Genomic DNA, 55,769 nt, shown 5'->3' with positions numbered 1-55,769 from the left:
CGTGTCGAATTCCGACCGCATGGTGGTCGACGCCAATCTCCGGGCCGTCGGCCTGCACGAACCGGCGATGCGCACCATCAGCCGCAACGACGTGCGTTGCGGCAAGCCCGATCCGGAGCCCTATCTGCGCGCCGCCTGGCTGACCGGCATCGATCCGGCCGACACGGTGGTGATGGAGGACAGCTTCACCGGGGCGAGCGCCGGCGTCGCCGCCGGCATGCGCACCATCTTCTGGCCGCAGGACCCGGTCGACGGCCCCGACGGCGCACTGGTTGCGCGCAGTGCGGGCGACGTGCGCGCCTTCCTCGGATTGAACTGACCCTGGGCTTTCCGTCCGTGCAGAACCCCTGCGCCCCGGTTTCGTAGGTCACGTCGAGGCCCTGCACGCTGAGCAGCGGCGGCGGTGCTGGCGAGGCGGCTGGCACGGGGTTGAGCATCGGCAAATTCCTGTCAGGGGAAGGTGGGCGACACCCGGCTGCTTCATCGCTGCCGTCGGCTCCAGCCTGCCCAATACGCGCGAGCTCGACGATCGCGCGGTCGCCCGTGCCTCGCTCGTCGCCGTCGAATGGCGCGAGCAGGGCCTGCGCGAAGCCGGCGACCTCGTGCTCGCCGACCCCGCGGCCCTGCCTCGATCCAAGATCGTCGAACTCGGCGAGATCCTCGCCGGCAAGGCGCGTGGCCGCACCGGCGAGGACGAGATCACCATCTACAAGTCCGTCGGGGTAGGCCTCCAGGACATCGCCCTGGCGGGATTGGCCTACAGGCGGATCGTGGGCGGGTAGGGCATTTTGCAGCCGGACGGAATCGTCTGGCGTCGCACGAATGCGGCCGGGAAAATCAGCTCGGGCGGCGGAGCTGCATTCGTCGGAATGCCCGCCGCTCTAGCCGTTGCGGACCGATCGCCGGGCATCAGGCATGGACCGCACTGATGGCGGCCGCGACCGAGAAGGAGCCGACGATCAGCGCCGCCGCCCTGTAGGAATACCGGCGAAGGGAAACCGGCAGTGCCGCGCCCAGCGCCGTCCAGCCGATACCGGCCAGCGTCGAGAGCAGGACGAATCCGGCCACCCCTCCGGCCGGGCTTTCCGCCATCAGGCTCGGGATGACGATGGTGCCGACCAGCATCGCCTTCGGGTTCAGCATCGTCGTCGCAAGCACGCGCCAGAATGCGCCCTGACGGGCGTCGATGCCCGGCACCACCGGCTGCGACCACAGCCTGACGGCCGAAACGAGCAGCCAGGCCGCAGCGACGGCCTTCATCACGGCGAGCGCTGCCGGCACGTCCCGAACCTGGTCCTGCAGCGCCAGGAAGAGGCTCACCGCGACGGCATAGCCGAGCGCCTCGGCGAGCGGCAGGTGAAGCGCGTTGCGCAAACCCATCGCCGCGCCCGAGGCAGCCAGCATGGTGTTCGTCGGTCCCGGGGTCAGCAGGACGGCAAGCGACGCGGCGACGAAGGGCAGGACGGACATCGGGGCAGTGGTTCCGTGAATCTCGCCTGCCATCTATGCCGATGGGCGGCGGCCGGCCTTGATGCAGGTCAAGCAGGACTTCGCCATGTCTGGACATTGCATGCAAGACCAAGAATGTTGGCAGCCGGTTTCGAATGTTCAATGGTAGTGTCGACAATTGAGCAACAGCGTCGAGATAGTCTTCTCAACATATGGCTGCGGCATTCGCAGCATCGGGACATTCGATGTCAGCTACTCTTCGGTACCAGCGGAGGAAGAATAGCAGAGTGATCGCCAGCCTGCGATTCAACCTGCGGAAGCAACTCCTAATGGAGGATGATACGGCCGGGCAAGGATTGACTACAATATCCAATCCGGTGCGGACGCTTCGTCCCCTCCCGATCGCTCATGCCGCGATGCCGCGGCCGTCCTCGTGCAGTCGTGCAACAGTTGCACACCCTGGCCGGTCGCCATCAGGTCGAAGAGCTCGACCTCCTCGTCGGTGAAACCATACTTGTCGCGCGGCGTCGGCGTCTGCTTGCGGTAGATCGACGGCACCTGGGATTCGAGGCCGACGACGAGGCCGGCCACGGCGACGATCGGGTCTTCGCGCATGGCTACCGCGTAGCACCAGCTCTGCAGCGCGCGCGTCGTCGGCGACATGTTGTCGGGGTCGCGCATCCTGTCGGCCGTCGTGCTGCTGGCCTCGCCGAAGCGGATCAGAAGGTCGGTGTGGCGGTCGCCGCCGATCTCTTCCTCATACATGTTGGCGAGAAGGAAGTCCTTGGCCTCGGTGAAGCCCTCCGGCATGCGCGCATAGATGTAGCCGAGATAGTCCGCGAACGGTCCGACATAGTGGTAGTGGTTCTCGGCCCAGCGGGCGAGGTGCTCGCGGCTCGGCTTGCCGCTCGTCCGGATTCATGGCGACCGCCATGCGGATGCTCCTGAGGCTCGTTTTGGTATACTGTATTCCAAATTGACCGAGGCGCGAGTTCTCCTCCCGTCGCCGCGTCCATGCGCGCCTGGGTTGCCCGATCCACTGGCAACGCGGCGTCAGTTCGGTTAGCTTGGTCAAGTCCGAAACAAACCGGTGAACCTTTTTGCGGCGACCCGCGACTATGCAGACAGGAGCCCGGCGGTTGCTCCGGCCATGAACATCGCATCCGATCCATTGTCAGATCGCGAGCTCGTCGGCCGGGTCGCAAACGGCGACCGCGCCGCTTTGCGGCTCCTGTTCACGCGTCACCACGCGCGGGTCTACCGTTTCGTGGCGCGCCAGACGGGGTCCGAATCCGTGGCGGATGATGTTGCAAACGAGGTGTTCCTGGAGCTGTGGCGCCAGGCGCCGCAATTCGAGGGCCGGTCGGAGGTGTCGACCTGGCTGCTCGGCATAGCGCGCTTCAAGGCGCTGTCCTCGCTGCGCAAGCGCAAGGAGGACTGGCTCGACGACGACGATGCGGCCGCCGTGCCCGACGATGCGGACACGCCCGAGGTCGCCGCCATGAAAAAGGACAAGGGGGCGGCGCTGCGCCGCTGCGTCGATGCGCTCGCCGAGGAGCATCGCACCGTCGTCGACCTCGCCTATTACCATGGGAAATCGGTGACCGAGATCGGCGACATCCTCGACATCCCCGTCGCCACCGTGAAGACGCGGATGTTCTACGCCCGCAAGAAGCTGGGCGAGGCCTTGAAGGCCGCCGGATACGACAGGGGGTGGCCATGAGCGCTGCCGAAAAGATGACCCGCCGCGACGAGATCGAGACGCTGCTGCCCTTCTACCTGAACGGCACGCTGGAAGGCGCCGAGCTCGCCACCGTCGAGGACTGGCTCGCCACCGATCCGGCCGCGCCCGCGGCACTCGAGGCCGCCGAGGCCGAGTTTTCCGGGGCGCTCGCCGCCAACGAGGCGATCCGCCCGCCGGCCGATGCGCTGAGCCGCTTCGCGAAGCTGCTCGAAGCCGAGGCCGGGCCGGTGCGCGAACCGCGCGCGCAGTCGCTGCTGTCGCGTGCCTGGCAGGGCTTCATGGGCCTGCCGGTCGGCGTCGCCTGGGCCGCCGCCGCGGCCCTGCTCGCCTTCGTGGTGGTGCAGGGCGCTATCGAGAGGCCGGGCACCGGCAATGACGTCGAGGTTGCCGGCACCGGCGAGGAGACCGCGAAGCAGCCCTTCGTGCTGGTCACCTTCAAGCCGGATGCCAAGATGTCCGACATCGCCGCCTTTCTCGGCGACAACGGCGCTTCGATCATCGGCGGGCCGACGGCGAGCGGCGTCTTCCGCGTCGCCATCGCCGCCGACAAGGCCGCCGACTTCGACCGCGTCGTGGCGGCGATCTCCGCCGCCCCCTTTGCTGATACGGTGACGGTCGGGAGGAAGCCGGCCGAATGAGCCCGGGCGCGCACATGCTGCGGTTGCTGCTGGTGGCGAGCCTGCTCGCCGCCGCCCCCGCGCGTGCCCAGACCAACGACCCGAACCTGACGCCCGAGCAGCTCGACTGCCTCAGCCGCGCCACCGCCGCCACCGGCGGCGACTGCCTGAAGCCCGGCGCCCGGCCGGCCCCGGGCGGCCCTTCGGCGGAGGGCGGCCGCTTGCCCGGCGCCGTCAGCCTGCCCGAGCTCCTGGTCGACCTGTTCCCGAATCCCGGCGATTTCCCCGGCGTGCCCTCGGGCGGCCAGTCCGCCGTGCCTTTGCCCACGCCCAATCCGCAGCGCGACCCCGCCGCGCCGGCCGATCCCTCGGCCGGCGGCGCCCCGGCCGTCGCCTCCGCCACCCCGCAGGCACCGCCCGGCGGCACCCCGCCCGGCAGTCTGGCGACCAGCGTGCTGGCCGCGCCGCCGCGCGCCGTCTCCGGCGCATTCGTGCCTGACGAGGTTTTGGCGACGGTCGACGGCGGCCCGGCGGTCGCGCAGGCGGTCGCCGCCGATTTCGGCCTCGAGATCCGGTCGCAGCGCCAGTCGGCCCTGCTCGGCACCAGCCTCGTGCGCTTCGGCATTCCCGACGGCCGCCCCGTCGGCGTCGTGCTCGCCCAGCTCGCCGGCGACGGCCGCACGACTTCGCGCGAGCCCAACCACATCTACGACCTGCAGCAGGCGGCGGCGTCCCCGGGCTTTGCCTTCCAGCGCATCTCGCTCGACGAGGCCGAGGCCAATGGCGAAAACGTCGGTGTCGCCGTCATTGACACGGCGATCGACGACACCCATCCAGCGCTCAAGGGGGTGATCGCTGCAAGCTTCGACGCCATGCCCGGCGTCAAGGTCACCGCCCGCGACCATGCGACCTCCGTCGCCGGGCTGATTGCCGGCACGGGCACGTTCAAGGGCATGGCGCCGGGCTCGAAGGTTTTTCATGCGCGTGCCTTCGAAGGCGGCAAGTCCAACATGGAGACCATCCTCAACGCGCTGGACTGGGCCGCCGAGCAGGACGTCCGCATCGTCAACATGAGCTTCGTCGGGCCCAAGAACGCGCTGCTCGAGCAGGCCTGCCTCGCCGCGCGCGCCCGCGGCCTGATCCTGGTCGCCGCCGCCGGCAACAATGGCCCCGGCGCGCCCTACGGCTACCCGGCCGCCTACGAGGGCGTCATCGCCGTCACCGCCACCGACGCCAGGGACGGGCTGATGAAGCAGGCCAACCGCGGTCCTTACGTCTATGTCTCCGCCCCCGGCGTCGACGTGCTTGCGCCCGTCGGCGGCGGCACCGACCTCGTCACCGGCACGTCCTTCGCCGCAGCCGTCGTCAGCGGCGCCATCGCCAACCTCCTGCATCGCGAGCCCGAGCGCTCGGCCGCCTGGGTCGAGAAGGCGCTCGCCGACACCGCCACCGACCTCGGCGACAAGGGCCGCGACACCGATTTCGGCTTCGGGCTCATCAACACCAAGGCGGCGCAGGCGGCGAAGGAGTGACGGCTTCCTTCTCCCCGTTCACGGGGAGAAGGTCCCGGCAGGGGGATGAGGGGCAGCGCGAGGCTCCTGAAAGTACTCGTCGCACCACTCGATGACCTACCCCCACCCCTAACCCCTCCCCACAAGGGGGAGGGGGATTCCGGCGTCGGTCGCCACGCTCTACGAAGCAACGTGACACCGGCCCAACCTGTCAGCCGGATCGCGCTCGGGCGCTTGCCGTCCCCCTCCCCCTTGTGGGGAGGGGTTAGGGGTGGGGGTACTTCCCTTTCGAACTCAAATGACCCGCCGCGCCCCCGCGATCGATCCGCGCACCACCAGGTCCACCGGCCAGACCTCGCCGCGCGCCCCGTCCTCGAGCCCCGAGATCCGCGCCGCCAGCCGCTCGGCGACACGCGCGCCGGCCGCGCGGATGGACGAGCGCGTGGTCGACAGCGGCATCGGAAAATTCTCCGGCTTCAGCCATGGAAAGACGTCGTCGTGGCTGATCAGCGACACGTCGCCGGGGATCGAAAGATTGAGGTCGCGCACTGCCCGCACCACGCCCAGCGACATGTGCAGGCTCGAGCAGATGATCGCGGTCGGCGCGTCGGCGGCCTCCAGCAGGCTGCGCGCGGCACGGTAGCCGTTCTCCTCGGTCATCACCGCCGAGCGGACGTGCCGCGGCTCGAGCGCGAGCCCGCTGCTGGCAAGCGCGCGGCTCATCCCGCGTTCGCGGAAGATGGCGAAGGTCTGGGTGTCGTCGCCGTTGATCAGGCCGACGCGCCTGTGGCCGAGCTGGACGAAGAGCCGGGTGGCGTCGTGGAAGGCGCCCTCGTTGTCGATGTCGATGAAGGGGTAGTCGAAGTCGAGCCCCTCGCTGCGGCCGTGCACGATGAAGGGGATGCCGAGCTGGTGGACGAGCGCGATGCGCCGGTCGGCGCGGCGCGGGGCGGAGATGTAGAGCGCGTCCACCTGCTTGTTCGCCACCACCCGCCGGTAGGTCGTCTCCTCCTCGGCGGCGTCGGCCGGGCTCAGCACCAGGTCGAGCTCGTGGCCGCGGGCATAGTCGCCCAGCCCCGACAGGAACTCGACGAAATGCGGGTCGATGTCGACGGCGGCGCCCGTCGGCAGCACGTAGCCGATCATGCCGGCCTTGCCTGTCGCCAGCCGCCGCGCACTCGGATTCGGCCGGTAGCCGTGGCGCTTGGCGGCGTCCATCACCCGCCGGCGCGTTTCCTCGCTGACCTCGGGATAGCCGTTCAGGGCACGGCTCACCGTCGTCTGCGAAAGTTCGAGCATTTTCGACAGCTGTTTGAGGTTCACCGTGGCCTCGAATTCCAAAGCGCTTTAAATCGTGCCGCTCGCCTTGTCGGGCGGATGCTGGCTGCATGCGGTCACGATAGGCGCGTCGAAAGCCGCTTTGAAGCAAAATTTGCTGCTGCAATGCCAAAAAACCGTGCTGCGGCGCACATGCCGGCCGAATTTAAATCGATTGATTGCGCGCAGCTCTTGACTCGCGGTCATTTCGATGGCGTGATGAAAGAAGCCAAAGCGCTTTGAGATGCCCTAACGTCAGCGAGTTGCAGGCGGCGCGATACTGGAGCATTGTTCGAGGCGGTGTCGGCGGGCGGAATGGAGGTTCCGTCCGGAGTTTTCTATTCACTGGGAGGAAGACCATGAAGAAGACCCTGATGCTGGGGGTGGCGCTGGCGGCCTTTGCCCTCACGGCGCCCGCGTCGGCGGAGCTGAAATTCAAGCCGGGCGAGGACGCCCGCTTCACCTGGGCCAATTTCGACGAACTCAAGAAGGTCGATCTCAAGGGCGAGACGCTGACCATCTTCGGGCCGTGGCGCGGCGAGGACGAGGCGCTGGCCCGCTCGGTGCTCGACTACTTCAGCGAGGCCACGGGCGCCGAGATCAAATACTCCTCGTCCGAAAACTACGAGCAGCAGATCGTCATCGACACGCAGGCCGGCAGCCCGCCCAACATCGCCATCCTGCCGCAGCCTGGCCTGATCCAGGATCTCGCCTCCAAGGGCCTGCTCACCCCGCTCGACGAGGGCACCGCCAATTTCGTCAAGGAGAACTACGGCGCCGGCCAGTCCTGGGTCGATCTCGGCACCTACAAGGACAAGGACGGCAAGCCCGGCTTCTACGGCTTCCCCTTCAAGGCCGACCTGAAGTCGCTGGTCTGGTACGTGCCGGAGAATTTCGAGGAAGCTGGCTATGAGGTTCCCAAGACCTGGGAGGACCTGCAGGCCCTGACCGACAAGATCGTCGCCGACGGCGGCGTGCCGTGGTGCATCGGCCTCGGCTCCGGCGGCGCCACCGGCTGGCCGGCCACCGACTGGGTCGAGGACATCATGCTGCGCACGCAGGCGCCCGACGTCTACGACAAGTGGACCCGCAACGAGATCCCGTTCAACGATCCGGCCGTGGTCAACGCCCTCGACATCTTCGCCAAGATCGCCACCAACGACAAATATGTCGACGGCGGCAAGGCGGCGGTCGCCGCGACCGACTTCCGCGACAGCCCCAAGGGCCTCTTCGCCGTTCCGCCCAAGTGCTACCTGCACCGCCAGGCGTCGTTCATCTCGTCCTTCTTCCCCGAAGGCACCAAGCTCGGCGAGGACGCCGACTTCTTCTACCTGCCGCCGATGGCCGCCAAGCCCGAGCTCGGCAATCCGGTGCTCGGCGGCGGCACGCTGTTCACCATCGCCAAGGACTCCAAGGCCGCGCGCGCCTTCATCGACTTCCTGAAGATGCCGCTCGCCCACGAGATCTGGATGGCGCAGTCGGGCTTCCTCACTCCGCTCAAGACGGCCAACAAGGAGGCCTATGCCAACGACGCGCTGAAGAAGCAGGGCGAGATCCTGGTCAACGCCTCGACCTTCCGCTTCGACGGCTCCGACCTGATGCCCGGCAAGATCGGCGCCGGCGCCTTCTGGACCGGCATGATCGACCTCGTCGGCGGCAAGGCTCCGGCCGACGTCGCCGCCGACATCCAGAAGAGCTGGGACGCGATCAAGTAAGGGCAGCGCTCCGGCGGGCTCGAAGCAGTACCTACTCACCCGCCCTCCGCTTCGCTGGGCACCCTCTCGCTGATTGGGAGAGGGTGCAGGTGAGGGGCCGCTTCCTCTTCTCCCCGTCGGGGAGAAGGTGGCCGCGCAGCGGCCGGATGAGGGGGCGGTCCTCTGAAGTATCCCACGCTCGAACCAGCCCGTTGAAAAGGGACTGATCCCATGACGGCACAGATACTTTCGGCCATTTTCACCGTGATCATCGGCGTCGGCGGCTGCGTCGCCTATTTCTGGGGCGCCAACAGGCTGCTCGACGTCGTCTTTCCCTCGCGCGGCGTCTCCGGCACGGCGGCCGTCGACAATCTGCGCCGCCAGGGCATCATCCGTCCGTGGCTCTTCGTCGGCCCGGCGCTGCTCATCGTCACCGTCTACCTCATCTATCCGGTGATCGACACGCTGCGCCTCTCCTTCATGGACCGCACCGGCCAGAACGTGGTCGGCCTCGCCAACTACAGCTGGGCCTTCGGCGACCGCGAATTCCGCAACTCGATCTTCAACAACCTGCTCTGGCTGATCGTCGTGCCGGCGGCCTGCACCTTCCTCGGCCTGATCATCGCCGTGCTCACCGACAAGATCTGGTGGGGCAACATCGCCAAGAGCCTGGTGTTCATGCCGCTCGCCATCTCCTTCGTCGGCGCCAGCGTCATCTGGAAGTTCGTCTACGAATACCGCGCCGAGGGGCAGACGCAGATCGGCATCCTCAACGCCGTGGTGCAATATTTCGGCGGCACGCCGCAGGTGTGGATCTCGACGCCCTTCTGGAACAACTTCTTCCTGATGGTCATCCTGATCTGGATCCAGACCGGCTTCGCCATGGTCATCCTGTCCTCGGCCCTGCGCGGCATCCCCGAGGAGACCATCGAGGCCGCGGTCATCGACGGCGCCAACCCGTTCCAGATCTTCTGGAAAATCATGGTGCCGCAGATCTGGGGCACGATCGCCGTTGTCTGGACCACCATCACCATCCTCGTCCTCAAGGTCTTCGACATCGTACTCACCATGACCAACGGCCAGTGGAACAGCCAGGTGCTCGCCAACCTGATGTTCGACTGGATGTTCCGCGGCGGCGGCGATTTCGGCCGGGGGGCGGCGATTGCCGTGGTCATCATGCTGGCCGTCGTGCCGATCATGGTCTGGAACATCCGCCAGGCCAATCGCGAAGGCGGCGGAGGGCACTGACATGTCCAGTCCAAGCGGAAAGTCCTTCCTCGGCCGCTTCGGCGTCCACATCGCGGTGTTCGTCTTCGTCGCGATCTGGACCATCCCGACTCTCGGCATCCTGGTGAGTTCCCTGCGCGACAAGGACCAGCTCGTCGTCTCCGGCTGGTGGACGGCGCTGTCCACCTCCTCCGAGACCCAGGCGGGGCGCACCGACGCCGCCGACAAGCAGGTCGAGAAGGACGGCAGGTTCCTGATCACGGGCAATCTGTTCGGCGCCGGCGACGCCCGCACCCTGACCGCCTTCGGCACGCGCGCCCAGCAGCCGACCCAGTACGCGGCCGGCGAGACGGCCGACCTCGGCGAGGGCGTGATCCTGCAGGTCGGCGAGGACGGCGCCTACGTCATGTCCTCGCCCAAGGCCTTCGAGGGCAGCCGCGGCCAGCGCGTCTACTATTCGGCGTCGATGCCGCCGCGCTTCACCACCGACAACTATCGCTCGGTGCTGTTCTCGGAAGGCATCGGCCGCTCCTTCATCAATTCGCTGACGGTGACGATCCCGTCGACCATCATCCCGATCCTGATCGCCGCCTTCGCCGCCTATGCGCTCGCCTGGATGCGCTTTCCCGGCCGCGCGCTCCTGATTGCCGTCATCATCGGCCTGCTCGTCGTGCCGCTGCAGATGTCGCTGATCCCGCTGCTCAAGCTCTACAACGGCGTCGGCCTGTTCTTCGGCGTGCCGGCCAAGACTTATCTCGGCATCTGGCTGGCGCATACCGGCTTCGGCCTGCCCTTCGCCATCTACCTGCTCAGGGCCTACATCGCTGGCCTGCCGCGCGAGATCATGGAATCGGCCCGCATCGACGGCGCCAGCGATTTCGAGATCTTCGTCAAGATCGTGCTGCCGCTGTCCTTCCCGGTGCTCGCCTCCTTCGCCATCTTCCAGTTCCTCTGGGTCTGGAACGACCTGCTGGTGGCGATGGTGTTCCTGCGCGCCGACGCCGACCAGATCGTGCTCACCGCCAAGCTCAACAACCTGCTCGGCTCGCGCGGCGGCGACTGGGAAATCCTCACCACCTCGGCCTTCGTCACCATCATCGTGCCGCTGGCCGTGTTCTTCTCGCTCCAACGCTATTTCGTCCGCGGCCTGCTCGCGGGCTCGGTCAAGGGAGGCTAGCTCCAATGCAGTCCGCTGTGCGCAAAATCGAAAATCCCGTTCACGCGGTGGATCGCGACTGGTGGCGGGGGGCGGTGATCTACCAGATCTACCCCCGCAGCTTCCAGGATTCGAACGGCGACGGCATCGGCGACCTCAAGGGCATCATCTCCCGCCTGCCGCACATCGCGGCACTCGGCGCCGACGCCATCTGGATCTCGCCCTTCTTCAAGTCGCCGATGAAGGATTTCGGTTACGACATCTCGGACTATCTCGACATCGACCCGATGTTCGGCACGCTCGCCGACTTCGACGCCATGATCGCCGAGGCGCACCGTCTCGGCCTCAAGGTGATGATCGACGGCGTCATCTCGCACACCTCCGACCTGCACCCCTGGTTCAAGGAAAGCCGCTCGAGCCGCGACAATGCCAAGGCCGACTGGTACGTCTGGGCGGATGCGAGGCCCGACGGCAGCCCGCCCAACAACTGGCTGTCGATCTTCGGCGGCTCGGCCTGGCAGTGGGACACCAGGCGCATGCAGTATTACCTGCACAACTTCCTCGCCGAGCAGCCCGACCTCAACTTCCACAATCGCGACGTCCAGGACGCCCTGCTCGACGTCACCCGCTTCTGGCTCGACCGCGGCGTCGACGGCTTCCGCCTCGACACCATCAATTTCTACTTCCATTCGGCCGGTCTCGAGGACAATCCGGCGCTGCCGCCGGAACAGCGCAACGACCAGACCGCGCCGGCGGTGAACCCCTACAATTTCCAGGACCACGTCTACGACAAGAGCCGGCCCGAGAACCTCGACTTCCTCGCCCGCTTCCGCGCCGTGCTCGACGAGTATCCGGCGGCGGCCGCCGTCGGCGAGGTCGGCGATTCCCAGCGCGGCCTCGAGGTCGTCGCCTCCTACACCGGCGGCGGCGACAAGGTGCAGATGTGCTACGCCTTCGACTTCCTGGCGCCCGAGAAGATCAGCGCCGCCAAGGTCCGCACGGTGCTCGAGGATTTCGGCCGCGTCGCCACCGACGGCTGGTCGTGCTGGGCCTTCTCCAACCACGACGTCGTCCGCCACGCCTCTCGCTGGGGCATGGGCGAGGCCGACCGCACCGCCTATCTCAAGGTCGTCTCGGCGCTCCTGATGTCGCTGCGCGGCTCGGTCTGCATCTACCAGGGCGAGGAGCTCGGGCTGACCGAGGCCAACCTCGCCTTCGAGGACCTGCAGGACCCCTACGGCATCCGCTTCTGGCCTGAATTCAAGGGTCGCGATGGCTGCCGCACGCCGATGGTGTGGGCCAAGGACGCCAGGAACGGCGGCTTCTCGACGGCCAAGCCATGGCTGCCGGTGCCGGCGGAGCACATCGCCAGGGCGGTGGACACGCAGGCCGGCGATCCCGCCTCGCTGCTCGAGCACTACCGCCGCTTCCTCGCCTTCCGCCGCGCCCACCCGTCGCTCGCCAAGGGCGACATCCGCTTCCTCGACGTCGAAGGCGACGCCATCGCCTTCAGCCGCCGCGAGGGTAACGAGGAGATCGTTTGCGTCTTCAATCTCGGCAGCGCTCCGGCTACCGTCGATCTGGGAGATCGCGGCCTGCAGCCCCTTCAGGGGCATGGGCTCGACGGCAGGACGGACGCCGGCACGGTCCGGCTCGGCGGCTACGGCGCCTGGTTCGGGCGCTTCGTTTAGCCGACAACGAAAAGTTTCTGGGAGGAAACCATGGCCGATCTAACGCTCAGGGACGTCAAGAAGTCCTACGGTAATCTCAACATTCTCCACGGCATCGACCTCGACATCAAATCGGGCGAGTTCATTGTCTTCGTTGGCCCCTCCGGCTGCGGGAAGTCGACGCTCCTGCGCTCCATCGCAGGCCTTGAGGAGATCACCTCGGGCGAACTCCACATTGCCGGCGAGCGGGTCAACGACGTGCCGCCGTCCAAGCGCGGCATCGCCATGGTGTTCCAGTCCTACGCGCTCTACCCGCACATGACGGTCTACGACAACATGGCCTTCGGCATGAAGATCGCCAAGGAAAGCAAGGCCGAGATCGACAAGCGGGTACGTGCCGCGGCCGAGATCCTGCAGCTGACCAAATATCTCGACCGCCTGCCCAAGGCGATGTCGGGCGGCCAGCGCCAGCGCGTCGCCATCGGCCGCGCCATCGTGCGCAATCCCAAGGTCTTCCTGTTCGACGAGCCGCTTTCCAACCTCGACGCGGCGCTTCGCGTCGCCACCCGCATCGAGATCGCCAAGCTGAAGGAATCGATGCCTCAGACGACGATGATCTACGTCACCCACGACCAGGTCGAGGCGATGACGCTGGCCGACCGCATCGTCGTGCTCAAGGATGGCCGCATTGAGCAGGTCGGCACGCCGATGGAGCTCTACAAGCACCCGGGCAACCTGTTCGTCGCCCAGTTCATCGGCTCGCCGGCCATGAACATCCTGCCGGCCACCGTCGACCGTGCCGGCGAGACCAGCCTGGTTTCCCACGTCGCCGGCCGCAAGACGCCGGTGCCGATCGCAACGCCGGCCGACGCCCAGGGCAAGGGCGTCAGCTTCGGCGTCCGCCCCGAGGACCTCTATGTCGCGACCGGCGACGACTTCCTGTTCGAGGGCATGATCGACTACGTCGAGCAGCTCGGCGAGGTGCAGCTCGTCTATGTCGACATCGGCCGCGGCGACCAGCCGCTGACCGCCAAGCTGCCGGGCAATGTCGAGATCAGGCGCGGCACCGTCATCCGGCTTGCCGCCAGCCCCGACGATCTGCACATCTTCGACGCCGACGGCCGCTCCTACGACCGCCGCCGCACCGCGGTCGCGGCATAGGTTTTTCAACGGCGGCGGCGATCCCCCGCAAGCGAGGAGATGTCCGGCCTTTCGACAGGCTCAGGACAGAAGGAATAAGGGATGAGGCGCTGCCTCTTGCGTTCGTCATCCCAGGGCAAAGCAGGCGCGTTTGCGCCGTCGCGGCGACCCTGGGATCCATGCCGTGACCCTTCGCACGTGGAGGCATTTTCCACGGGCAAGCGATTTTTCGCGCGGCCAGCCCTTCATCTGGTCGCGCTTGAGGACCGCCTCATTCCTTCCCACCCCCCTCTGGGCTGCCGCCCATCTCCCCCACAAGGGGGGAGATTGGCAGCTCCGGCGTCTCGCCCGTTTCTGCCGGCTGCTAAGAGTGGCTTTTGCAACGGTGGCGATTGGCAAAGGCCGTGGCGACAGCCAATCTCCCCCCTTGTGGGGGAGATGTCCGGTAGGACAGAGGGGGGTGGGAAGGAATAAGACGTAGAAGGTCTGCCTTCCGCGCACGCCTCGTTTTGGCAGTAACTCTGTCAGCAATGTGCGTGGAGAAATTCTCCCGTTTTTCCACCCCTCCAAAACCTCCCGTATCCTTGTGCCATCGCCCTTGTCGGGACCTGGTGCGCACCGGGTGTCAGGGAGGGCGGCGGTGACCTCCCGCCACGGCTGCGGTAGCCGTGGCTCCGAGGGCCCGTCGACAGGCCGGCGTCGTCCGGCGCGCGCCGCAGATGGCGGGTGCCGGAGGGTGCGGAGAAGCCGCGGGTTCAGGCCACGAAAAGACCGTGGGACGGACCTGTGACCGGCCGACCGAGGGACAGACACCGGGCGGGGCGCGGGGTTCGCGCCACGTATCAATCTATCGGACGGCTCGGCCGCGCGCCCCGCTTCCCGAACCACCTCCCGCAAAGGGAGTGTTCTTTGACAATGGCCAGGCGCGAAAGCGAGCGTGGCAATGGATAGGTATGTGGGACAGCACCCCCCCCTCTGTCCTGAGCCTATCGAAGGGCCGCAGGGGAGGGTCGATCCGCGCGCCGGATCGGGCCGGGGTCGCCCGAGGCAGCGCGCCGACAACCCTATCTCCAGGCACGGCCTTCGGCGGCGCCCCAGGTGATGTAGTGCTTGCGCGGGTTCATCCCCGAGGCGGCGACATCCGGGTTGAGCCGCAGATAGTCCTCGTCGCGGAACGCCCGCGGCAGCCGGTGGCCCTTGACCCGCGGCCATTTGAGCAGCTTGTTGCGATAGGGTGTGCCCGCCAGGTGGCCCGTCCGGAAACCGTGCCGGCGGGCAACGAAGGCGAAGGACAGCTGGTCGCGATAGGACCATTTCCTGATTTCGGCGTGCCAGTCCTCCATCACGGCGATCACCGCAGGGTCGTTGTGCCGCCGCAGCATCACCGTGCTGGCGACGAGGCCGGCTCCGGCCGGGTGCCCGAGCGACCGGTAGTGATCCATCTGGGCATTGATGATGTCGGGATCGTCGTACTGCAGGTCGATCACCGCGACGGCCTCGTCATAGATGCAGTTCCGTTCGGGATGGCGGAAGCACAGCATCGGCGCCGGGCTCGCGTCCAGGAGCGCGAAGAAGCGTTTGGCCGGGACCTTGGGCTTGACGGTGTTGTCCATGTACAGGCTCGACGCATACTCGCCCAGGAAGCGGTGGGGCAGATGCTTGATCATCTTGGAGGTCCGGACGGGACCGAGTTCGGTGGAGTCGACATACCTGAACTGCCATCGCTTCGACGTCAGCGAGCGGTCGTCCGTGAAGCAGATGAAGTCGGTTCTTCGGTCCCGTCGGAAATGGCGGTCGGCGAACTGCTCCGAATGGCCGAACATGCAGGTGTAGACGACCTGGCGAGGTCGCGCTTGCCGGATGCCCGGCAACCAACTCAAGAATCGCAGCAAACTTGTTCCCCCGTCCAACGTCGACGCGTGGCCTTCCCCGGCTGGAAGGATGGCGCGGGCGCCTCGGTTGCGCAAGTCGAAACGGCGGCGGCGAGCCTCGCGCCATCCTTCGCTGGGGATGGATACACGGATAATCTTTTGCAACTGGGTGTCATCTGGCACATAGTCGCGCCATGAAGAAGCATGCACCTGCCCCAATTCCGACGAAGCCCGACTACGAGAAAGCGCTGCGCAAGGCCGGCATCCGGATCACCCGTCCGCGCAAGGTGATCCTGACGATCCTGCGCGAGACCGAGGACCATCCCGACGCGCTCGAGATATTCCGCCGCGCCGAGCAGGTCGACAAGAGCATCTCTCTGTCGACCGTCTACCGCACCATGAAGCTGCTGGAGGAGATGGGCGCGATCTACCGCCACGCCTTCGAGGGCGGGCCGTCGCGATTCGAGCAGGCCGGTGGCGACCACCACGACCATCTCATCGACATCGACACCGGCGACGTCATCGAGTTCCGCTCCGACCGCATCGAGCAGCTGCAGCAGGAGATCGCCCGCCAGCTCGGCTACGACATCGTCCACCACCGGCTCGAACTCTACGGACGCCGGCGCCGCTAGGTGTGTGGTCCCGCAATGATATGGTGCGGGTTGAACTTGAAGTTTGAAGGGTCCTTTGTCCATGCATCGCAGATCACCTGATAGGGTGTTTTCCATCTCAGGGCCTTGAGGTGCTTGGCGAAGTAGTATGCGGTAACGAAGGTCAGGCTTTCCAGATCGTCGTAGTGGTAGATCTTGACCGTGGCGTCCTTGATGGTGCGGTTCATCCGCTCGGCCTGACCGTTGGTCCAGGGATGGTAGGGTTTGGTCAGCCGGGGCTCGATGCCATTGGTTATGCAGACCCGGTCGAAGATGTGCGGACCGAGGAAACGTCGGCTGGGCCCCTGACGGTTCTTGGGCAGGTCGGCGAAGGCCATGCCATTGTCGGTGAGCACGGTATGGATCTGGTAAGGAAAGACCTCGACCACACTCCTGAGGAAGGCCGCGCCTTCCATCTTGCCGGCACAGTCGTAGAACTCGACATAGGTGAACTTCGAGACACGGTCGATCGCCAGGAACATGACCAGCTCGCCGTCCGCATGGTGCAGTTCGCAGCTGTCGATATGGACATAGCCGATCTCGTAGGTCTTGAACCTCTTACGCTGATCCTTGACCGCCTCGACTGGCAGCCGGGAGATGCCATGGCGCTGTAGGCAGCGGTGCAGGGCGCTACGGCTGAGGTTGGGGATGGTATCCCTCAGGCAACCGAGCACGTCGTCCAACGGCAGTAGCGTCTTCTGGCGAAAGGCCACGACAATGGCCTCCTCGGCGGGCGTCAGCACCGTGCTCTTCGGCGTCTTCGGCCCCATCGGCGTATCGGCCGTCGTGGCTCGCTTGCGCCATTTGGCTACTGTCTTCGGGTTCAGCCCATAACGGGAGGCAAGGGACCGGGTGCTCTCTTGCGACGCTTGGAGCTCGGCTCGAAGACGCGGCGTCGTGCGGGCGCTGCCGTGAAGAACGCTTGCCATAAGGCATCCTCATCCTGACGACTCAGGCTCAATGATGCACCACTACACTGAGGGACTACACACCTAGCCGGCGTCAGTTGCCGAGCAGGATGTTGAGGATGGAAGTCTCGCGCCGCTGCGGCTGGCCGCCGACGTCGGCGGGGGGAACCGGGCGGCGGATCGATGCGGTCGAGGGCTGTTCCTGCTGCGCGCCGCCGACCTGCCGCGCGGGCTGCCGCTCACCGGGCTGCTCGGGCGCCGCCGGGAAGGAATTCTCGTCGAGGGCCGGCTGGTCGTCGGCGGCGACCTCGGGGGCGGCCTGCTGCGGCGTCCACGAACCCGGCAGCGGTGCCACCGGCACGCCTTCGTGGGCGGCCACCATGAACTCGTGCCAGGCAAGTGCCGGCAGCGCGCCGCCGGTCACCCGCTTCATCGGCTTGCCGTCGTCGTTGCCGAACCATACACCGGTGGTGAGGTTCGCCGTGTAGCCGACGAACCAGGCGTCGCGCGAATTCTGGCTGGTGCCGGTCTTGCCGGCCGCCGGCCAGGCGAAGGCGGCCTTCTTGGCCGTGCCCTCCTCCACAGCACCCGTCATCATCGCATTCATCATGCCGACGACCTCGGCGCTGATCACCCGCGGGCCACCACCCGCGGTGTTCTCGTAGAGGACGCTGCCGTCGGCCGCGGTGATGCGCTTGATGATGTGGACCTCCGGCCGATAGCCGCCATTGGCGAAGGGCACGTAGGCGGCGGTCAGCTCCAGCGGCGTCACCTCGGACGTGCCCAGCGAGATGCTGACATTGGGCTGCAGCTCGGACTCGATGCCCATGCGCTGGGCAGCCTCGACCACGGCCGCCGGCCCAACCTCCATGGCGAGCTGGGCTGCCACCGAGTTCAGCGACTTCGCCAGCGCGGTCCTCAGCGTGACGCGCCCGTAATACTTGCCGTTGTAGTTCTCCGGCGTCCACTTGCCGATCTGGATGGGCGCGTCGTTGCGGACGCTTTCGGGCGAGCGGCCCTGCTCCACGGCGGCCAGGTAGACGAAGGGCTTGAACGCCGAGCCGGGCTGGCGGCGCGCCTCGGAGGCGCGGTCGAACTGGCTGGTGGAATAGTCGTAGCCGCCGACCATGGCGCGCACCGCACCCGAATTGTCGATCGACACCAGCGCACCCTGGCTGACGTTCAGCTTCTCGCCGTTCTCGTCGATCAGGCGGCGGATCGATTTTTCGGCCAATTCCTGCAGCGTCATGTCGACGGTGGTGTCGACGATGATGTCGGAGCGCACCTCGCCGATCAGGCCGGGCAGCTCTTCCATGACGCGATCGGCGACATAGTTTTCCGAGCCGGTCCAGAACGAGGCGACGCGGCTCGCCGGCGCGCTCATGGCGGTCGCCAGTTCCTTCTCCTCGATCATGCCCTGTTCGCGCATCGCCGCCAGCACCAGCTGTGCGCGGGCGTCGGCGGCCTTGGGGTCGCGGGCCGGCGAAAGCCGCGACGGCGCCTTGAGCAGGCCGGCGAGAAGTGCTGCCTCGGCAAGGCTGACGTCGCGCGCGGACTTGCCGAAATAGCGGCGCGAAGCCGCCTCGACGCCATAGGACCCGGAGCCGAAATAGACCCGGTTCAGATACATCTCGAGGATCTGGTCCTTGGTGTATTTCTGCTCCAGCCAGAGCGCCAAGAGCACCTCCTGGACCTTGCGCTCCAGGGTCCGGTCCGGCGTCAGGAACAGGTTCTTGGCGAGCTGCTGGGTCAGGGTCGAGCCGCCCTGGGTGAAGCGGCCGTGGATGACGCGCTGCGACACCGCCCGGGCAAGGCCGATCGGATCGACGCCGAAATGCGAATAGAAGCGCCGGTCCTCGATGGCCATGACGGCCTGCGGGATGTAGGGCGACATTTCGAACAGGCCGACGGCCTCGCCGCCGGTCATGCCGCGATTGGCGATCAGGCGGCCGTCGACGCCGACGATCTTGATGTTGGGGGACCGGTCGGGGATCGCCCAGGTCGTGGCGCTCGGCATCTTGGCGCCGTAGTAAATGACGATGCCGGCGGCGGCGATGCCGCCCCAGATGGCGAGCACGAAGCACCAGTAGACCAGCCGGCCGAAGATGCCGAACATGCCGCGGCGCTTCTTCTGGCTGCGGCCGCGGCCCGGGGAGCGCGCTTTCGAGGCGCTGCGTTTGGCAGGGGCTTTGCGGCGGCTGGGCACGACCCGGTCCTCTTCACCAACCGAAAAGACGTCGTCCTCCGCGTCGTCCCGCGGATCATCGAAACTGGGTTCGATGCGCCTGTCCTTCCGGTTCGCCATGTCTGTCTGTCCGGCCCCCATGCCTATGGCGTTCCGGTTGCAGACTAAATGCGGCGATTTAAGGGGGCGTTAAGCAGGTGCTTTCCGAAGCCTCGAACAATCAACGGGTTACAGCCAACCCGTTGCCGCCGCGCCCACCACCTTTTACCCGGGCTGGGCGCGCAAGAGCGTTCCCGCCTAGCTGCAGCACCGCGAGCCCGATCCGGATGACGGCGGACAACACGGCATTTCCTGCCCCTCCAGCCAGCGGTCGCGCGGCTTGCAGCTTGCCGGTCGCGGCGTGAGGTCCACGAAGATGGAGTCGTCCACGAGGGCCGGCAGCCCGGCACGATAAAGCTGGATGGGCTGAAAGCCGTCGCTGACTTCGAAGGTCAGCTTCGCCTGCATGTCCAGACGGACGTTCTGCATGACCTTGCGCAGGATCGCCACGAACTTGCCAGCGGCCATCTGTTCGGGCGCGTCGTCGACGTCCCACAACTGGACGAATATCTCCGTCCATGCCTCGGGGTTGGCGCCGCAGTCGAGTGCGGAGAAGTTCGCGGATTTGACCTCGGTCACATGATATCCGCGGCGCACGACGTTGCCCTGGTAGCGGAACGACAGCCGGCTCGAAGAATGTGCCGAAAGAAATTCGATCAGGCCGCCGACGGTAGCCTCTTCCGGCGGAGCCGAAGGCGATCCTCCGGTTTTGCCGTTGCCAAATGCTTCCATCTCGGCTACTCCTCATTTTGATATTTCTAGGATTATTGAAATATGGACGAGCGTCAAGCTCTCATCGCGTTCGGTGCCCTGTCGCAGGAGACGCGGCTGCGCATTCTCAGGATGCTTGTCGTGGCCGGTCCGGACGGCATGGCGGCCGGCACCGTCGCCGACCGGGCCGAGGTATCCCCGTCGAATGTCAGCTTTCACCTGAAGGAGCTGGAACGGGCGGGCCTTGCCTGTGCAAGGCGCGATTCCCGCTCGATCATCTACACTGCGGAGTACGATGCGCTGAGCGGCCTCATTCGCTTCCTGATGGAAGACTGCTGCTCCGCACGGCCGGAAATCTGCATGCCGGTCGCCAGGGCAGCGGCGTGCTGCGCTCCAGATCAACCGCCCGCCTGACCCATGTCCAATGTCGAACGTCCGGCGTGCTCGTCTCCGTTTCCGGCCATGCCGCCGGTGGCCCGGGTGTTGAACCCCTCATGGGGCTGGCAAGAGGCGGCACGAAGGCCATCCATCGAAACCGGGAGCGCAAGATGACCACGACGATCTACCACAACCCCGCCTGCGGCACCTCGCGCAATACACTGGCCATGATCCGCGCCAGCGGCGAGGAGCCTGTCGTCATCGAGTATCTCAAGACGCCGCCGTCGCGCGACCGGCTCATCCAGCTCCTCGGGGCGATGCGGATGTCGCCGCGCGATTTGCTGCGCGAAAAGGGCACGCCCTACGCGGACCTCGGCCTCGACGATCCCAAGTGGACGGACGACCAGCTGATCGACTTCATGCTGACCCATCCGGTCCTGATCAACCGGCCGATCGTGGAAACGTCGAAAGGCACCCGCCTTTGCCGGCCGTCGGAGGCGGTGCTCGACCTTCTGGAGAACCCGGTTTCCGACTTTGCGAAGGAAGGCGGCGAGGTCGTGCATCGCGACCCCAATCGCGCATGAGCGCCGGGCCTGCGGCCGAATGAACGAGAAACATACGCCGGCTGGAGCTGTCCTCGCCCTGGGCATCACCCAGATCATCGGCTATGGCACGCTCTACTACAGCTTCAGCATGCTCGCCGCCGACATGGCGGAGGATTTCGGCAGGTCCGCCGAATGGATTTTCGGCGCCTTCTCTGTGGCATTGCTCGCAGGCGGACTCACGGCGCCTTGGCTCGGCAGGCTGATCGATCGCTTCGGCGCCGGCGCAGTCATGACGATCGGCTCGGGCGCAGCCGCTGCCGCGCTGGTGGCGTGCGCCCTGGCGCCGAACCCCATGTCGTTTGCCCTCGCTCTCGTCGCCCTCGCCGTGGCCTCCAATTTCGTGCAGTACGGCGCGGCATTCGCCCTGCTCGTCCAGGTCAGACCGGCCGTGGCCCGGCGAAGCATCACCTATCTGACGCTCATCGCGGGTTTCGCCTCGACCATATTCTGGCCGCTGACGGCCGGACTGCATGCCCGCCTGTCGTGGCAGGGCGTCTATCTCGCCTTCGCCGCGCTGAACCTGCTCGTCTGCATGCCCCTGCATGCCTGGCTGTCGCATGGCCTGGCCAGGACCAGGAGGGGCGCCGCGGAACCTGCCAGCCAGGTTCCTGGTTTGCTTGCGCCTTCCGCGAGGACGCTCGGCTTCGCATTGATGGTCTCCGCCTTCTCACTGCAGAATCTCATGAGTGCAGCCGTCCTTGTCCACATGGTGCCGATGCTCTCCGGCCTTGGCCTCGGCGCGGCCGCCGCCGTCGCCGGCACCCTGTTCGGGCCGGCGCAGGTGCTGAGCCGGTTCATCAACATGGCCGTCGGCATCGACCTTGCGCCGCTGCGGCTGGCGATCATATCCGCGGCCCTCATGGCGGGCGGCGTCGTCGTGCTGGTCGTCACCGCTCCGTCCGTCCCCGGAGCGATGCTGTTTGCGGTCGCCTTCGGCATGGGCAACGGCCTCTTCAGCATCGTCACCGGCGCGCTGCCGCTTTCCCTGTTCGGAAGCGAGGGCTACGGCCAGCTGCAGGGGCGTGCCATGGCGGCCCGCCTGATCATCTCGGCCGCCGCCCCCTTTGCCTTTGCCTGGGCAATGGCGACCATCGGCATTTCGTGGTCGCTGGGCCTCATCGCGCTGTTGGGAAGTTCCGCGATCCTGATCTTTGCCTTCGTCGGCAGGGCGATGACCCCGAACTGACCGGGCACGGCGATCGTCGGCGTTGGTCGGCCGGTAGCCACAAGCGATCCGCCATGACGGAAAAAGGCCGCCGTCCTTGCGGGCGGCGGCCTTCGGGTCCGCAGGTCACTGCGGGATCGGGTCGGGCCGATCCGGCTTGTCGGGCTTGTCCGGCTTGTCGCTGCTCTTGTAGCAGGGTTTCGACGGATCGCTGCGGTCGCAGCAGTTGCTGCTCTGCAGGTAGCGCGGGTCCTTCGGCTTCCACTCGCAGCGCCTGATCTCGGTCGACTGACAGGCAGCGACGACGGACGCCGTGACGACCGCCAGGGCTATCTTGCTGAATGCACTCATCTCTCTCTCCATAAGGGCGATTTGCCCGTCCACATGGCTTCGTCGCGCCGGGAGGGAGAAAGGTTCAAAAGAGACTGGAAAAAATTCTGCGCCGCCCGCGGCTCGGCGGTCGGCTCAGGCGCGATGCCGTGTCACGGCCCCATGGTCTTGTTGAGTTCGGCCGAAATCCGCTCGCGCATCACCTCGGCGATATCGGCATGCATGTGCAGCCGCACGCGCCCGCCGCGCGCATCGACCAGCGTCAGCGCCACGCCGTCGAGCTTGTCGTCGCGGGCCGGCTCGACCGCCGTCACCATGAATTCATGGGTATCCTTGTCGGGTTTCTCGGCCATGGCTTCCTCCCTGGCTGAAGCCTCCCGACAATACGCCTATTCCTCCTCGTCGTCGCCGCCCGGCTGCAGCCAGGAATGCGGCTCGATGCGCTTCTGGGTGTCGCTGTCGACATAGGCCCACCAGCCCTCGTCGCTTTCGTCCCACTGTCCGCCCCCGGCCTTGAGCCGGGCGAGCGACCGGAAGTGCGCGATCGACTCGTTTTCCTGGCCGTCGCGGTCGGTCCAGAAAACGGTGATCTTGCTGCCATCCTTCGGCGCCGTGGCGATCGGTTTCTTGTCACTCATGGGCTGTTCACTCATGGGCTGTCCCCTCGAACTCGGTGGCCAACGATAGCCGACCGCGCGGCCCGGTAAAGCCACGCGGCGGCAAAAGTCATCGGCGGGTCAGAAGTGCGGCGAGCAGGCCGAAAACCGCGACGCCTACGAGTGCCGTCGTCATCGGGTTTGCCTGGACGGTCTTCTGCGCCGCGCGCGCCTGCCTGCGCATCGCGGGCAGCGCGTCGCTGAAGCGGTCGTAAAAGCCATCGTAGAGCTCGGAGGCACTCTCGCGGCCTTCCGCCAGTGCGCTTGCGCTGCGCTTGGACATCGCCTTGGTCAGCGACGCGACCTGCTTGGTCAGCTGGGAAACCTGCGCTTCGAGGTCGGACTGGATTTCTTCACGTGTAGTCGCCATTCGGGTGCATCCTTTCATCAGGTAACGCACCCCAAACGACCAAACCTGCCCGTTCGTTCCCTGCCAACGGCCTGCCGCAAGGTCAGCTATGGGCAAAAATGTCCTCTTCGCCCCAGCCCATCAGGTCGAGCCGGGCACGCGTCGGCAGGAAGCGGAAGCAGGCGACGGCCTCCTTCATGCGTCCGTCGCGCTCCAGCCGGCCGGCCAGCACGTCGCGCAGGCGGTGCAGGTAGAGCACGTCAGAGGCGGCATATTCCAGCTGCTCCGGCGACAGCGTCGCCGCCGCCCAGTCGGACGACTGCTGCTGCTTGGACAGGCTCACCCCGAGCAGTTCGCTGCAGATGTCCTTGAGGCCGTGGCGGTCGGTGTAGGTGCGGGTCAGCCTGGAGGCGATCTTGGTGCAGAACACCGGCTCGGCCATCGCGCCGAAGGCGTTGTAGAGCACGGCGATGTCGAAGCGGCCGTAGTGGAACAGCTTCGTTACCTTGCGATTCTTAAGGAGCGCGGTGAGGTTGGGCGCCTTCTTCTGCCCCGGCGCGATCTGGATCACGTCGGCAGTGCCGTCGCCCGGCGAGATTTGCACGACGCAGAGCCGGTCGCGGTGCGGGTTGAGACCCAGGGTTTCGGTGTCGATGGCGACCGCATCGACATCGTAGTTGCTGAGGTCTGGCAGGTCGTGCTTGTGGAAGCGGATAGTCATTCTGGTCTCCGATCGCGGCTTGGCATCTCAGTCGCCGCGATCGGAAGAAAAATCAATAGAAACCTCGGTTTCCCGCGCCTACTTGCGGGTCAGCGCGGCGAGAATGCGCGCCCAGGACCGCTGCCCCTTGTGGAACGAGGTCAGGTCGTACTTCTCGTTGGGCGAGTGGATGCGGTCGTCGGCGAGCGCAAAGCCCACCAGCAGCGACTCCATGCCGAGGAAGGTCTGGAAGTCGCCGACGATCGGGATCGAGCCGCCCATGGCAATCATCAGCGCCTGTTTCGACCATTCGTCCGACAGCGCGTCCTTGGCCTTGGCGAGGAACGGCGAGTCGTAGGACAGCTGGATCGCCGGCGAGCCGCCATGCTCGTGGAACTCGACGCTGCAATCGGCCGGGATGCGCGCCTTGACGAAATCGCGGAAGGCGGCGCGGATCTTCTCGGGGTTCTGCTTGTGCACCAGCCGGAACGACGCCTTGGCGGAGGCCTGCGCCGCGATCACCGTCTTGAAGCCCTTGCCGGTGTAGCCGCCGGTGATGCCGTTGAACTCGGCGGTCGGGCGCGCCCAGACCAACTCCAGGATCGAACGGTCCTTCTCGCCCGAGGGGATCGACAGGCCGACCTCGCCGAGGAAGTTCTCGGCGGTTTCGCCGAGCGATTGCCACGACTTCAGGATCTGCGAGGGCGTTTCTTCGACGCCATCGTAGAAGCCAGGCACGGTGACGCGGCCGTTGTCGTCATGGATCGCCGCCAGCACCTTGGCGAGGATGCGCACCGGGTTGGCCGCAGCTCCGCCATATTCGCCCGAATGCAGGTCGCGGTTGGCCGCCTTGACCACCACTTCCTCGCCGACGAGGCCGCGCAGGCCGACGCAGATCGCCGGCGTCTCGCGGTCCCACATGCCGGTGTCGCAGACCATGGCGAAATCGGCCTTGAGCTCCTCGGCATTGGCTTCCAGGAATGGCTTGAGCGACGGCGAGCCGGATTCCTCCTCGCCCTCGAACAACAGCGTGATCTCGCAAGGCAGCGTGCCATGCACTTCCTTCCAGGCCCGGCACGCCTCGACGAACAGCATCAGCTGGCCCTTGTCGTCGGACGAGCCGCGGCCGGTGATGACCTTGCGGCCCGGCTCGAGCTGCTTGAGCTTCGGATCGAAGGGATCGTCCTCCCAGAGGTTGAGCGGATCGACCGGCTGGACGTCGTAATGGCCGTAGAACAGCACATGCGGCGAGCCGGCCGGGCCGTCGTGGTGGGCGACCACCATCGGATGGCCGGGCGTGTCGCGCACGCTGGCGTCGAACCCGATCGTCTTGAGGTCGGCGACGAGCCATTCGGCGGCCTTGCGGCAGTCGCCGGCAAAGGCCGGATCGGTCGAGATCGACTTGATCCGGAGCAGGCCGAACAGGCGCTCGAGGCTCTGGTCGAGGTTCTTGTCGAGGCGGTCGAGGACGGGAGCGAGTGCAGACATTCGGGGTGCCTTTCGATTCTTCTGGGCGCAAACTACCGGCAGGCACCCGAAACGCAAAGCCGGCAGGATTGGGCCAGGAGACGACGCGGCGTCATCCGGGCTGCGCACATGAAAAAGCCGCCGTGGTGGAGGGGGACCACGGCGGCACTTTCAAAACGGTGCGGCAGCCCGGAGAGGGGGATGAGGCTGCCGCAGGGTCCGGATAGGCGGGGGACGGGCCTGAGACCGGACTTCGGCAAAAACTGCCGATGCCCCATATTTGTTCCTCCGAACATGGCGTTTCAAGGGCACGAACATTACACTTTTGTAACATATCCGTGAGGCCTGCCCTCGCCGGCCCTACCCCTTTCGGAGCGTGTCCCTGTATTGCTGCACCGGCATTCCGCCGACGCCCCAGTCCTCCAAATCCACCTCATCAATAACCACGAAGGTGGTTGCCGGGTCCTTGCCGAGAATGTCCGCGAGAAGTCCTGTCGCGCCCTTGATCAGGGCCGATTTCTGCTCTCGCGTAACGCTCTCGCGGGTGACCTTGATGTTGACATACGGCATGCTGGCTCTCCCCTTTCCATGCTCTCAGTTCGACTGCAGGTCGAAGTGAAAGACCTTGGAGACGATCTGCCAGCGGCCATCGACCTTCACCAGGCTCAGCAAATCGGTGAATGGCTTCGGCCCAATGGCGCAATTGAGCCGCACAAAGGCAGTAACCGGCCCGGCGAACTCGATGGAAACGATGCGGTCGGCGCGCGGTTCGGACCGGCTCGCCGGCGACGATCACAATCGGCAGATTGCCAGCCATTCCGACAGTGCGGCGATCCTGGGATCTAACCCCGCAGGCCGACGGCCAATGTCAGTTGTGAAAATCCAGCCCTTTGCAGAACGGCTGTGGGCCGCCTACCTTGCAGCAAATCCGGCAAGCCAACAGTGGAATGACCAATCCATGCCCCTGCATGTCCGAGCGGCCCTGCCGCAAGATGCAAGCGCGATGGCGCGAATCCTGAACAAGATTATCGAGATCGGAGGGACGACGGCGCATCGCGAGCATTTCGACGAAAATCGCATCATCGACTATTTCATCTCACCGAAACTCGGAATCAGCTGCTTCGTGGCACTGGAGAGGTCGCAGCTATTGGGGTTCCAATCACTCGAATGGTCCGACCCCGACTGGCCAGGCGACCGGCTGCCTGCCGGCTGGGGGATTGTCGCGACCTACGTGGATCCACATGTGCACAAGAAGGGCGCCGGACGGGCATTGTTCGCCAACACGGTGGAAGCCGCGAAAAAGGCGGGCGTCAGCTTCATCGACGCGACAATCCGCAGGGAAAACACCGTCGGCCAGGCCTTCTACGAGGGCATCGGCTTCACCGATTATCGGGAAGGCGCGGAGACCATTTCCAAGCGATTTGCTCCCCTCTAGAGGCCTGCCGCCCAACACCGGCCAACGACTTGTCAGCAGTCGGCGGCAGGGCCGCCTTCGCCATGGACAGGGCGGCTGCGCCAAGCTACCCGTATCGCCATGAAAAAAGGCGATCATCTGTTCCTTGTCGACGGCTCCGGCTACATCTTCCGCGCCTATCACGCGCTGCCGCCGCTCACCCGCAAGTCCGACGGGCTGCCCACCAATGCGGTGCTCGGCTTCTGCAACATGGTGTGGAAGCTGATGCAGGACGCGCGCAACACCGACGTCGGCGTCACGCCCACCCACTTCGCCGTCATCTTCGACTATTCCTCGAAGACCTTCCGCAACGAACTCTATCCCGAATACAAGGCCAACCGCTCGGCGCCGCCGGAGGACCTGGTCCCGCAGTTCGGGCTGATCCGCCATGCGACGCGGGCCTTCGACCTGCCCTGCATCGAGATGGAGGACTTCGAGGCCGACGACCTGATCGCCACCTATGCCCGTCTCGCCCGCGAGGCCGGCGGCGACACCACCATCATCTCCTCCGACAAGGACCTGATGCAGCTGGTCGGCCCGACCGTGTCGATGTACGACCCGATGAAGGACCGGCAGATCAACATCCCCGAAGTCATCGAGAAATGGGGCGTACCGCCGGAAAAGATGATCGACCTGCAGTCGCTGACCGGCGATTCCGTCGACAACGTGCCGGGCGTGCCCGGCATCGGCCCGAAGACCGCCGCACAGCTGCTCGAGCAGTTCGGCGACCTCGACACGCTGCTCGCCCGGGCCTCCGAGATCAAGCAGGACAAGCGCCGGCAGTCGATCATCGACAATGCCGACAAGGCCCGCATCTCGCGCGAGCTGGTGCGGCTCAAGAACGACGTGGCCGTGGCCGACGGCCTGGAGACGTTCTCGCTGCAGCCGCCGAACGGTCCGCGGCTTATCGCCTTCCTCAAGGCGATGGAGTTCACCACGCTGACCCGTCGCGTCGCCGAGGCCACCGGCACGGATGCCGGCGAGGTCGAGGCGGCTTCCGTGTCGGTCGAGCGCGGCGCGGACGCGCATGGCCCGGATGTGGGTTCGGGTGCCCCTACCTCCCCCTTGTGGGGAGGTCGCGAACCCGAGCAAAGCGAAGGGGGCGCGGGTGGGGGTGGCAACGTCGCCACCGGCACCCCCACCCCGGCGCTACGCGCCGACCCTCCCCACAAGGGGGAGGGTGAGACCGGCGACACTCCCACCGCCCTCGCCGCGAGGCTCGCGGCGGCCGCGCCGGCGCAGAAATTCGACCACGGCGCCTATGTCACGATCCGCGACCTCGCCACGCTGAAAGCCTGGATCGCCGAGGCGACCGAGGCCGGCGTCGTCGCCTTCGACACCGAGACCACCTCGCTCGACCCGATGCAGGCCGAGCTCGTCGGCTTCTCGCTGGCGACCGCGCCCGGCCGCGCCGCCTATGTGCCGCTCGGCCACAAAAGCGGGCGCGGCGACCTGCTCGGCGGCGGGCTGGTCGACAACCAGATCCCGGTGCGCGACGCGATCGCCGTCCTCAAGCCGCTGCTCGAGGACGCCTCGGTGCTCAAGGTGGCGCAGAACCTCAAATACGACCTCGTGGTGATGAACCGCTACGGCGTCGACGTGAAGTCCTTCGACGACACGATGCTCATTTCCTACGTGCTCGACGGCGGCACCAATGGCGGCCACGGCATGGATTCCCTGTCGGAGAAGTGGCTCGGCCACACGCCGATCCCGTTCAAGGACATCGCCGGTTCGGGCAAGAGCTTCGTCGGTTTCGACCAGGTGGACATCGACAGGGCCACCGCCTATGCGAGCGAGGATGCCGACGTGACGCTGCGCCTCTGGCAGGTGCTCAAGCCGCGCCTCGCCGCCAAGGGCCTCGTCTCGGTCTATGAGCGGCTGGAGCGGCCGCTGGTACCGGTGCTGGCGCACATGGAGCAGCGCGGCATCTCGGTCGACCGCCAGATTCTGTCGCGCCTCTCCGGCGAACTCGCCCAGGGAGCCGCCCGCCTCGAAGACGAGATCAATACGCTCGCCGGCGAACGCTTCAACATCGGCTCGCCCAAGCAACTCGGCGACATCCTGTTCGGCCGCATGGGGCTGCCCGGCGGCACCAAGACCAAGACCGGCCAGTGGTCGACCTCGGCGCAGGTGCTGGAAGACCTCGCGGCCGAGGGCCACGAGCTGCCGCGCAAGATCGTCGACTGGCGTCAGCTGACCAAGCTCAAGTCGACCTATACCGACGCGCTGCCCGGCTACATCAACCCCGAGACCCGGCGCGTCCACACCTCCTACGCGCTCGCCGCCACCACCACCGGCCGGCTGTCGTCGTCGGACCCGAACCTGCAGAACATCCCGATCCGCACGGCCGAGGGGCGCAAGATCCGCACCGCCTTCATCGCCGAGAAGGGCAACAAGCTGATCTCGGCCGACTACAGCCAGATCGAGCTGCGCGTGCTCGCCCATGTCGCCGACATCGCCCAGCTCAAGCAGGCCTTCGCCGACGGCGTCGACATCCATGCGATGACGGCGTCCGAGATGTTCTCGGTGCCGGTCGAGGGTATGCCGTCCGAGGTGCGCCGCCGCGCCAAGGCGATCAACTTCGGCATCATCTACGGCATCTCGGCCTTCGGCCTCGCCAACCAGCTGTCGATCCCGCGCGAGGAAGCCTCCGACTACATCAAGAAGTATTTCGAGCGTTTCCCCGGCATCCGCGCCTACATGGACGAGACCAAGGCGTCCTGCCGCGACAAGGGCTACGTCGAGACCATCTTCGGCCGCCGCATCCACTATCCCGAGATCCGTTCGCCCAACCCGTCGGTGCGCGCCTTCAACGAGCGTGCCGCGATCAACGCCCGCCTGCAGGGCACGGCCGCCGACATCATCCGCCGCGCCATGATCCGCATGGAAGGCGCGCTCGCCGAGGCCAGGCTTTCGGCGCGCATGCTGCTGCAGGTGCATGACGAACTGATCTTCGAGACGGTCGAGAGCGAGGTCGAGGCGACGATCCCGGTCGTCCGCCACGTGATGGAAAATGCCGCCATGCCGGCAGTGTCGATGTCGGTGCCGCTGCACGTCGACGCCCATGGCGCCGACAGCTGGGACGAGGCGCATTGATGCATATTACTTTGACCTACAAGGGCCCTGTCCAAGGTAACGCGCGGAAGCAAAGCGATGTTTGGAGGCTTCGAAAGTCTTTCCACACGCAGCTGTGCAAGTTGCGTTCAACCGAACAGTTCGACTACGTCGAAAAATGCAGCAACCCCAGCGCAGAATCGACGAACGGATATATCGGAATTGACATCGGGCAAGAGCGTTATATTCCGTTTGTGACTTCCAAAATGCGCACTCGATGCTCCCTCTACATCAGAGTCTTGAGGGGTATCAGGCAATACAATCCTGTTTTGGGAAACGTTGACCTTGACAATAGAGTAAAGACTCTAATTGACGGCCTTAGAGCTCCTCAACAGATTGGGGAAACTAAGGAGTCTGACGGATCAGTTAGATTCGTCTTACTGGAAGACGATTCGCTGATAGATGGGATAACCGTTAAATCTGATCACCTTCTGGATGAGGACAACGAAGATGTCGTGCTCGCGATAATTACCGCCAACATCCATCTCTCGCATGCAACTTGGGCTAACATGCATCTTGGCTATCCATCTGCACCATACTGATTTTCTGGTTCCCTCAAGCCATGTAATGCGAGACGCCGCCATGCCGGCGGTGTCGATGTCGGTGCCGCTGCACGTCGACGCGCACGGCGCCGACAGCTGGGACGAGGCGCATTGAGATGGGGCTTGCGACGGCGTCGGATGCGTCGACGCCTTCGCGCTGACATCGCTGCGGCAGGGCGGGCAATTGCCCTGATCTTACGATAGCTTCCTATAATCGACGCCCGATGCGCGTATCGGGGCGCCTGTTCAGGCTAACGAAAACAAGGCCCGTCAGGCGGCGAGTGCTGCGCATTTGGCGCAGATGCCGCGGAACTCGATCACCGCCTTCTTGGCGACGAAGCCGGTCGAGCCGACCCAATCGTCGAGGCGCTTGCCGATCAGCTCGTCGGAGATCTCGGTGACCTGGCCGCAGGTGTCGCAGATGGCGAACGCCGTCATGCTGTGGTCGTGATGGGCGTGGTCGTGCGGCTCCGAGCAGGCGACGAAGGCGTTGAGGCTTTCGAGGCGGTGGACGAAGCCGTCCTTCACCAGCACTTCGAGGGCGCGATAGACCTGCAGCGGCGCGCGGAAGCCATCGTCGCGCAACTGGTCGAGCAGCATGTAGGCGCTGAGCGGGCCGCTCGCCGCCTCGAGCTTTTCCAGGACCTTCTGCTGGTTCTTCGTCAGCGTAACGCGCGCCGCCATTCCTGCGCCCTAACCTTTCCTCGCGGGAAGGCTCTCCCGCGCTATCGCACCGCCCCAAATGTGGCGATTGGCTCGAGGTTTTGCTAGCGCGTCCGGCAAGCAAAGACAATGTCGGAGCCCGGCTGGCTCCCGATCCACAGCCTGCAGGCGACGCCGCTCGCCGCCTGCAAATCCGTCAGGACGAAACCGACGACTACTTCTTCTGCCGCGCCGGACCCTCGCGCTCGGACGAACGGGCCCAGAGGTTGATGTCGGCCTCGCGGGCATACTGGTCGATCTCGGCCAGCTCGGCGTCGGTGAAGGCGAAATTCCTGATCGCGCCGACGCAATCCTCGACCTGCTCGGGACGGCTGGCGCCGATCAGCGCCGAGGTGACCCGGCCGCCGCGCAGCACCCAGGCCAGCGCCATCTGCGCCAGCGTCTGGCCGCGCCGCTCGGCAATGGTATTGAGGGCGCGGATGTTGGCGAGGTTCTTGTCGTTGAGGAAGGCCGGGCGCAGCGACTTGCCCTGCGAAGCGCGGCTGCCCTCCGGCACGCCTTGCAGGTACTTGCCGGTCAGCATGCCCTGGGCCAGGGGCGAGAACACGATCGAGCCGATGCCCAGACCGTCGAGCGTGTCGAGCAGGCCGTCGTCCTCCACCCAGCGGTTGATCATCGAATAGCTGGGCTGGTGGATCAGGCAGGGCGTGCCGAGCTGGCGCAGGATGTCGGCCGCCTCGCGGGTGCGCTGGGCGTTGTAGGACGAGATGCCGGCATAGAGCGCCTTGCCCGAGCGGACGGCATGGTCGAGCGCGCCCATGGTTTCTTCCAGCGGCGTGTCCGGGTCGAAGCGGTGCGAGTAGAAGACGTCGACATAGTCGAGGCCCATGCGCTTCAGGCTCTGATCGAGGCTCGCCAGCACATATTTGCGGCTGCCCCACTCGCCGTAGGGCCCGGGCCACATGTCATAGCCGGCCTTGGTCGAGATGATCATCTCGTCGCGCAGGCCGGCGAAATCGGTGCGCAGTATCTCGCCGAAAGCGGTCTCGGCCGAACCGGGCGGCGGACCGTAATTGTTGGCGAGGTCGAAATGGGTGATGCCGAGGTCGAAGGCCTTCCGGCAGATGGCGCGCTTGGTCTGGTGCGGCGTGTCCTCGCCGAAATTGTGCCACAGGCCGAGCGAGATCGCCGGCAGCTTCAGCCCCGACCTGCCGCAGCGGTTGTAGACCATGTTTTCGTAACGGTTCGGGGCGGGCGCGTAAGACATCTTCGGTCCTTCTGAAATGGGCGTGGCGCCGCCGCCGGTTCACCCTCCCCCTCGTGGGGAAAGTCGTGAAGCATGGCGCCCACGCGACATGCGAAACGGGGTGGGGGGGTGCCCAGCAATGGTGCTTCGTATCCCTAGATACTTGGTCGCGCCACCACCTGTCACTCCCCCACCTCGGCTCAGTCGGCTTGCGCAGCACAATGTGAAGGTACCTGCCCCTCGCCTACCTTGGCCCTTCCACCCCGGGCTCGAGCGGTACCCCCACCCCTAACCCCTCCCCACAAGGGGGAGGGGGACTTTGAGGCACTCCGATCGCTGACGATCTGAGTAGCAACGGCGCTGAAGTCGTTCCCCTCCCCCTTGTGGGGAGGGGTCAGGGGTGGGGGTGAGGGCGCTACTTGGCCAGCAGCCTCCTTGCCGCGGCAGGCCCCAGCGGCTCGGGCCGCGCGCAGGTGGTCTGCATGTCGACGAATTTCCTCGTCTCGCCCGACTTCAGCATGCCGGTCATGACGTCGATGACGTGGTTGGCGAGTTCGAGCGAACAGCGGTGCGGCCTGCCCTGCACGATCGCCAGCGCCATGTCGGCCAGGCCCGCCGTGCGGTAGTTGGCCATCATTCCTTCCGGATGCTGCTCGTTGGCCTTGCCGAAGGGATGATCCCACCTGGGCAGCGTCTTCGCCGGCTTGCCGCTCCTGGTATAGCGAAGCTCGCCGCCGAAGAAGTTGGGGTCGGGCATGTGCAGCGAGCCTGCCTCGCCATAGAGTTCCATTGGCGCATGGCCATGGTCCCAGACATCCCAGCTGGCATTGAAGGTGAAGACGGCCCCGCCTGCGAATTCCATCAGCGCCAGGATCGTCGTCGGCGTCGTCACCGGGATCTTTTCGCCCGCGCGCGGCTTCGAGCCGATGGTGCGCTCCTTGGCCGGGATCGACGACAGCGCGGCCACGCGGGCAACCGGTCCGACCAGTTGGACCAGATTGGCGATGTAGTAGGGGCCGAGGTCGAGGATCGGCCCGCCTCCCGGCTGGAAGAAGAAGTCCGGATTCGGATGCCAGTGCTCCATGCCGTGGCTCATCACGTGGCAGGTGCCCGACGTGATCTTGCCGAGCTTGCCCGTGTCGATCAGGTGGCGGGCCAGCTGATGCGAGCCGCCGAGAAAGGTGTCGGGCGCCGAGCCGATGCGCAGGCCCTTCCTGTCGGCCCGCTTCTTGAGGTCGAGCCCGTCCTCGATCGCCAGCACGAAGGGCTTTTCCGAATAGACGTGCTTGCCCGCCTCGATGGCGCGCTTCGACACATCGTAGTGCGCCATCGGCACGGTCAGGTTGACGACGATGTCGATGTCCTTGGCCGCGAGCAGGTCGTCGACCGTCTCGGCGCGCAGCTTGAATTCCTGCGCACGAGCACGCGCGGCATCCATGTCGATGTCGGCGCAGGCGCGCATCTCGATGCCCCTGAACTCGGGCGCGCGCCGAAAATAGGTCTTCGAGATGTTGCCGCAGCCGATAACCCCGACACCGAGCTTGCCCGCCATTGCCCCTCCCCCCTCAGAACCTCCGTGCCGCCTCGATCGACCGGCGCGCAAAGCGCTCGAAATAAGCCGGGTTGTCATGCTCCATGACGAAATGGCGCGCCGGCGTGCGGTTGCGCAGGGCCATCAGCAGCCCGGCCCAGTCGACGCTGCCGTGGCCGACGTCGCACCAGCCATCCTCGCCGGGCGCGGTGCCGTGCGCGGCGATGTCCTTGACGTGGACGGCCAGGATGCGCGAGCCGGACTCGTCGATCCAGGGCAGCGGGGCGCAACCGCCGCGGATCACCCAGGCGACGTCCATCTCCCAGCCGATGCCGGGGGCCGCCTCCAGCATCAGGCGCAACGGCACGGCACCGTCGGCAAGCGGTGCGAATTCGAAATCGTGGTTGTGCCAGGCGAACTCGAAGCCGGCGTCCCTGGCCTTCGTCCCGATGGCCTCGAGCCGCCTGCCGAGGGCGCGCCAGCCGTCGGCATCGGTCGGGCGCTCGGCCGGCTCCAGCCAGGGGCAGGCGATCAGCTTGATGCCGAGCGTCGTCGCGATCTTCTCGACGCGGGCAAAGTCGGTTTCGAGCAGGTCGATGCCGAAATGGCCGCTCGGCATGGCGAGGCCGTTTTCGTCGAGCAAAGCGCGGAACGCCGCGGGATCGTCGTAGACCGCGCCAAAACCCTCGACCTGCTTGTAGCCGAGAGCGGCGAGCGTCTTCAGCACGTCCTCCCAGGGCTGGAAGTTGCGGGCGCTGTAGAGTTGAAACGACCAGTCCATGCGCCCGCCGCTCCCGCGCTTCCTAGCCTTGATCGCCCCACGGGCCATGGTGGGCGCCGGGCGCGTCGATGCGCTCGAAGCCGTGCGCGCCGAAGAAGTCGCGTTGCGCCTGGATGAGATCGGAGGTGCCGCGACCCTGGCGGTAGCCGTCGAAATAGGCGAGCGCCGAGGACAGCGCCGGCACCGGCAGCCCCGCCTCGGCGGCGCGGGCAACGACGCGGCGCAGCGAGGGATGCGCCTTGCCCATCATCTCGACGAAGGCCGGCGCCATGAGCAGGTTGATCGGCTGGTCGGCCTTGCCGAAAGCCTCGGCGATGGTGTCGAGGAACTGCGAGCGGATGATGCAGCCGGCCCGCCATATCTTGGCGATGGTCGGCATCGGCAGGTTCCAGCCGAATTCCTTCGAGGCGCCCGCCATGACGGCGAAGCCCTGCGCATAGGCGGCTATCTTGCCGGCGAAGAGCGCGAGTTCGAGGTCGCCCAGGAGGTCGCCCTTGGCGCCCGCGAACCTCGACGTGTTGGCGCCGTAGGCCTTCTCCGCCGCCAGCCGCTCGTCCTTCATCGACGACAGCACGCGGGCGGCGACCGCCGCCTCGATCGCGGTCGCCGGAATGCCGAGCTGCTGCGCCTCGATCACCGACCACTTGCCGGTGCCCTTCTGGCCGGCACGGTCGAGGATGACGTCGACCACGGGACGGCCGGTCTTCGGATCGTCGGCGGCGAGCACGCTGGCGGTGATCTCGATCAGGTAGGATTCGAGCCGGCCCTTGTTCCAGCCGGCGAAGATCGGCGCGATCTCCCTGGGCGCCATGCCGAGGCCGTCGCGCAGCACGCCGTAGATCTCGGCGATCATCTGCATGTCGGCATATTCGATGCCGTTGTGGATGGTCTTGACGAAGTGGCCGGCGCCGTCCGGCCCGAGCCAGGCGGCGCAGGGCTCGCCCTTGTACTTGGCCGAGATGGCGGTGAGCACGCCCTCGACGCGCTTCCAGGAGTCCTGCGTGCCGCCGACCATGATCGAGGGACCGTGGCGGGCGCCCTCCTCGCCGCCCGACACGCCCATGCCGATGAAGGTGAGGCCGGTGCCTTCGAGCTCGCCAAAGCGGCGGCGGGTGTCGCGGAAATTGGCGTTGCCGGCATCGATGATGATGTCGTTGGCCGAAAGCACGCCGCGCAAAGCCGCGATCTGCTGGTCGACCGGGTCGCCGGCCACCACCATGATGATGACCGGCCGCGGCGGCCGGATCGCGGCGGCCAGCTCGGCGACGGAGGCGCAGGGCACGATCATGTCGCGCAGCGCGCCGGCATTTTCGACGAAGGCCTCGGTGCGCGCCGGCGTGCGGTTGTAGACGGCGATACGGTGGCCTTTTTCGGCGATGTTCAGCGCCAGGTTCGAGCCCATCGTGCCCAGCCCGATCAATCCGATTTCGGCCTTTTCCATGGTCTCTCTTCCTGCTCTCGATGTTGCGAATAGTCGGCGCGGATGATTGACCGGCTGCCGGCGGAGGTCAACTCGCGAGGCCGCGCGCCGTCGCCGCGTCTCGATCAACTCGCCGTGCGCTCCGGCCGCCAGAGTGTTTCCGCTTTTCTTCGCATCGCGGAAATGCTCTGTCTCTTTGTTTTGACGCAATTCCGGGCGGAAAACCGCTGCGCACTTTTCCTGGAATTGCTAGCGGTCCCGCCCTCTCAGTATCGCGCGCTCGACCGGCGAATAGTCGCCGTCGTCGCGGCCGAGCGACAGTGGCACCCTTGGCAGCAGTGGCGGCTGCGCCATGAAGCGCGGCCTCGTGCCGCGATGCGGCTGGGCCGCATGCACCAGGAAGGGGTGGCAGAGATAGACCGTGCCGGCCGGGCCTGTCGCAAGCGCGACGGGCCTGTGCTCGCTCTCGGCAAAGCCGGTGGCGGCCAATTCCCGGAGCGACAGCCCGGTTTCTCCCGAGGGTGCCAGACGCTTCGCGATGTCGAGATGCGAGCCGATGCGGATGCGTGTCGGGGCATCGTCCTCGCCGACATCCGAGAACAGGAACAGCATCAGGAGCGCGCGTCCCCGCGAATGCAGGTTGGCGCGCCACGACATGAAGTCGCCGGCGTCTCCATCGGGACCGGCGAAGCTGGCGTCGATATGCCAGCCGGCGTCTCCGGGATCGTCGGGCGAGGGGAAACGTACGGGGAAGGAGCCGAGGCTGCCGCGCGGCAGCCAGCGCCCCTCGCCGACAAGGCAGTCGAACGCCTTGTGCAGCACCGGCGTGTTGGCGGCGAGCCGGAAAGGTTCCTGCGCATAGTCCCAGAGCCGTATCACCGGCCTGGTCCAGGTGGCGGGTGCCTCCGGGTCGCAGCCGGTATCGCGCCAGAGGATGGCCCTGGCTTCGTCGGCCAACCGGTGCGGGAAGGCATTGTCGATGCGGACGAAGCCGTCGGCGATGAACCGTTCGATCTGCGCGTCGTCGAGCGCGCGGGCAAAATTGCTGTCGGGCATGTGAGCTCTCCTGTCTCGGCCGGCCAAGGGCCGCGCACAGGCGGCGCGGCAGGGCCGGCATCCAATCCTGGACACGGGAAGTGTCCGGTTTCCGGGCCTCCGGGGCCTAGCGGAAACGGATCGTCGAGACGTCGAGCGTGAACATCATCATGGCGGCGCCATTCTGCCTGAAGGAGCCGCCAACGCAAGCGCGAACGAGGGCGCCTGCGAGGCGGCGGGGTCAGGTCGCCGAAGGCGTATCCGGCTTCGGATACTCTTCGGGGCCCGCGGTCCTCGTCGTGCCGCCCGTCACCTCATCGACGATGCCGCGGGCGATCTCGCGCTCGCCCATGATCACCTTGTCGGCGCCGAGCCCGGCGAGATGGTCGACCTCGGCGTCCGAATGGGCGCGGGCGATGATCGTCATTTCCGGATTGGCCGCCTTGGCCTTGAGGATGATCTGGCCGGCCTCGAAGGCGTTGGGGATGGCGAGGATCAGCCGCCTGGCGCCGGCCGCGTTGGCGGCGCCGAACACCTCGCCCCTGACCGCGTTGCCCGCCACCGTCTCGACCCCTTCAGCCATCAGCCTGGCGATGGTCTTGTCGGAATCCTCGATCACCAGGAAGGGCAGGCCCGCTTCCTTCAGCGACTGGCCGACCAGCGAGCCGACGCGGCCGTAGCCGATCAGGATGGTGTGGCCGCTGAGCCTGGTCGGCGGCGGTGCGTCCTCGTCGTCGGGCTTTGCCGGCGCGGCCGCGACGGTGGCCACTTCGCCGGGTTCGGTCGCCGGCCCGATCGGCACCGCCTCGGCGGCCTCCGGCTGCTTGCCCGAGCGCTTCTCGAGCCAGGGCTTCAGCCGTGCGGCACCCGCGAAGGCCAGCGGGTTGAGCACGATCGACAGGATGGCGCCGGCGAGGATCAGGTCGCGGCCCTGTTCGGGCAGCAGATTGAGGCTGACGCCGAGACCGGCGAGCATGAAGGAGAACTCGCCGATCTGGGCGAGGCTGGCCGAGATGATCAGCGCGGTCGCCACCGGGTAGCCGAAGGCGACGACGATGAGGAAGGCCGCGACCGACTTGCCGATCAGGATGATGAACAGCGTCGCCAGGATCGGCCAGGTGTTGCTGAGCAGGCTGGTGGGGTCGAACAGCATGCCGACCGAGACGAAGAACAGCACCGAGAAGGCATCGCGCAGCGGCAGCGTTTCTTCGGCGGCCCGGTGGCTGAGTTCGGATTCGCTCATCACCATGCCGGCGAAGAAGGCGCCGAGCGCCAGCGACACGCCGAACAGCTGGGCCGCGCCGAAGGCGACGCCGAGCGCGATGGCGAGCACCGCCAGCCGGAACAGCTCGCGCGAGCCGGTATGGGCGACGTAGTGCAGCACCCAGGGGATGACCCGCCGGCCGACCACCAGCATGACGACGACGAAGGCGGCGACCTTGGCGAGCGTGACGCCGAGCACGCCCCAGACGCCCAGGTCGAAGCGCAAAGACAGGATGTCGGGCGCCTGTGCCGCCTGCTGCTCGCCGCCGAGCACGCCGGCGAGCGCCGGCAGCAGCACCAGCGCCAGCACCATGGCGAGATCCTCGACGATCAGCCAGCCGACGGCGATGCGGCCGCGCTCGGTCTCGATCATGCGCCGCTCCTGCAGCGCGCGCAGAAGCACGACCGTGGAGGCGACCGACAGCGCCAGGCCGAAGACGAGGCCGGCGCCCATCGACCATCCGAGCATCCAGGCGAGGCCGGCGCCGAGCCCGGTCGCGAAGCCGATCTGGACGACCGCCCCCGGCACGGCGATGGCGCGCACCGACAGGAGGTCCTTCAGCGAGAAGTGCAGGCCGACGCCGAACATCAGCAGGATGACGCCGATCTCGGCCAGTTCCAGCGCCAGCTTCTGGTCGGCGACGAAGCCGGGCGTGTTCGGCCCGACCAGCATGCCGGCGATCAGATAGCCGACCAGCGGCGGTATGCGGAAGCGGTTGGCGATCGCGCCGAGGATGAATGCCAGCCCCAGACCGGCGACGATGGTTGCGATGAGGGGCATGTCATGCGGCATTGTCCGGGCGGCACCTTTCGTGAATTGCGATGTAATGGGGCGCGGCGGTGAAATCCGCTGCAAATCCAATATGGTGGACGCAAGCAGCCATGCGCAACCCTTGCCGGGCAAGAAACTTGGCTGAAGGCAAAAAAAGCGCCGGCGATATGCTGCCGGCGCCGTCGCCTCGTTGCTTGGATCTATTGCCGCCGGTCAGGCCGACAGCAGCATGGATTCGATATCGGGAACGCTGTGATTGGTGAGCGTCTTGGGAAGTTCGGCGCAGACACGCTCGTCGACTTCCTTGTGCAGCTTCTTGCGCAATTCCCCGAGAACCAGCGGCGGCGCGATCAGGATGATCTGCCGGAACGCGTCCGCATGGGCGAACTTGTAGAGCCGCTCGGCGATCTCGTCGGCGAAACGCTGCTTGGCGATCCTGTGCCAGTCGGTGTCGTCGACGGCGCTGTTGTGTGCCGAGAAGCCGCCGTCGCCGTAGCGCCCGGGCCGGTCGCTGCCCTGTTCGCGGGTGGGCGGGTTTTCCTGTTCCATCTCGCGCACGACCTCGAGGCTCGGATATTTTGCATCCCCTTGGTTCTTCAGGAACAACGCCTTTTCGCCATCCGCCACCAGCACCCAGATCCCGTGCTTGAGGACAATGTTGGCCATGATGCGCTCCTTTCTGACGCCCGTCGGGCTTCGTTCGCGTGCAATGCACCTCGGGAACGCGGTTCGGCAGCGGTTGTTCCGCGCCGTCTTCGGCGCAAGCCGCGCATTTCAGCTAATTCTACCAAATTAGTAGATATTGGAAAAAGGACCTCCGCGCAGGAAGCGTGCGCTGATGGTTGGACGTTCCGGCCCGTGTCTGCGCCGATCGCGCCGGGAAGCTGCATCCGCGCTGAAAAACCCGTTGAACCCTACGTCTTTCGGCAGTTGCCGGACCGGTCGGTCCGGCGTGGCGCGCGCAAGCGCGAAAAAGGGGGCTGCTGCGCCGCCGCGGAATAATTTTCTCCCGCTTCATGTGCCGAGGCAAAAGCGATTGCCTCCGAACTTCGGGCGCGCGAGTGGGTTTCTTCTACGCTTCGGTGCCGGCGGCTAGAAATGGCGGGTCTTCTGGAACCCTTGCGCCATGCCGACTGCCGACGCCAAGCTCAACGCCTTCCCGATCTTTCTCAAGGTCGAGGGCAGGGCCGTGACCATCGTTGGCGGCGGCGGCGAGGCGCTGGCCAAGGCGCGGCTGCTCGCCCAGTCGAGCGCCGAGATCCGCATCATCGCCGACCATGTCGAGCCGCAGCTGCGCGACTGGATCGCCGCCAACGGCGCGGTGCGCATCCACTCGGCCTATGATGCCTCGCTGGTCGAGGGCGCGGTGATGGTCTTCGCCGCGACGGGCGACGAGGCGCTCGACCGCCGCGTCTCCGACGACGCCCGCCGCCTTGGCATCGCCGTCAACGCCGTCGATCGGCCCGAACTCTGCGACTTCTTCACCCCGGCGCTGGTCAATCGCGCGCCGGTCGCCGTTGCCGTCGGAACGGAAGGGGCAGGCCCCGTGCTCGCCCAGATGCTCCGCGCCCGCATCGACCGCATGCTGTCGCCGCAGCTCGGTGCGCTGGCCGTGCTGGCCGCCGGCTTCCGCGACGCCGTCGAGCGGCTGCTGCCCAGGGGCAATGTCCGCCGCGCCTTCTGGCGCGAATTCTTCGAAGGCGCTCCGGCCCGCGCGCTCGACAACGGCCAGCCGGCCGAGGCCAGGCAGGCCGCCGCCGCGCTCCTGGAGCAGAATGGTGCGCCGCAGGGACATGTGGCGCTGGTCGGCGCCGGCCCTGGCGCCGCGGACCTGCTGACGCTGCGCGCCCATCGCCTGCTGATGCAGGCCGACGTCATCGTGCACGACGCGCTGGTGCCCGAGGCCATCATCGCCATGGGCCGCCGCGATGCCGAGCGGCTGCCCGTCGGCAAGCGCAAGGGCTGCCATTCCAAGACCCAAGACGAGATCAACCACCTGCTGGTGGAACTGGCCCGCGCCGGCAAGCGCGTGGTGCGGCTCAAGTCGGGCGACCCGCTGGTGTTCGGCCGCGCCGGCGAGGAGATGCAGGCGATGCGCGACGCAGGCGTGTCTTACGAAATCGTCTCCGGCGTCACCTCGGCCTTCGCCGCCGCCGCCGATTTCGAGCTGCCGCTGACGCTGCGCGGGGTGACCTCGTCGATGGTCTTCACCACCGGCCACGACCTCAAGGGCGGCTCGCTGCCCGACTGGGCCAGGCTCGCCATCTCGGGCGCGACGGTGGCCGTCTACATGGGCCGGTCGGTGGCCGCCGACGTCGCCGGCCGCCTGATCGACGCCGGGCTCTCGCCGGACACGGCTGTCGCCGTCGTCGAGAACGCCAGCCTCGATACGCGCCGCCGCTTCCACGGCACGCTCGCCGACCTGCCGTCGCTCGAAGGGCGTGGCGACCTCGACGGGCCGGTCATGACCATCATCGGCGACGCGGTGGCGGGCGCCAATTTCGAACGTTCCGAGCCGCTTTCGGCGCACAGGTACGAGACGGCGGCAATCGCCGCCATGGAAGGACAAGGGGCATGAAGATCCTGACCGCCAACCGGCTGACCGACGGCGAGGCCGTGTGGTTCGCAGCCGACGGCACGTGGGCCGAGACCATCGCCGGCGCCGACATCGTCTCCGACAAGGACGGCGAGGCCAGGCTCGAGGCGATCGGCAAGGCCGCCTACGACAACAACGAGGTGGTCGACGTGAACCTGATCGACGTCACCGTCGCCGCCGGCGCCATCCAGCCGCTGCGCCTGCGCGAGGTGATCCGCGCCGCCGGCCCCACCAACCGCCTCGACCTCGGCAAGCAGGCACGGCCTGCCGCCGACGCCGCCTGAAGATTGACCGGAAGAAAGCCATGTACCGCTACGACGAGTTCGACCATGATTTCGTGAAGGCCCGCGTCGCCGAGTTCAGCGACCAGGTCGAGCGCCGCCTTGCCGGCGAGATCACCGAGGACCAGTTCCGGCCGCTGCGCCTGATGAACGGCGTCTATCTGCAGCTGCATGCCTACATGCTGCGCATCGCGGTGCCCTACGGCACGCTGAACGCCAGGCAGCTGCGCATGCTCGGCCACATCGCCCGCAAGTACGACAAGGGCTACGGCCACTTCACCACCCGCCAGAACATCCAGTTCAACTGGCCGGCACTGTCGGACATTCCGGCGATCCTCGCCGATCTGGCCAGCGTCGAGATGCACGCCATCCAGACATCGGGCAACTGCATCCGCAACGTCACCGCCGACCACTTCGCCGGTGCCGCCGCCGACGAGGTCGCCGACCCGCGCCCCTATGCCGAGATCCTGCGCCAATGGTCGTCGGTGCATCCCGAATTCTCCTACCTGCCGCGCAAGTTCAAGATCGCGGTGACGGGTGCGGAGCGCGACCGCGCCGCCATCCAGACCCACGACATCGGCCTGCACCTCAAGAAGAACGAGCACGGCGAGCTGGGCTTCGCCGTCTATATCGGCGGCGGCCAGGGCCGCACGCCCATGGTCGGCAAGAAGATCCGCGACTTCCTGCCGGAGGAGCACCTGCTCTCCTACACCACAGCGATCCTGCGCGTGTACAACCTCTACGGCCGCCGCGACAACAAGTACAAGGCGCGCATCAAGATCCTGGTCCACGAGACCGGCGTCGACGAGATCGCCCGCCAGGTCGAGGCCGAATGGCAGGCGCTGAAGGAGGGCGAGCTCAAGCTGCCCGACGCGGACGTGGCGGCCATCCAGTCCTATTTCGCGCCGCCGACGCTGGCCGCGCGCCCCGAGGGCGACGAGGCGGTGAAGCTGGCCAGGCTCGACTCGAAGAGCTTCGGCGAGTGGCTCGACCAGAACGTCTTCACCCATCGCAACCCCGATTATGCGGCGGTGACGATCTCGCTCAAGGGCATCGGCGAAGCCCCCGGCGACGCCAGCGACAGCCAGATGGAGGCGGTGGCCGACCTCGCCGAGAAATACGGCTTCGACGAGATCCGCGTCAGCCACGAGCAGAACCTGATCCTGCCGCATGTCGCCCGCGCCGACCTCAGGGCGGTCTACGACACGCTGGTGGAGCACGAGCTCGCCACCGCCAACTCGAACCTCATCACCGACATCATCGCCTGCCCCGGCCTCGACTATTGCGCGCTGGCCAATGCCCGCTCGATCTCGGTGGCGCAGGACATTTCGCGCCGTTTCGCCTCGCTCGAGCGGCAGCGCGACATCGGCGAGCTGAAGCTCAAGATCTCGGGCTGCATCAATGCCTGCGGCCACCACCATGTCGGCCACATCGGCATCCTCGGTGTCGAGAAGAAGGGCGCGGAACTCTATCAGGTGACGCTCGGCGGTTCCGCCGACGAGCACACCTCGGTGGGCGAGATCATCGGCCGCGGCTTCGGCCCGGAGGAGATCACCGACGCGATCGAGACCATCGTCGACACCTATCTGCAGGTCAGGCGCGATGCGTCGGAGAAGTTCCTCGACGCCTATCGCCGTGTCGGCCCGGCGCCGTTCAAGGAGGCGCTGTATGCTAGCGAAGCCAAGGCAGCCTGACGCCGAAACCTTCGAGCAGGTGCTGGCCGAGGCCGCGGCGCTCGACGCGCTCTACGGCAGCCTCGCGCCGCAGGAGATCATCGCGCGCGCGGCAAACGAGCGCTTTGCCGGCGAAATCGCCGCCGTCTCCTCCTTCGGGGCGGATTCGGCCGTGCTGCTGCACATGATCGCCGCGGTCGACCGCAAGCTGCCGATCGTCTTCCTCGACACCGGCAAGCATTTTGGCGAGACGCTCGACTATCGCGACGCCCTTGCCGCCGATTTCGGCCTGACCGACATCCGGATCGTCACGCCGGACGCGGCCGCGCTGGCGCGGATCGACCCCACCGGCAATCTGCACCAGACCAGCACCGACGCCTGCTGCGACGTGCGCAAGGTCGAGCCGATGGCCCGCGGCGTGGAGCCGTTCAAGGCCTGGTTCACCGGCCGCAAGCGCTTCCAGGCGGCGACGCGCACCGCCCTTCCGGTGTTCGAGCAGGTCGGGCCGCGCTTCCGCATCAACCCGCTGGCGCGCTGGACGACGTCGGATCTCGCCGACTACATGCGCAGACACGCCTTGCGCGAGAACCCGCTGGTCGCCTACGGTTACCTGTCGATCGGCTGCTTCCCCTGCACCCGGCCCGTCAAGCCGGGCGAGGACGCCCGCAGCGGGCGCTGGGCCGGGCAGGCGAAGACCGAATGCGGCATCCACCTTTCCGGTCTCGAGCAGTCGCTGACCGATGCATCTCTCTAGGAACGTGCATATGACCGAAGCGACACCGGCGATCCGCCTCTGGACCCCCGAAGGTTTCCGCGAGGACGGGTGGATCCATGCCGACGATGCGGCCGCACTGGCGAGCAACCGCCGCGTGATCCTGTCGTTGCCGGCCTTCCTGGAGCTCGACGCGACCCAACGTGAGGGCGCGAAGGAGCGCCTGGGCGTGCTGCTGCAGCCGGGCGACCAGCTCGACGCCATCGTCGACCTGCTCGACCAGCTGTCGCTCGTGGCGCTCGCCTTCCCGGCATTCAACGACGGCCGCTCGTTCTCGAAGGCCGAACTCCTGCGCAGCCGCCACGGCTTCGACGGCGCGGTGCGGGCGACGGGCCAGGTCCTCGTCGACCAGCTGCCGCACATGCTGCGGGTCGGTTTTGACGAGTTCGAGGTGTCGCACCCGGTCCTGCTCAAACGCCTGGAGGCAGGCAACAGCGGCGGCTTGCCGCTTTATTACCAGCCGTCGGCGAAGGCCGCGGGCAGACCTGCGAAAGGCGCGGGCTATGCGTGGCGCCGCGGTGCCGGCGATTGAAGCAACCTAGGCTTTCGGCTGCCTGCGTTCGACTTCCTGCAGCTTGTCGAGAAGCCGCTGCAAGCCCGGCGGCAGATCCCCTTCGGCCCTGAAGACCGGCAGTGACTCGAGCACGCGCAGATTGGTTTCGGAGGCGAAGCTTCGCCTGATGTTGACAGCCAACCTGTCGGAGCGGGTCTTTGTATTTGGCTTTGCCTTCATGACGGGGCCTTTTTGTTGCCCGTAGAACTCTGCCAGATGCAAATGGTTCCCGTTTGGGGAGACCTTGGGCAATGGTCGGCCGACTTGGTAAAAGTTGAATTAACGTTGAATTGCGGACCCCGAACACCATCGCAGGGGCGTACGTGCACGGCGCGGCATACGGCGCCGCTCGCCCTTGCCCCTTGATTTTTGGCATTTGAAGCTCGATATCGGGCGCAACTTCCAACCTGATCCGAACAACGGGAAATGGCGATGAGCGACCAGGCAAAAGACGAACGCGCGCCGGACGAGACGGCGCCCGCCGAGGCCCAGGCCGACAAGATCGAAGGTGGTGTCGAGGGCGACTACGAGGCCCTCGTGCGCCTGCTGAAGGAAAACGAGGAACTGAAGGATCGCGCCCTGCGCGTCGCGGCCGACATGGAAAACCTGCGCCGCCGCACCGCGCGCGACGTGCAGGACGCGCGCAGCTATTCGGTGGCCAATTTCGCCCGCGACATGCTCACCGTGTCGGACAATTTGCGCCGCGCCATCGAGGCGGTGAGCGACGAGGCCAAGGCCGCCGGCGGTGCCGGGCTCGCGAGCCTCATCGAGGGCGTCGAGGTGACCGAACGCGCCATGCTCACCGCGCTCGAGCGCCATGGCGTGCGCAAGCTCGACCCGCAGGGCGAGAAGTTCGATCCCAACTTCCACCAGGCCATGTTCGAGGTGCCGAACCCCGACGTACCGGCCAACACGGTCGTGCATGTCGCCCAGTCGGGCTATACCATCGGCGATCGCGTGCTGCGCCCGGCCATGGTGGGCATCGCCAAGGGCGGCCCCAAGCATGGCGCCGAGACGCCGGCCGAGCCCGGCCCGGTGAACGAGCAGGCCGAGAAGGACGCATAGGCAAGCGAATAGGGAGTAGCGAATAGGGAATAGGCGGCTATTCTGCCGGTAGATCCGGGGGATGCCATGGCCTTTTTCTATTCGCTACTCACTATTCCCTATTCGCTCGCATGAATCCGCTCCTCTATCTCGACTATGCCGGCGTGGCGGTGTTTGCCGCCACTGGCGCGCTTGCCGCCTCGCGCAAGCAGCTCGACGTCATCGGCTTCCTGTTCCTGGCGAGTTTCACCGGAATCGGCGGCGGAACGGTCCGCGACGTCATCCTGGGCCTGCCCGTGTTCTGGGTGGTCAATCCGGCCTATGTGCTGGTCTGCGCCGCGGTCGCCGTGCTCGTCTTCTTCACCGCCCACCGGGTCGAATCCCGTTACAAGCTGCTTCTCTGGCTCGATGCGCTCGGCATGTCGGCCTATGCCGCGATCGGCGCGGCGAAGGGGCTGGCCGCGACCGGCTCGCCGACGGTCGCCATCGTCATGGGCATGCTGACGGCAACCTTCGGCGGCATCCTCCGCGACATCCTCGCCGGCGAGCCCTCGGTACTGCTGAAGCCCGAGATCTACGTCTCTGCCGCGATGGCCGGGGCCGGCATCTACACGCTCGCCGAGCTTGCCGAGCTGCCGCCCGCGGTTTCGGCCGTGGTCGCCTTCGTCGCCGCCTTCATGGTGCGCGGCGGCGCGCTGAAATTCGGCTGGACCTTTCCGGCCTATCGCAGCCGCCCCGGCCGCCGGCCCGAGGATATTCCCTGAGCATCTCGGCCATATGCCGCGAAGCGGTACCGATGTGGGGGCATTGCCGGCCTTGAGGCGCAATGCGACGATCGCGTCATGCAAGAACAGAATCGCGTGCGCCGCCCTTGGGCCGTTCTCGGCTATGCCGTCCTCGTGCTGGCGCTACCCATCGCCTTTCTCGGGCTGATGCCCTCGAACGAATACAAAGCCTGGGGCGGTGATGGCATTGATTGCGACGGCCCGGGGCCGGTGCTGTTCTTCGGCATAGCGGCGATCGCGGTCTATCTTACTGGCGCGCTGCTGAACGGCCGGCATTTCAGGAAACCCGCCAGGCTGCTGATTTCGGCCGCCTGCGTGCTCGTCTGCCTGGCCCTGGCGCCCAATGTCGTGGACGCATTCAGGGAACAGCGCCTGAACGATCTCGCACCCGAAACTTGTGGCTGACCTTGCAATCCCTCGGCGGGCATGCTGCCCTAGTGGCACGAGCGATCGGCGGTGCCCACAAAGGCTTATTTTAACGGTTGCGCCTTAACCAGATGGCAAATGCATCAAGGCGCAGGCACTTCATGATCCCGCATCGGCTTATCCGCGCAATCCAAAGCGAGCTTCCCGGGGCCAAGGCTGGCAAGGAAGCCGTGACGCGTTTGCTGCGGCGGATCATGCGCAAGCCGCATGAACCGGAATTCGCCATCATCGCGCGGCTGAAGCCGGAAGGGCAGAGCTTTGTCGACGTCGGCGCCAATGCCGGGCAGTCGATCGAGTCGATCCGACTGTTCGCGCCGGAAGCGGCGCTGCATGCCTTCGAGGCCAATGCCGGCCTCGCGCGGCGGCTCGAGGCCCGCTACGAACGCGATCGCGAAATCACGGTCCACCCCTTCGGTCTCGGCAGGGAGAATGGCCGTTTCACCCTTCATGTGCCGAAATACCGGCACATGGTCTATGACGGGCTTGCTTCGATGGACCTTCAGGAAGCCAGCAGCTGGCTGAACCCGGAACGGGTCTTCGGCTTCCGGCCCGACCAGCTCACAATCGAGTCCATGGGCTGCGAAATCAGGCCGCTCGACAGCGTTGGACTGGACCCCTGTTTCGTCAAGATCGACGTCCAGGGGCTCGAGTATGATGTCATCCTCGGCGGCATCGAGACCATGAAGCGCTCGGAGCCGCTGCTGCTCATCGAGGCGCCGTCGGACGAACTCTGCAAGTTGCTCGCCGACATCGGCTTCTCCGACATCGCCTTCTCGGGCGGTACGGTGGCGCCGGGCGAAAACCGGAGCAACTCGGCCAACCGGTTGTTCGCCTCGGCGCGCCGGATGCGTTCCCTCATGGGTGCAGGCTGAAAGGGAGCAAGTGCTTCGGCGCGGGCGTCCGGGCGCGGCTTCACTGTTCGGATGCGATTGCGTCGAGGCGCAGGCGTCGGCCTACGCCGCGAAGCGCTGTTCCCCGCCGTAGTAGTTGATGTAGCGGGCGCCGATTTCCTTGACCGGCATGACCACGAAGATGTCGGTCGTGCCGAAATCGTGGTCGATGACGCAGCCGTCGCCGATCTTGGCGCCGACACGGAGATAGCCCTTGACCAGCGGCGGCATGGCGGCGATGGCCGACTTGGCGTTGACCGCCTCGATCGGCATCAGGTCCATGGCGCAATAGCGCCCGGCCACGGCGCGGACGTCCCAGTCGGCGCTGGTGCGGCAGTGGTGGGCGAGATAGGTGAGCGCCTCGGCATGCGCCGCCGGCACCGTGCCGTGGAACGAGGCGCAGCCGGTCATGACGTCGATGTCGTAGCGGTTGAGATAGGTCCAGATCCCCTGCCACAGCGCCTCGATGGTGCGCTTGGAGCGGTATTCGGGCAGCACGCAGGAACGGCCGAGCTCGAGGAAGCGCTGGCCGGGATGGCGGGCAATGAGCTTGTTGAGCTCGAATTCGTCGTCGGAATAGAAGCCGCCGGCTTCGGTGGCGCGCTCCTGGCGCAGCAGGCGGTAGGTACCGACGATGCGGCGGTGGTCCGGACCGGCAAGCGAGGTGTCGAACACCAGCAGATGATCGCAGATGTCGTCGAAACGGTCGGCGTCGCGCCGGTCGATCGAATGCAGTGCCTGCTTCCTGGCGCCGAGTTCGTCGAAGAACACGCGGTAGCGCACTTCCTGGGCCGCGGCGATCTCCGATTCGTCCCGGGCGAGGCGAACCTCGAGCGTACCGATTCGGCCGAGCGGCGTACCCGGTGCAATCGGCGTGACGGGCACCGCCACCTTGGTGCCGTTGGCTTTCTGGGCGTCACTGTCCGGCAAAGCTGTATGCACGGGTGATTCTCCTTCGAGCCATCCCTCCTGGCGCGGGGATACGGTGTCGGTGCTACAGGATTGTGACAGTATCGTGATCGATCGGCGCGGGCAAGACTTGCGGGTCAGGATCATCGCCTAGCCGGCTAGGAAAATCAGTGAGATGGCTGCTATGCGGCAGCGCGCTGTTCGACCAGATCGATCAGTGTTTCGGGGTCGAGCGGCTTGGTGACGAAGCCGCTGGCGCCGTGCGCCAGCACGGCGTGGCGGGTCTTTTCCTGGCTGTCGGCCGACAGCACAAGGATGGGAACGGCGCCGAGGCCATGCTGTTCCTCGTAGCGCCGGATCGCCGAAATCGCGTCCAGCCCGTCCATCACCGGCATGTGCATATCCATCAGCACCACGTCGTAGCGGCGGTTGCGCGCCGCCCCCGTGACCGCCTCGACCGCTGCCCTGCCGTTGTTGACGACATCGATTCGGTGCCCGGCCTTGGCCAGCGCGGCGCGGGCGAGCATGGCATTGATGTCGTTGTCCTCGGCGATGAGCACCGACAACCCCTGCGGCCGGTCCGTGCGCGACCGCGCGGCCGCGCGACGGCTGGCGGCTGGCGGTTGGCTCGGCACGCCGCCGCTGTTCGCCAAAAGCACGCGCAGCAGCGTCTCGCCGCGCACCGGGCGCGCCAGGAAGGTGGCGTAGCCGCTGGCGCGCAGTTCCCCGAGCAGGCCGCGATCAGTGGGCGCGATCAGCGTCACGGCTTCGCTGGCGGCGAAGCCGGCTTCACGCAACTGCCGCAGCACCCGCCCGTCCTTCTCCTCGATGGCGGCATCGACCAGCAGCGCATCGCAGCCTTCGGCGAAGCCGGCGGCCTGCTCCGGAGTCCCGGCGACGTCGGCGCGGCCGCCATGGGCGCGGATCGTTTCGGCGATCGCGGCCGCCTCGGTCGCGTTCCGCGACAGGATGACGGCGCGATGCCCGGCAAGCGTGGCCTCGTTGGCCGACATGGAATCCGTGGCGCCGTAGGCGGGCAGTTCGAATGCGAAGCGTGATCCTTCCCCGAGGTCGCTCTCGACCGTGATCGTCCCGCCCATCGAGGTGACCAGCCGCTTCGAGATCGCCAGGCCGAGGCCGGCGCCGCCATGCGAGCGGGTCGAGGTGCCGTCGGCCTGTTCGAATTCCTCGAAGACCCGCTCCATGTCCTCGGCACGCAGGCCGGGCCCCGAGTCGATCACGGTGAAGCGGATGTGGCCCGGATGGCCATCGCCGACGCGCTCGACCCGCAGCATGACGCCGCCGGCATCGGTGAACTTGATGGCATTGCCGATCAGGTTGAGCAGCACCTGGCGCACGCGTCCCGGGTCGGCTGTGATCATCTGCGGCACGGCCGGGGCGACATGGCAGCCGAGGCCGATGTTCTTGGCAAAGGCGCGGGACGCCAGAAGCTCGATCACATTGTCGGCGATCTCGCGCGGCGACATCGGCTGCGGTTCGGGGTCGAACCGCCCGGCCTCGATCTTGGAATAGTCGAGCAGGTCCTCGATCAGCGCCAGGAGCGCACTGGCCGAGGTCGACACCGCGCCGACATATGTGCGCTGTTCGGGCGACAGTTCGGTGTCGAGCAGGAGCTTGGCCATGCCCATGATACCGTTCATCGGCGTGCGGATCTCATGGCTGACCGTGGCCAGGAAGCGCGACTTGGCCTGGCTCGCATATTCCGCCCGTTCGCGCGCGTTGATGAGCGCGGTTTCGGCGCGCTTGCGGGCGGTGATGTCGCGCGCGATCGCCCGATGCGACACCGCGTCGGTGTCCTTGTCGCGCACCGACAGCTCGATCCAGGAGAACCACCGGACGATGCCATTGGAGCGTATGCCGACGTCGGTGGAACTCAGGCACTCGCCGGCGGCGAAGGCCGCGTCCGGGACGACGCCGACGTCGACGCCCAGTTCCGACAGCGCGCGGCCGGAAAGGTCGCGCTGATCCTCGCCGATGAGGTCCGCGAAGACCTTGTTGGCATAGGTGATGCGGCCGTCCCTGTCGCGATGCACGACGAGATCGCCGAGCGCGTCGATGAGGCCGCGGAAGCGTTCCTCGCTTTCCTGCAGTTCCCACATGCGGTCGGCGAGGGTCTCCATCTGCGCGCGGTTGCGGGAAGTGCTTTCGCTGATCGCATTGGCGGTCTGCTCGCGATCGCTGAGCCCGCGCGCCAGAAGCACCAGACCGGCGACGCCTGCAATCAGGAGGCCGATGCTGACGAAGCCGGGCGCGCCGGTCAGATGGGCGAGGCCCGCGAGCACCAGGACCGCCACCAGCGTGGTGAAGTAGAGGCCGCGCGGGGGCTCCTTGGGAAGATCGGGCGCCAGCGGCGGCGGCGTGAGGAAATGCCGGCGCACGGGCGCATCGGCAGGTTGTCCTGCCGCGCCCTGTACCGTCTTGCTGTCTTTCAATCCGGAATCCGCCATCACGACGGAATCCTAGCGTTGAGAGTTTAGGGAAGGTTTGGACCGATCGGTCGCATTTTAACTGTCGCTGCGATTCGGCCCGCGGCGACCGCTACTGCACGTAGCTCTTGAAGATGTAGCCGCGCTCGCCCTCGAAGACGATCTCGCACCATTGCGTGCAGGAAACCAGCTCGACGGCGCTCTTCGCCGGGATCACGCGCATGACGGCGCCGCCCTTCTCGGGCTTTGCGCGCATGTTCACGGAGCGCTTGATCGTGGCCTGCCGCGGGCCCTGCGCGGCGTCGGCGACGGTCTTCACCTCTGCCTCGATCGCCTTGACGGCGGCATTGCTCGCAGGGGTGGTTGCCGCTTTGGTGTCGGCCAGCGCAAGCGCGCCCGTTCCGGAGGGGTCCTTGGCGATGACCTTGTCGGCGCCCGGAATCTCCGGCATGGCCTCGAGCGGCTGCGTCGCGCCCGCCGCGACCACTGCCGCCCAGCGCGGATCGGCGGCCAGCGGCATGTCGGTGGCCTCGGCGGCCGCTGCGTCGGAGACGAGCAGCGACTGGGACGCCGACGCCAGCCGGCCCTTGCGGTCGGTCGGTTCGGCGACGATGGCGGTGATCTTTTCCTTGGCCTGGCTGGCGGCGACCTGCTGCGCTTCCTGCGCGGCATCGGCTGCGGACTGGCCCATGCGGGGCAGAACGAAGAGCGCGGAAACGGCGGTCGCGCTCATCAGCACCGTCATGGCGATCACGCCGAGGACGAGGCCCCTGTTCGGGCAATTCTCGCGCCAGGAAACCGGCTCGGGCTTGGTGAACATCAATGCGGAGCGCGGCTGATTCGCAGCGCCCAACCTGAAGGGCATTTTCACAAGCAACTCTCCACTTAGGCCCATTGCTCGAACTTCGAGCTCCCCCACCGCCATCTCATCCCGCAAGTCTTCGCTGCGTGGGCGAGAGACAGTTCAGCGACGCCTGAGGCTGCCGCTTGAAGCATCATGGTCACCGATTGTGGCAGACCTTGGGCTCGGGGGCTACCTTCCTGAATTTTTTGTTAAATGCCGAGCTGAATCTGTTGGCAATGACAATCGGAGGCCGGACCTTGCCCGAAAATGCCGGCCGGCGTCAATCGCCGGGGGCCGGCTCTTCGCCGCGCCCACGCCGCCAGGCCAGGAATTCGTCGAGCACGATGCAGGCCGCACCGGCGGAAATGAAGACGTCGGCAAGGTTGAAGACCGCGAAGGACCACACCGGCGTGTGGAAAAGTATGTAGTCGATGACGTGGCCGTAGACGGTGCGGTCGATGAGGTTGCCCAGCGCCCCGCCGACGATCAGCGCGAAGCCGAGGCGCGACAGCACCTGCGCTGGGGTCGTCCGGCTGGCTAGGAAGGCGACGAAGGCGACCACGGCGGCGGTCAGCACGATGAGGCCGGTGTCGCCGACATTGGAGAACATCGAGAAGGCGATGCCGGTGTTGTAGGTGCGGAAGAGCGCCAGGAAAGGCAGCACGTCGACCTTTTCCTGCATGACCAGGTTGGCCTCGACGAGGAACTTGATCCACTGGTCGAGCGCGATCGCCAGAACCGTCACCAATCCGTAAGTCGCGGCTGACTTCACGCGGGGGCACTCCTAAAGCTTCAGCGCGTCGCGCCGGATCTCGTACAGCATGACGGCGGTGGCGACCGCCAGGTTGAGCGAATCGGCGCGGCCGGCCTGGGGGATGCGCAAAAGCTTGTCGCAGGCGCCGGCCAGGTTATCGGGCAGGCCCTGCTGCTCGTTGCCCATCATGAGCAGCACGGGCCGGGTGCCGAAATCGACCGAGCGATAGTCGACAGCGCCCTGGAGATGGGTGCCGGCGACGATGCCGGCAAAGCTCTTGCGCCATTCGAGGAACGCGTCCGGATGCGCCTTGGCGACCGGCACGGCGAAGATCGAGCCCATGGTTGCGCGCACGGTCTCGAGCGAGAACGGATCGGTCGTGTCGCCGACCAGGATGACGCCCTTGGCGCCGACGGCGTCGACGGTGCGGACGACGGTGCCGAGATTGCCGGGGTCGCGCACGCGGTCGAGCGCCACCCAGACGTCGCCATCCTTCGGGCGGATGTCCTTCAGCGGCACGAAACGCTGGCCGAACACGCCCACCACCGCCTGCGGATTGTCGCGGCGGGTGATCGCCGTCAGCACCTTCTCCGAAACCTCGAGCACGTCGCCGCCGGCGGCAACGGTGCGCGCGGCGATCTTCTCCACCGCCGGGTTGCCGAGCGCCGACTTGGCGAAGATCAGCGTCTTGATGGTCCAGCCGAGATCGAGCGCATCGATGACCAGCTTCAGCCCCTCGGCGATGAAGGCGTTCTGCTGGTCGCGGAATTTCTTCAGCGCCAGCGCCTTGATGTCCTTGACCAGCGGGTTGGCGAGGCTCGTCACTTCCTTGACGCGGCCGGGCGCCCCGGTGCGGTGTTCGCTCATTTGGCCACCCAGCGCGAGAAGAGGGATGTCGAAAGCGCCCGTCCGGCCGATTTCTCGCGGATGACGAGCTCGCCCGATTCGACCGTGCCGCCCATGCCGGCGAAGGTGTCGCGCATCAGGGCATGGATGGCGAAGAACGAGGCGCGGATCGAATAGGCGGTCAGCACCACGGCCAGCGGTTTCGGTGTCAGGATGGAGCGGCAGATGTCGGTCATGGCCGGCAGGTGCTCGAACAGTTGCCAGACCTCGCCCTTGGGCCCGCGGCCATAGGCGGGCGGGTCGAACAGGATGATGTCGTAGCGGCTGCCGCGGCGCTCCTCGCGCTCGGCGAACTTCATCGCGTCCTCGCAGATCCAGCGGATCGGCTTGTTGGCGAGACCCGCCATTTCCTGGTTCTCGCGGGCCCAGCCGATGGCCTTCTTGGAGGCGTCGACATGGGTGACCTCGGCGCCGGCGCGGGCGGCGACCAGCGAGGCGAGGCCGGTGTAGCCGAACAGGTTGAGCACCTTGACCGGGCGCCTGGCGTTCTCGATCAGGCCGGCCATGTGGTCCCAGTGCGTCGCCTGCTCGGGGAAGACGCCGACGTGGCGGAACGAGGTGAAGCGGCCCTGGTAGGACAGGCCGTCATGGCGCATCGGCCAGGTCTCGCCGAGCGGCGCCTTCGGAAACCGCCAGCGGCCCATGCCTTCCTCGTCGGTGTCGCCGGTGAAGATCGCGTCGACACGCTCCCAATCCTTCGCCGGCAGCGCGCGCTGCCAGATCGCCTGGCCCTCGGGCCGGACGATGCGGTAGGGGCCGTACTGCTCGAGCTTCTGGCCGTCGCCGCTGTCGAGCAGGGCGTAGTCGTCGTTGGGCGCGACCTCGAGGATCAGCGGCAGGCGCTCGGCCGGCAGCGCGCCTTCGCGGCGCGCAAGCATGCGCGGTTCGGCCTTGGGCTCCGGCTGATGGTCCTGGCGCGGGGCAGGGCGCTGCTCCGGCCTGCGCTCCTGCTGTCGCTCGCCGTGGCCATACGCCGGCGCGGGCGCTGTGCCGCCCTTGCGGGGCGGTTGCGGGCGGCTGTCGCGGCGTCTGTCACGCGGGTGCTTCAAGGAACGTCGTCTCCGGGCGGTTGGCCGCTTTTGGCACAGGCCACAGCCCGCCGCAACCGGACGGGCCGTCGCGGGGAGGCGAGGGACAGTCGGCGGTGGAGTTTTCGATTGCGGGGTTGTGCGCCGAGATACCCCCACCCCTGACCCCTCCCCACAAGGGGGAGGGGGACTTTGATTGTCGTCGCTGCCGATCACCGGTCGGCGGAGAAGCAGTATCCTAGGCGTTCGCAACGGCATCCCCCTCCCCCTTGTGGGTGTTTGGACCGGGGACATCGCGAACAGGTGTGCGAAGACATCGCGAACAGGTTTGCAATCTATCGAGGCAAGGCATTGAGGTCGATGGTTTGTATTTTCTGATGTCTGAACCAGGCTTCGAAGACGCCGTCGGTGGCGGTCGGGCGAAAGGCGACGGATTTGCCTG

Annotated in this window: 56 protein-coding genes (1 of these 56 running past the window's edge); 26 read left to right on the top strand and 30 right to left on the bottom strand. The window is 66.6% G+C overall.

Going from position 1 to position 55,769, the window contains the following annotated elements; genetic code table 11:
- A protein-coding gene (locus tag J2X50_RS19765; protein WP_429097587.1) for an HAD family hydrolase crosses the window boundary here: on the top strand, nt 1-319 show its 3' portion. The gene continues 317 nt to the left of window position 1, outside the view; only the last 319 of its 636 coding nucleotides appear in the window; its start codon lies beyond the left edge, outside the window; it ends in the stop codon at nt 317-319.
- A 28-nt stretch (nt 320-347) separates the two neighbouring features.
- Entirely contained in the window at nt 348-782 is a 435-nt protein-coding gene (locus J2X50_RS19760; protein WP_429097679.1) for a hypothetical protein, read from the top strand.
- A gap of 127 nt (nt 783-909) precedes the next feature.
- On the opposite strand, the gene J2X50_RS19755 is transcribed toward J2X50_RS19760, so the two are convergent.
- A complete protein-coding gene (locus J2X50_RS19755) occupies nt 910-1,470 on the bottom strand; it encodes a LysE family translocator (RefSeq protein WP_429097585.1) in 561 nt (186 codons plus the stop codon).
- Between the two features lie 339 nt (nt 1,471-1,809).
- On the bottom strand, nt 1,810-2,367 hold the full coding sequence (locus tag J2X50_RS19750) for a TenA family transcriptional regulator (protein WP_429097678.1): 558 nt from the start codon (nt 2,365-2,367) through the stop codon (nt 1,810-1,812).
- A gap of 232 nt (nt 2,368-2,599) precedes the next feature.
- Here J2X50_RS19750 and J2X50_RS19745 point away from each other — a divergent pair, with 232 nt between their 5' ends.
- Genes J2X50_RS19745 through J2X50_RS19735 form a run of 3 tightly spaced genes read left to right on the top strand, consistent with a single transcriptional unit; the run spans nt 2,600 to nt 5,342 of the window.
- The gene (locus tag J2X50_RS19745) at nt 2,600-3,172 is read left to right on the top strand and encodes a sigma-70 family RNA polymerase sigma factor (protein ID WP_429097584.1); all 573 of its coding nucleotides are present in this window, start codon (nt 2,600-2,602) and stop codon (nt 3,170-3,172) included.
- Entirely contained in the window at nt 3,169-3,831 is a 663-nt protein-coding gene (locus J2X50_RS19740) for an anti-sigma factor (protein ID WP_429097582.1), read from the top strand. Before J2X50_RS19745 ends, J2X50_RS19740 begins: the two co-directional genes overlap by 4 nt.
- Nucleotides 3,828-5,342, top strand: coding sequence for a S8 family serine peptidase (locus tag J2X50_RS19735; RefSeq protein ID WP_429097581.1), 1,515 nt, complete (start codon nt 3,828-3,830; stop codon nt 5,340-5,342). The genes J2X50_RS19740 and J2X50_RS19735 overlap by 4 nt, the downstream gene beginning before the upstream one ends.
- 273 nt (nt 5,343-5,615) lie before the next feature.
- On the opposite strand, the gene J2X50_RS19730 is transcribed toward J2X50_RS19735, so the two are convergent.
- Nucleotides 5,616-6,644, bottom strand: a complete 1,029-nt coding sequence (locus J2X50_RS19730) for a substrate-binding domain-containing protein (RefSeq protein WP_429097580.1) — start codon at nt 6,642-6,644, stop codon at nt 5,616-5,618.
- Between the two features lie 54 nt (nt 6,645-6,698).
- On the opposite strand from J2X50_RS19730, the gene J2X50_RS19725 reads away from it, so the two are divergent.
- The 6 genes from J2X50_RS19725 (at nt 6,699) to J2X50_RS19700 (ending at nt 13,546) form a co-directional block, all read left to right on the top strand.
- The gene (locus tag J2X50_RS19725; RefSeq protein ID WP_429097578.1) at nt 6,699-6,881 is read left to right on the top strand and encodes a hypothetical protein; all 183 of its coding nucleotides are present in this window, start codon (nt 6,699-6,701) and stop codon (nt 6,879-6,881) included.
- A 116-nt stretch (nt 6,882-6,997) separates the two neighbouring features.
- On the top strand, nt 6,998-8,353 hold the full coding sequence (locus tag J2X50_RS19720) for an ABC transporter substrate-binding protein (RefSeq protein ID WP_429097576.1): 1,356 nt from the start codon (nt 6,998-7,000) through the stop codon (nt 8,351-8,353).
- Nucleotides 8,354-8,563: 210 nt separating this feature from the next.
- On the top strand, nt 8,564-9,580 hold the full coding sequence (locus J2X50_RS19715) for a carbohydrate ABC transporter permease (protein WP_429097574.1): 1,017 nt from the start codon (nt 8,564-8,566) through the stop codon (nt 9,578-9,580).
- 1 nt (nt 9,581) lies between these two features.
- Nucleotides 9,582-10,736 carry a carbohydrate ABC transporter permease gene (locus J2X50_RS19710; protein ID WP_429097572.1) on the top strand — a complete coding sequence of 385 codons (1,155 nt, stop codon included), beginning with the start codon at nt 9,582-9,584 and terminating at the stop codon, nt 10,734-10,736.
- A gap of 5 nt (nt 10,737-10,741) precedes the next feature.
- On the top strand, nt 10,742-12,406 hold the full coding sequence (locus tag J2X50_RS19705) for an alpha-glucosidase (RefSeq protein ID WP_429097570.1): 1,665 nt from the start codon (nt 10,742-10,744) through the stop codon (nt 12,404-12,406).
- 30 nt (nt 12,407-12,436) lie between these two features.
- Nucleotides 12,437-13,546, top strand: a complete 1,110-nt coding sequence (locus J2X50_RS19700) for an ABC transporter ATP-binding protein (RefSeq protein ID WP_429097568.1) — start codon at nt 12,437-12,439, stop codon at nt 13,544-13,546.
- A gap of 1,043 nt (nt 13,547-14,589) precedes the next feature.
- Here the strand turns inward: J2X50_RS19700 and J2X50_RS19695 are convergent.
- Nucleotides 14,590-15,348, bottom strand: coding sequence for a glycosyltransferase domain-containing protein (locus J2X50_RS19695; RefSeq protein ID WP_429097567.1), 759 nt, complete (start codon nt 15,346-15,348; stop codon nt 14,590-14,592).
- A gap of 242 nt (nt 15,349-15,590) precedes the next feature.
- Here J2X50_RS19695 and J2X50_RS19690 point away from each other — a divergent pair, with 242 nt between their 5' ends.
- Complete coding sequence (locus tag J2X50_RS19690; protein WP_429097565.1) at nt 15,591-16,028, top strand: Fur family transcriptional regulator; 438 nt, start codon at nt 15,591-15,593, stop codon at nt 16,026-16,028.
- On the opposite strand, the gene J2X50_RS19685 is transcribed toward J2X50_RS19690, so the two are convergent.
- The 3 genes from J2X50_RS19685 to J2X50_RS19675 form a co-directional block, all read right to left on the bottom strand.
- On the bottom strand, nt 16,025-16,975 hold the full coding sequence (locus tag J2X50_RS19685; RefSeq protein WP_429097563.1) for an IS481 family transposase: 951 nt from the start codon (nt 16,973-16,975) through the stop codon (nt 16,025-16,027). The two genes, J2X50_RS19690 and J2X50_RS19685, sit on opposite strands and share 4 nt — an antisense overlap.
- A 73-nt stretch (nt 16,976-17,048) precedes the next feature.
- Nucleotides 17,049-19,259 (bottom strand): transglycosylase domain-containing protein, encoded by a 2,211-nt coding sequence (locus tag J2X50_RS19680; protein ID WP_429097562.1) that lies wholly within the window; start codon nt 19,257-19,259, stop codon nt 17,049-17,051.
- Between the two features lie 177 nt (nt 19,260-19,436).
- On the bottom strand, nt 19,437-19,970 hold the full coding sequence (locus J2X50_RS19675; RefSeq protein WP_429097560.1) for a DUF6428 family protein: 534 nt from the start codon (nt 19,968-19,970) through the stop codon (nt 19,437-19,439).
- 42 nt (nt 19,971-20,012) lie between these two features.
- Between J2X50_RS19675 and J2X50_RS19670 the strand changes: the two genes are divergently transcribed.
- The 3 genes from J2X50_RS19670 (at nt 20,013) to arsK (ending at nt 22,118) form a co-directional block, all read left to right on the top strand.
- Nucleotides 20,013-20,363 carry an ArsR/SmtB family transcription factor gene (locus J2X50_RS19670; protein ID WP_429097558.1) on the top strand — a complete coding sequence of 117 codons (351 nt, stop codon included), beginning with the start codon at nt 20,013-20,015 and terminating at the stop codon, nt 20,361-20,363.
- A 134-nt stretch (nt 20,364-20,497) separates the two neighbouring features.
- The gene (arsC, locus tag J2X50_RS19665) at nt 20,498-20,911 is read left to right on the top strand and encodes an arsenate reductase (glutaredoxin) (protein WP_429097557.1); all 414 of its coding nucleotides are present in this window, start codon (nt 20,498-20,500) and stop codon (nt 20,909-20,911) included.
- Nucleotides 20,912-20,930: 19 nt separating this feature from the next.
- On the top strand, nt 20,931-22,118 hold the full coding sequence (arsK, locus tag J2X50_RS19660) for an arsenite efflux MFS transporter ArsK (protein WP_429097555.1): 1,188 nt from the start codon (nt 20,931-20,933) through the stop codon (nt 22,116-22,118).
- A gap of 105 nt (nt 22,119-22,223) precedes the next feature.
- Here arsK and J2X50_RS19655 read toward each other — a convergent pair whose 3' ends face one another.
- From J2X50_RS19655 to J2X50_RS19620, 8 genes are all read right to left on the bottom strand, one after another.
- Complete coding sequence (locus J2X50_RS19655; protein ID WP_347968537.1) at nt 22,224-22,448, bottom strand: hypothetical protein; 225 nt, start codon at nt 22,446-22,448, stop codon at nt 22,224-22,226.
- Nucleotides 22,449-22,579: 131 nt separating this feature from the next.
- A complete protein-coding gene (locus J2X50_RS19650) occupies nt 22,580-22,780 on the bottom strand; it encodes a hypothetical protein (RefSeq protein ID WP_340041672.1) in 201 nt (66 codons plus the stop codon).
- Nucleotides 22,781-22,816: 36 nt separating this feature from the next.
- On the bottom strand, nt 22,817-23,065 hold the full coding sequence (locus J2X50_RS19645; protein ID WP_429097553.1) for a hypothetical protein: 249 nt from the start codon (nt 23,063-23,065) through the stop codon (nt 22,817-22,819).
- 88 nt (nt 23,066-23,153) lie between these two features.
- Complete coding sequence (locus J2X50_RS19640; protein WP_429097552.1) at nt 23,154-23,453, bottom strand: hypothetical protein; 300 nt, start codon at nt 23,451-23,453, stop codon at nt 23,154-23,156.
- A gap of 82 nt (nt 23,454-23,535) precedes the next feature.
- Nucleotides 23,536-24,153 (bottom strand): ribonuclease D, encoded by a 618-nt coding sequence (locus J2X50_RS19635; RefSeq protein ID WP_429097550.1) that lies wholly within the window; start codon nt 24,151-24,153, stop codon nt 23,536-23,538.
- Nucleotides 24,154-24,231: 78 nt separating this feature from the next.
- Nucleotides 24,232-25,620 (bottom strand): M20/M25/M40 family metallo-hydrolase, encoded by a 1,389-nt coding sequence (locus J2X50_RS19630; RefSeq protein WP_429097548.1) that lies wholly within the window; start codon nt 25,618-25,620, stop codon nt 24,232-24,234.
- A gap of 339 nt (nt 25,621-25,959) precedes the next feature.
- A complete protein-coding gene (locus J2X50_RS19625) occupies nt 25,960-26,169 on the bottom strand; it encodes a tautomerase family protein (RefSeq protein WP_429097546.1) in 210 nt (69 codons plus the stop codon).
- Nucleotides 26,170-26,193: 24 nt separating this feature from the next.
- Nucleotides 26,194-26,343, bottom strand: a complete 150-nt coding sequence (locus tag J2X50_RS19620) for a nuclear transport factor 2 family protein (protein ID WP_429097677.1) — start codon at nt 26,341-26,343, stop codon at nt 26,194-26,196.
- On the opposite strand from J2X50_RS19620, the gene J2X50_RS19615 reads away from it, so the two are divergent.
- Entirely contained in the window at nt 26,294-27,034 is a 741-nt protein-coding gene (locus tag J2X50_RS19615; protein ID WP_429097676.1) for an N-acetyltransferase family protein, read from the top strand. The two genes, J2X50_RS19620 and J2X50_RS19615, sit on opposite strands and share 50 nt — an antisense overlap.
- A 99-nt stretch (nt 27,035-27,133) precedes the next feature.
- Entirely contained in the window at nt 27,134-30,148 is a 3,015-nt protein-coding gene (polA, locus tag J2X50_RS19610) for a DNA polymerase I (protein WP_429097545.1), read from the top strand.
- 830 nt (nt 30,149-30,978) lie between these two features.
- On the opposite strand, the gene J2X50_RS19605 is transcribed toward polA, so the two are convergent.
- The 8 genes from J2X50_RS19605 to J2X50_RS19570 all read right to left on the bottom strand — a co-directional run bounded on the left by J2X50_RS19605 (nt 30,979) and on the right by J2X50_RS19570 (nt 40,085).
- Nucleotides 30,979-31,392 (bottom strand): Fur family transcriptional regulator, encoded by a 414-nt coding sequence (locus tag J2X50_RS19605; RefSeq protein ID WP_429097543.1) that lies wholly within the window; start codon nt 31,390-31,392, stop codon nt 30,979-30,981.
- A gap of 193 nt (nt 31,393-31,585) precedes the next feature.
- Complete coding sequence (gene mgrA / locus J2X50_RS19600; RefSeq protein ID WP_429097541.1) at nt 31,586-32,638, bottom strand: L-glyceraldehyde 3-phosphate reductase; 1,053 nt, start codon at nt 32,636-32,638, stop codon at nt 31,586-31,588.
- A 394-nt stretch (nt 32,639-33,032) separates the two neighbouring features.
- Nucleotides 33,033-34,169 (bottom strand): Gfo/Idh/MocA family protein, encoded by a 1,137-nt coding sequence (locus tag J2X50_RS19595; protein WP_429097539.1) that lies wholly within the window; start codon nt 34,167-34,169, stop codon nt 33,033-33,035.
- Nucleotides 34,170-34,182: 13 nt separating this feature from the next.
- On the bottom strand, nt 34,183-34,929 hold the full coding sequence (locus tag J2X50_RS19590) for a sugar phosphate isomerase/epimerase family protein (protein ID WP_429097537.1): 747 nt from the start codon (nt 34,927-34,929) through the stop codon (nt 34,183-34,185).
- 22 nt (nt 34,930-34,951) lie between these two features.
- Nucleotides 34,952-36,370, bottom strand: a complete 1,419-nt coding sequence (gene gndA / locus J2X50_RS19585) for an NADP-dependent phosphogluconate dehydrogenase (protein WP_429097536.1) — start codon at nt 36,368-36,370, stop codon at nt 34,952-34,954.
- Nucleotides 36,371-36,598: 228 nt separating this feature from the next.
- The gene (locus J2X50_RS19580) at nt 36,599-37,405 is read right to left on the bottom strand and encodes a phytanoyl-CoA dioxygenase family protein (RefSeq protein WP_429097535.1); all 807 of its coding nucleotides are present in this window, start codon (nt 37,403-37,405) and stop codon (nt 36,599-36,601) included.
- A 220-nt stretch (nt 37,406-37,625) separates the two neighbouring features.
- Nucleotides 37,626-39,440 (bottom strand): YbaL family putative K(+) efflux transporter, encoded by a 1,815-nt coding sequence (gene ybaL / locus J2X50_RS19575; protein WP_429097533.1) that lies wholly within the window; start codon nt 39,438-39,440, stop codon nt 37,626-37,628.
- A gap of 192 nt (nt 39,441-39,632) precedes the next feature.
- Complete coding sequence (locus tag J2X50_RS19570; protein WP_429097532.1) at nt 39,633-40,085, bottom strand: host attachment protein; 453 nt, start codon at nt 40,083-40,085, stop codon at nt 39,633-39,635.
- 460 nt (nt 40,086-40,545) lie between these two features.
- Between J2X50_RS19570 and cysG the strand changes: the two genes are divergently transcribed.
- The 5 genes from cysG to J2X50_RS19545 are packed head-to-tail and all read left to right on the top strand — an operon-like array spanning nt 40,546 to nt 45,273.
- Nucleotides 40,546-41,997 carry a siroheme synthase CysG gene (gene cysG / locus J2X50_RS19565; protein ID WP_429097530.1) on the top strand — a complete coding sequence of 484 codons (1,452 nt, stop codon included), beginning with the start codon at nt 40,546-40,548 and terminating at the stop codon, nt 41,995-41,997.
- Entirely contained in the window at nt 41,994-42,299 is a 306-nt protein-coding gene (locus tag J2X50_RS19560) for a DUF2849 domain-containing protein (RefSeq protein ID WP_429097528.1), read from the top strand. The genes cysG and J2X50_RS19560 overlap by 4 nt, the downstream gene beginning before the upstream one ends.
- A 20-nt stretch (nt 42,300-42,319) precedes the next feature.
- Nucleotides 42,320-43,990 (top strand): nitrite/sulfite reductase, encoded by a 1,671-nt coding sequence (locus J2X50_RS19555; RefSeq protein ID WP_429097526.1) that lies wholly within the window; start codon nt 42,320-42,322, stop codon nt 43,988-43,990.
- A complete protein-coding gene (locus J2X50_RS19550; protein ID WP_429097524.1) occupies nt 43,965-44,723 on the top strand; it encodes a phosphoadenylyl-sulfate reductase in 759 nt (252 codons plus the stop codon). Before J2X50_RS19555 ends, J2X50_RS19550 begins: the two co-directional genes overlap by 26 nt.
- A 10-nt stretch (nt 44,724-44,733) precedes the next feature.
- On the top strand, nt 44,734-45,273 hold the full coding sequence (locus J2X50_RS19545; protein WP_429097522.1) for a DUF934 domain-containing protein: 540 nt from the start codon (nt 44,734-44,736) through the stop codon (nt 45,271-45,273).
- 6 nt (nt 45,274-45,279) lie between these two features.
- Here the strand turns inward: J2X50_RS19545 and J2X50_RS19540 are convergent, their stop codons facing one another.
- Nucleotides 45,280-45,516, bottom strand: a complete 237-nt coding sequence (locus tag J2X50_RS19540; RefSeq protein ID WP_429097521.1) for a hypothetical protein — start codon at nt 45,514-45,516, stop codon at nt 45,280-45,282.
- Nucleotides 45,517-45,726: 210 nt separating this feature from the next.
- On the opposite strand from J2X50_RS19540, the gene grpE reads away from it, so the two are divergent.
- The 4 genes from grpE (at nt 45,727) to J2X50_RS19520 (ending at nt 48,421) form a co-directional block, all read left to right on the top strand.
- Nucleotides 45,727-46,359 carry a nucleotide exchange factor GrpE gene (grpE, locus tag J2X50_RS19535; RefSeq protein ID WP_429097520.1) on the top strand — a complete coding sequence of 211 codons (633 nt, stop codon included), beginning with the start codon at nt 45,727-45,729 and terminating at the stop codon, nt 46,357-46,359.
- Nucleotides 46,360-46,469: 110 nt separating this feature from the next.
- Nucleotides 46,470-47,102 (top strand): trimeric intracellular cation channel family protein, encoded by a 633-nt coding sequence (locus tag J2X50_RS19530; protein ID WP_429097518.1) that lies wholly within the window; start codon nt 46,470-46,472, stop codon nt 47,100-47,102.
- A gap of 78 nt (nt 47,103-47,180) precedes the next feature.
- Nucleotides 47,181-47,528, top strand: coding sequence for a hypothetical protein (locus J2X50_RS19525; RefSeq protein ID WP_429097516.1), 348 nt, complete (start codon nt 47,181-47,183; stop codon nt 47,526-47,528).
- A 191-nt stretch (nt 47,529-47,719) separates the two neighbouring features.
- Nucleotides 47,720-48,421, top strand: coding sequence for an FkbM family methyltransferase (locus J2X50_RS19520; protein ID WP_429097515.1), 702 nt, complete (start codon nt 47,720-47,722; stop codon nt 48,419-48,421).
- An 81-nt stretch (nt 48,422-48,502) separates the two neighbouring features.
- On the opposite strand, the gene J2X50_RS19515 is transcribed toward J2X50_RS19520, so the two are convergent.
- From J2X50_RS19515 to J2X50_RS19490, 6 genes are all read right to left on the bottom strand, one after another.
- On the bottom strand, nt 48,503-49,369 hold the full coding sequence (locus tag J2X50_RS19515; protein WP_429097675.1) for a GNAT family N-acetyltransferase: 867 nt from the start codon (nt 49,367-49,369) through the stop codon (nt 48,503-48,505).
- A 161-nt stretch (nt 49,370-49,530) separates the two neighbouring features.
- Complete coding sequence (locus J2X50_RS19510; protein WP_429097513.1) at nt 49,531-51,819, bottom strand: ATP-binding protein; 2,289 nt, start codon at nt 51,817-51,819, stop codon at nt 49,531-49,533.
- 88 nt (nt 51,820-51,907) lie between these two features.
- On the bottom strand, nt 51,908-52,660 hold the full coding sequence (locus J2X50_RS19505) for an SH3 domain-containing protein (protein ID WP_429097512.1): 753 nt from the start codon (nt 52,658-52,660) through the stop codon (nt 51,908-51,910).
- Nucleotides 52,661-52,919: 259 nt separating this feature from the next.
- Complete coding sequence (gene lspA / locus J2X50_RS19500) at nt 52,920-53,411, bottom strand: signal peptidase II (protein ID WP_429097510.1); 492 nt, start codon at nt 53,409-53,411, stop codon at nt 52,920-52,922.
- A 12-nt stretch (nt 53,412-53,423) separates the two neighbouring features.
- Nucleotides 53,424-54,260, bottom strand: coding sequence for a TrmH family RNA methyltransferase (locus J2X50_RS19495; RefSeq protein ID WP_429097509.1), 837 nt, complete (start codon nt 54,258-54,260; stop codon nt 53,424-53,426).
- Nucleotides 54,257-55,348 carry a class I SAM-dependent methyltransferase gene (locus J2X50_RS19490; RefSeq protein WP_429097507.1) on the bottom strand — a complete coding sequence of 364 codons (1,092 nt, stop codon included), beginning with the start codon at nt 55,346-55,348 and terminating at the stop codon, nt 54,257-54,259. The genes J2X50_RS19495 and J2X50_RS19490 overlap by 4 nt, the downstream gene beginning before the upstream one ends.
- Nucleotides 55,349-55,769 lie beyond the last annotated feature (421 nt).

The organism is Aminobacter sp. BE322, from assembly GCF_050433525.1.
In the GTDB taxonomy this organism is placed as follows: Bacteria; Pseudomonadota; Alphaproteobacteria; order Rhizobiales; family Rhizobiaceae; genus Aminobacter.
This window is presented reverse-complemented; position numbering and strand designations above follow the sequence as displayed.

Bases quoted from the DNA above. Each gene is read 5' to 3' on its own strand.
- J2X50_RS19645 (WP_429097553.1), bottom strand. From the start codon at position 23,065: ATGAGTGACAAGAAACCGATCGCCACGGCGCCGAAGGATGGCAGCAAG.
- J2X50_RS19495 (WP_429097509.1), bottom strand. From the start codon at position 54,260: ATGAGCGAACACCGCACCGGGGCGCCCGGCCGCGTCAAGGAAGTGACG.
- ybaL (WP_429097533.1), bottom strand. From the start codon at position 39,440: ATGCCGCATGACATGCCCCTCATCGCAACCATCGTCGCCGGTCTGGGG.
- J2X50_RS19735 (WP_429097581.1), top strand. From the start codon at position 3,828: ATGAGCCCGGGCGCGCACATGCTGCGGTTGCTGCTGGTGGCGAGCCTG.
- J2X50_RS19740 (WP_429097582.1), top strand. From the start codon at position 3,169: ATGAGCGCTGCCGAAAAGATGACCCGCCGCGACGAGATCGAGACGCTG.
- J2X50_RS19625 (WP_429097546.1), bottom strand. From the start codon at position 26,169: ATGCCGTATGTCAACATCAAGGTCACCCGCGAGAGCGTTACGCGAGAG.
- J2X50_RS19630 (WP_429097548.1), bottom strand. From the start codon at position 25,620: ATGTCTGCACTCGCTCCCGTCCTCGACCGCCTCGACAAGAACCTCGAC.
- J2X50_RS19560 (WP_429097528.1), top strand. From the start codon at position 41,994: ATGAAGATCCTGACCGCCAACCGGCTGACCGACGGCGAGGCCGTGTGG.
- J2X50_RS19695 (WP_429097567.1), bottom strand. From the start codon at position 15,348: ATGTTCGGCCATTCGGAGCAGTTCGCCGACCGCCATTTCCGACGGGAC.
- J2X50_RS19755 (WP_429097585.1), bottom strand. From the start codon at position 1,470: ATGTCCGTCCTGCCCTTCGTCGCCGCGTCGCTTGCCGTCCTGCTGACC.
- grpE (WP_429097520.1), top strand. From the start codon at position 45,727: ATGAGCGACCAGGCAAAAGACGAACGCGCGCCGGACGAGACGGCGCCC.
- J2X50_RS19545 (WP_429097522.1), top strand. From the start codon at position 44,734: ATGACCGAAGCGACACCGGCGATCCGCCTCTGGACCCCCGAAGGTTTC.
- J2X50_RS19550 (WP_429097524.1), top strand. From the start codon at position 43,965: ATGCTAGCGAAGCCAAGGCAGCCTGACGCCGAAACCTTCGAGCAGGTG.
- J2X50_RS19685 (WP_429097563.1), bottom strand. From the start codon at position 16,975: ATGGCAAGCGTTCTTCACGGCAGCGCCCGCACGACGCCGCGTCTTCGA.
- J2X50_RS19705 (WP_429097570.1), top strand. From the start codon at position 10,742: ATGCAGTCCGCTGTGCGCAAAATCGAAAATCCCGTTCACGCGGTGGAT.
- J2X50_RS19700 (WP_429097568.1), top strand. From the start codon at position 12,437: ATGGCCGATCTAACGCTCAGGGACGTCAAGAAGTCCTACGGTAATCTC.
- J2X50_RS19590 (WP_429097537.1), bottom strand. From the start codon at position 34,929: ATGGACTGGTCGTTTCAACTCTACAGCGCCCGCAACTTCCAGCCCTGG.
- J2X50_RS19680 (WP_429097562.1), bottom strand. From the start codon at position 19,259: ATGGCGAACCGGAAGGACAGGCGCATCGAACCCAGTTTCGATGATCCG.
- J2X50_RS19715 (WP_429097574.1), top strand. From the start codon at position 8,564: ATGACGGCACAGATACTTTCGGCCATTTTCACCGTGATCATCGGCGTC.
- J2X50_RS19595 (WP_429097539.1), bottom strand. From the start codon at position 34,169: ATGGCGGGCAAGCTCGGTGTCGGGGTTATCGGCTGCGGCAACATCTCG.
- J2X50_RS19635 (WP_429097550.1), bottom strand. From the start codon at position 24,153: ATGACTATCCGCTTCCACAAGCACGACCTGCCAGACCTCAGCAACTAC.
- J2X50_RS19655 (WP_347968537.1), bottom strand. From the start codon at position 22,448: ATGAGTGCATTCAGCAAGATAGCCCTGGCGGTCGTCACGGCGTCCGTC.
- polA (WP_429097545.1), top strand. From the start codon at position 27,134: ATGAAAAAAGGCGATCATCTGTTCCTTGTCGACGGCTCCGGCTACATC.
- J2X50_RS19570 (WP_429097532.1), bottom strand. From the start codon at position 40,085: ATGGCCAACATTGTCCTCAAGCACGGGATCTGGGTGCTGGTGGCGGAT.
- mgrA (WP_429097541.1), bottom strand. From the start codon at position 32,638: ATGTCTTACGCGCCCGCCCCGAACCGTTACGAAAACATGGTCTACAAC.
- J2X50_RS19720 (WP_429097576.1), top strand. From the start codon at position 6,998: ATGAAGAAGACCCTGATGCTGGGGGTGGCGCTGGCGGCCTTTGCCCTC.
- J2X50_RS19690 (WP_429097565.1), top strand. From the start codon at position 15,591: ATGAAGAAGCATGCACCTGCCCCAATTCCGACGAAGCCCGACTACGAG.
- arsK (WP_429097555.1), top strand. From the start codon at position 20,931: ATGAACGAGAAACATACGCCGGCTGGAGCTGTCCTCGCCCTGGGCATC.
- J2X50_RS19725 (WP_429097578.1), top strand. From the start codon at position 6,699: ATGCTGGCTGCATGCGGTCACGATAGGCGCGTCGAAAGCCGCTTTGAA.
- J2X50_RS19710 (WP_429097572.1), top strand. From the start codon at position 9,582: ATGTCCAGTCCAAGCGGAAAGTCCTTCCTCGGCCGCTTCGGCGTCCAC.
- cysG (WP_429097530.1), top strand. From the start codon at position 40,546: ATGCCGACTGCCGACGCCAAGCTCAACGCCTTCCCGATCTTTCTCAAG.
- J2X50_RS19525 (WP_429097516.1), top strand. From the start codon at position 47,181: ATGCAAGAACAGAATCGCGTGCGCCGCCCTTGGGCCGTTCTCGGCTAT.
- J2X50_RS19675 (WP_429097560.1), bottom strand. From the start codon at position 19,970: ATGGAAGCATTTGGCAACGGCAAAACCGGAGGATCGCCTTCGGCTCCG.
- J2X50_RS19745 (WP_429097584.1), top strand. From the start codon at position 2,600: ATGAACATCGCATCCGATCCATTGTCAGATCGCGAGCTCGTCGGCCGG.
- J2X50_RS19505 (WP_429097512.1), bottom strand. From the start codon at position 52,660: ATGCCCTTCAGGTTGGGCGCTGCGAATCAGCCGCGCTCCGCATTGATG.
- J2X50_RS19555 (WP_429097526.1), top strand. From the start codon at position 42,320: ATGTACCGCTACGACGAGTTCGACCATGATTTCGTGAAGGCCCGCGTC.
- J2X50_RS19640 (WP_429097552.1), bottom strand. From the start codon at position 23,453: ATGGCGACTACACGTGAAGAAATCCAGTCCGACCTCGAAGCGCAGGTT.
- gndA (WP_429097536.1), bottom strand. From the start codon at position 36,370: ATGGAAAAGGCCGAAATCGGATTGATCGGGCTGGGCACGATGGGCTCG.
- J2X50_RS19580 (WP_429097535.1), bottom strand. From the start codon at position 37,405: ATGCCCGACAGCAATTTTGCCCGCGCGCTCGACGACGCGCAGATCGAA.
- arsC (WP_429097557.1), top strand. From the start codon at position 20,498: ATGACCACGACGATCTACCACAACCCCGCCTGCGGCACCTCGCGCAAT.
- J2X50_RS19605 (WP_429097543.1), bottom strand. From the start codon at position 31,392: ATGGCGGCGCGCGTTACGCTGACGAAGAACCAGCAGAAGGTCCTGGAA.
- J2X50_RS19615 (WP_429097676.1), top strand. From the start codon at position 26,294: ATGGCGCAATTGAGCCGCACAAAGGCAGTAACCGGCCCGGCGAACTCG.
- J2X50_RS19670 (WP_429097558.1), top strand. From the start codon at position 20,013: ATGGACGAGCGTCAAGCTCTCATCGCGTTCGGTGCCCTGTCGCAGGAG.
- J2X50_RS19650 (WP_340041672.1), bottom strand. From the start codon at position 22,780: ATGGCCGAGAAACCCGACAAGGATACCCATGAATTCATGGTGACGGCG.
- J2X50_RS19530 (WP_429097518.1), top strand. From the start codon at position 46,470: ATGAATCCGCTCCTCTATCTCGACTATGCCGGCGTGGCGGTGTTTGCC.